Below are 44,016 nucleotides of genomic sequence, written 5' to 3'. Positions count from 1 at the left end.
CCCCCCCCCCCCCCCCCCCCCCCCCCCCCCCCCCCCCCCCCCCCCCCCCCCCCCCCCCCCCCGCGCCCCCCCCCCCCCCCCCCCCCCCCCCCCCCCCCCGCCGCGTGATGCGTGCGCGCGTCAGGCGCCGAAGCGCACCTCGACGCGCTCGTTGGGCACGCAGTGCGTCATCCGGAGACCGGTGACGTCGCGCGGGCCGTTCTTGCCGAGGTTGGCCGCGCGCTGCAGCTCCGCCTCCGACAGCGTCTGGGTCTGCAGCGGCTCGAGCCCGCGGACGTCGTCCGCGGAGATGCCGAGCCCCTCTCCGACGCGCTGGCCGAGCTCGTCGTCGCACATGAAGAAGTGCCAGACCATCCGCTCCTGGACGGGGCGGACCGCCTCGGAGATGTTGTCGACCAGGTTCTTGACCAGGTCGTCCTTCTCCCACTGGTCCATGAGCTGGTAGCGCTGCCCGGCCTGCGTGTAGTCGTCGGTCCGGGGGATGCGCTTGCGGGTGAGCCGGCCGGTGATCTCCGGGCCCTGCTCGTCGTGCGTCGGGTACTGGGCCTCCCGCAGGCCGCCGGTGATCGACGGCTCGTAGTTCACGTGCGGGTTCTGCCCCGGGCCCAGGTCCACGCCGAAGGACATCTGGCCGCCGCGCTGGTTGGTGTGGACCGTCGCGCCCTTGGCCGAGTTCACCGGCAGCTGCAGGTAGTTCGGGCCCACCCGGTAGCGTTGGGTGTCGGAGTAGGAGAACGTCCGGCCGACCAGCATCTTGTCGTCGGAGAAGTCGAGGCCGTCGACGAGGACGCCGGTGCCGAAGGCGCTCTGCTCGTTCTCGTTGTGGTGGTCGCTGACGTTCCGGTTGAGCGTCATCGTCCCGACGAGCTTGGGCTCGAAGTCGTTCTCCGGCCACACCTTGGTGTCGTCGAGCGGGTCGAAGTCCAGCTCGGGGTGGTCGTCGTCGCTCATCAGCTGGACGTAGAGGTCCCACTGCGGGTAGTCGCCGTTCTCGATGGCCTCGTAGAGGTCCTTCGTGGCGTGCCCGAGGTCGTTCGCCTGGACGGCCGCGGCGTCGGCGGCGGTGAGGCTCTTGACGCCCTGCTTCGGGATCCAGTGGTACTTCACCAGGTGGGTCCCGCCCTCGGCGTCGACCCACTTGTAGGTGTTCACGCCGAAGCCCTGCATGTGCCGGTAGTCCGACGGGATGCCGCGCGGCGAGAACAGGTTGACCAGCATGTGCATGGCCTCGGGGGTCTGCGACATGAAGTCGAAGATCCGGGCCGGCTCCTGCCGGAAGGTGATCGGGTCCGGCTTCAGGGAGTGGATGACGTCGGGGAACTTGATGGCGTCGCGGATGAAGAAGACCGCGAGGTTGTTGCCGACGAGGTCCCAGTTGCCGTCCTCGGTGTAGAGCTTGACGGCGAACCCGCGCGGGTCGCGGGCGGCCTCGGAGGAGTCGCGGCCGCCGATGACGGTGGAGAAGCGGATCGCCAGCTCGGTCTTCTTGCCGGGGGCGTTCAGGAACTTGGCGCGGGTGTAGCGCTCGATGGGCTCGTCGCCCCACGTCCCCGTGGCCTCGAACTCGCCGTAGGCGACGAAGCCGCGCGCGTGGACGACGCGCTCGGGGATCCGCTCGCGGTCGAAGTGGCTGATCTTCTCGAGGAACTGGTAGTTCTCCAGGGTCGCCGGGCCGCGCGCGCCCACCGTCCGCTGGTTCTGGTTGTCGTAGACCGGGTGGCCCTGACGGTTCGTCAGGACGGGGCGGTCGGCCTCGCTCGGGGCCGCGCCCTGCGATGCGACGTCGGTCATGCTCCTGTTCCTCCTCGGTTGTGGTGCTGTGCGACCGGGACGGCGGCCGCGGGGCGGCCGGCGTCCCGGCAGTCGGGGCAGAGCCCCCAGAACACGACCTCGGCCTCGTCGACGACGAAGCCGGACGCGTCCGACGGGGAGAGGCACGGGGCCGCGCCGACCGGACAGTCGACGTCGGTCACCGCGCCGCACGAACGGCAGACCAGGTGGTGGTGGTTGTCCCCCACGCGGACCTCGTAGAGCGCCGGGGCGCCGGCGGGCTCGACCCTGCGGGCCAGGCCGACGGCGACCAGCGCCCTGAGCACCCCGTACACCGCCTGCGGCGAGAGCGGAGGGTGTGCCGCGCGGGCCACCGTGACCAGCGTGTCCGCGTCGGCGTGGGGATGGCCGGCCAGGGCGTCGAGGACCGCGAGCCGGGGCCGCGTCACCCGCAGCCCCGCGTCGCGCAGCCGGTGCGCCCAGATCGTCTCCATCGGCTCCCACCCAACCCCCGTTTCTTGATCGAGTCAAATCAAGGGCGGGGGAACGGGGGACGTCGTGCAGGGGTGCGGTACCCGCGGCCGGGTCCCGGACACACGCCGGGCCCCTCCTCCACGACGCGGGAGGAGGGGCCCGGGAACGGGACGGGGGGGTCAGGCGAAGACGATGGTGCGGTCGCCCTCGACGACCACGCGGTCCTCGACGTGCCAGGTGACTGCCTGGGCCAGCACCTGCCGCTCGACGTAGCGGCCCACCCGGCGCATGTCCTCCACGGTGGCGCGGTGGTCGACCCGGGCCACCTCCTGCTCGATGATCGGGCCGGCGTCGAGGTCGGGGGTCACGTAGTGCGCCGTCGCCCCGATGAGCTTCACGCCGCGGTCGTGCGCCGCGCGGTAGGGGTTCGCGCCGACGAAGGCCGGCAGGAAGCTGTGGTGGATGTTGATCAGCCGCTCGGGGAACCGGCTGCAGAAGTCGGCCGAGACGATCTGCATGTAGCGGGCGAGCACCACGAGGTCGACGTCGCCGACCAGCTCCAGGGCCCGCGCCTCGGCCTGCTCCTTCCCGTCCGGCGGGACCGGCACGTGGTGGAACGGCACGCCCGCCGCGGCGGCGACCGGCTCGAGGTCGGGGTGGTTGGAGACGACGGCGACGATGTCGGCGCGCAGGTCACCGGCGCTGACCCGGTAGAGCAGCTCCTGCAGCACGTGGTCGGTCTTCGACACGAACACCGCCACCCGCGGGCGGCGCGCGGCCTCCGAGAGCCGCCAGGTCAGCTGCCACTGCGCGGCGAGCAGGTCGAGCGCGCCCTCGAGCTGGCCGCGCCGCTGCGCCAGCCCGGGCAGCACGAACTCCAGCCGCAGCGTGAACGTGCCGCCGGTCGGGTCCGAGGAGTGCTGCTGCGACTCGATGATGTTGGCGCCGACGTCGGCCAGCAGGCGGGACAGCACCGCCACGATGCCCGGGCGGTCGGGGCAGCGGACGACCAGCCGCCCGACGTCGGTGGTGGCGGGGTCGTGCGCGAGCGGGGCGGCGGACACGGGACGACATGCTCGCAGAGCCGGCCGCCGCGGCTGCACCGTGGCCGGTCTGCACAGTGGCCGGTCCCCGGCTACACCGCGGGCAGCCGGGAGCGCGTGCGGTCCGCCACGTCGAACAGGTCGCCGTACTCCTCCACCCGGGCGAGCACCTCCTCGGTGCGGAACCGCAGCTCGCCGGGGTCGGCACCGCCGCGGACGGCGTCCACCTCGTCCCAGCCGATCGGCGTCGACACCGGGGCGTCGGGCCGGGCCCGCAGCGAGTAGGGCGCCACCGTCGTCTTGGCCGGGTTGTTCTGGCTCCAGTCGACGAGCACCTTGCCCGGCCGTAGCGCCTTCTCCATCCGCCAGACCACGCGGTCGGGCGTCTCGGCGGTGAGCTCCTGCGCCAGCGCCTTGGCGTAGCGGGAGGGGTGCTCGCGGTCGGTGACCCGGATCGGCGCGTAGACCTGCATGCCCTTGGAGCCCGACGTCTTGACCACCGGGTCGAGGCCGTCGGCCACGAGCTTGACGCGCAGCCGCTCGGCGAGGTCGCAGCACTCGGCGATGCCGGCCTGCGGGCCGGGGTCGAGGTCCAGCACGAGCAGGTCGGGCAGCGCCGGCTGGAGCTTGCTGCCGACCTGCCACTGCGGGACGTGCAGTTCCAGCGCCGCCAGGTTGGCCGCCCAGGCGAGGTCGGCGACCGTCTCGAGGACGACCATCTCCAGCACCTCGCGGTCCCGCGAGCTCCCGGGGCTGGGCACGGTCACCCTGCGCACCCAGTCCGGCGCGTGGCGCGCGGTGTTCTTCTCGAAGAACGCCTGCCCCTCGACGCCGTCGGGCCAGCGGGTGAAGGTCACCGGCCGCCCGGACAGGTGAGGCAGCAGCACCGGGGCGATCCGCACGTAGTAGTCGATCACCGCGGCCTTGGTGAACGAGACCTCGGGGAAGAGCACCTTGTCGAGGTTGGAGACCGACAGCTGCCGGCCCTCGACCCGCACCCGCTGCTTCACCGTGCCCACCTCACGCCGTCCCCCTCACGGGGACCACTCCACGACGACGTCCTCGACGTCGAGGTCGTCGCGCAGCCCCCGCCACGCAGGGTGGCGCATCCGGCCGTCGGCGGTCCACGCCGCGAAGGCCACCTCGCCGACCAGGTCCGGCTCGGCCCACTGCGCGTCGCGGGCGACGTCGCGGGGCAGGGCGTCGGCGAACGGCGAGGTGCGGCGCGGGGCGAGCGCGGCGCCGAGGTCGCGCAGCATCGCGTCGGTGAAGCCGGTGCCGACGTGGCCGGCGTAGACCAGGCGTCCGTCGTCGTCGTGGACGCCGACCAGCAGCGAGCCCACTCCCCCGGCCCGCCGGCCCTTGCCCGGCCGCCACCCGCCGACGACGACGCTCTGCATGCGGACGTGCTTGACCTTGCGCCACTCCGGCGCGCGCACGCCGGGGCGGTAGGCGGAGTCCAGCCGCTTGGCCACCACGCCCTCGAGGCCGTTGTCCCGGCTGGCGGCGTGCACCCCGGCGCCGCCACCGGTGAACCACGGGGTGGTCACCCAGCGGTGCCCCTGGGCGCCGAGGTCGTCGAGGCGCTCGCGGCGCTCGGTCCACGGCAGGTGCAGCAGGCTGCGCCCGCCCACGGCGAGGACGTCGAAGACGAGGTAGGTGACCGGCGCGGCGGCGGCCAGGCGGGCCACCTCGGCGCCGCCGGTGCGGTGCATCCGCCCCTGCAGCAGCCCGAAGTCGGGCCGGCCGAGCCGGTCGAGGGCCACCACCTCGCCGTCGACGACGACGTCGGCCTCGGCCAGCGCGTCCGGCACGCGGCCGAGTTCGGGATAACGGACGGTGATCGGGGTGCCGCTGCGCGCCCACAGCTCCGCCCGGCCGCCGCGGACCGCGGTGACCGCGCGGACGCCGTCCCACTTGAACTCGTAGCCCCACTCCGCGTCCTGCGCGCGGGGCGGCAGCTCGCCGGCGACGGCGAGCATCGGCCCCGGCACGGGGGGCTCGGGGAGGGCGTGGCGCACCGTCAGGCGCTGCGCCGCGAGGTGCGCTTGGCCGGCTCCTTCTTGGCGGCGGTGACCTTGCGGGCGCGGGTCGTGCGGGCCGGCGGCTCCTCGGCGGCGGCCTTCTTCGCCGGCGTCTTCTTCGCGGCGGCCTTCTTCGCGGGCGCGCGCCTGGCCGGCGCGGGCTCGTCGTCGGCGGCCGCGGCGCGGGCGCGGCGGCGGGGCGCCGGCGCGGGCTCGTCAGCAGCGTCGTCGTCAGCAGCGTCGTCGTCGGCCGCTCCCCCGCGGGCCCGCTCGACGCTGCGCCGCAGCGCGCTCATGAGGTCGACCACGGCCGCGCCGGGGTCGGCGGTCTCGGGGACCGGCTGGACCTCGCCGCCGCTGGCCTTGGCCTCCAGCAGCGCGGTCATGGCCTCGCGGTAGTCGTCGCTGAACTCGGTCGGGTCGAACTCGCCGGTCATGGAGCCGATGAGCGCCTCGGCCATCTGCAGCTCCTGCGGGCGCACCGACACGTCCTCGTCGAGGAAGCCGAAGTCGGGACGGCGGATCTCGTCGGGCCAGCGCATCGTGTGCAGGACCAGCACGCCGTCCTTGACCCGCAGCGCGGCCAGCGACTCCCGCTGCCGCAGCGCGATCTTGGTGATGGCGACGCGGCCGGTGTTCTCCAGCGCGTCGCGCAGCAGCACGTAGGGGCGCGTGGCCGGGCCGTCGGGCTCCAGGTAGTAGGTCTTCTCGTACTGCACCGGGTCGATGTCGCCCTGGTCGACGAACTGCAGGACCTCGATCTCGCGGCGGGTGGCCAGCGGCATCTCGGCGAGGTCGTCGTCGGTGAGGATCACCAGCTGCCCGTCGGGCAGCTCGTAGCCCTTGGCGATGTCCCCGTACTCGATCTCCTCGCCGTCGATCGAGCAGACCCGCTTGTACTTCACCCGCCCACCGTCGGCGGCGTGCACCTGGTGGAAGCGGACGTCCTTGTCCTCGGTGGCGGTGTACAGCTTCACCCCGATGCTGACCAGGCCGAACGAGACCGCGCCGCGCCAGATCGAGCGCATCTCCACTCCCCTTCCCCGGGCCGGACCGGGCACACCGGCCGGAGGGCGGCCGGCCCGCAGGATAGGTGCGGACCGGGCCGCTCAGCAGCACGGATGCCGTCGATCTCCTCCGCCCGGGGGAAGCGGGCGTCCTCCGTTCTCAGACCTGCTCGGCGTGCCGGCCGGCCGTGTCGTCGTCCTGCGGATCGTCCTGCGCGTCGTCCTGCTGGTCGTCCCCGCCGCCGGTGACGCTGCTCTGCAGCGCGTCGTAGGCGAACTGCAGGACATCGGAGCCGGCCACCATCGTCATCGTCAGCGCCGCCAGCCGGGTCGCTCGCGGCGCGGCCACGTAGCTGAAGACGAACGCGGTGCCCACCCACTGCGCCAGGCAGAACGGGCAGGTGACCAGCTCACCGACGGCGTGCTTCCAGCCGTGCTCCACGCGCAGGTCCTCGGCGAGCTCCGCCTCGCCCGACGCGCCCTGGAAGCGGGCGAACGGGGCGCGCAGCGGGCTGGTGACCGGGTCCTTGGCGATGCGGCGGGCCAGCCGGAAGGTGCCGACGGTGAGCAGCAGCGCGTCGCCGAGGGGGATGCGGGAGGGCAGCTCGCGGCCGGAGGCGCGGACGACGGCGGCGCCCGCGGCGACGGCGGCGCTGTAGACGCCCATCGCGCCGAGGAAGCCGCCGAGCGGGCGGTCCTCGTCGCCGTTGTAGCCGCGCTCCTGGTCCTGCGCCCAGCGGCGGACCGGCTCGATGGTCCGCTGCACCTCGTCGGGGATCGCCATGGCCGCCCGCTACCCGGTCGTGCACCGCCTCATGCCGTGACGGGAGGAACGCGCCTGCCCGCATGGCCCGCCGGGCGGCGGGTAGGCGGAGGGCAGCCCGCCGCCGGGACCGGTGTCCCGGCGGCCCGAGAGGAAGGGACCCCGTGACCGAGAACAGCGGTGCGCTGCACTCCGCCCAGAACGACGCCGACTTCCCCGACGACGAGCGCGGCCTGACCGGCACCCACGACGACGCCGGCGCCCCGCGCACCGAGGGCCAGACCGCCCGGGACGTGTTCCCCGAGGACGAGGGGATCCCGGAGGTCGCCCAGGACGACTCGCCCACGATGCAGTCCGCGGAGGACCCGGAGTTCGCGCCGATGCCCGGCGAGGACCCCGGCGCCGTCCTCGACACCGGCACCACCGCCTACGAGCAGTCCGCCGGCGAGCCGCTGAGCGGCCGGCTCGACCGCGAGGTGCCCGACGTGCAGCCCGGCGTCCGCCCCGCCGAGGACCCGCAGGCCGCCGCGATGCAGCTGGAGCAGGACACCTCGACGACCTTCGACAGCGACTCCGGCACGAACAAGACCGCCGACGACGTCGAGGCGACCGCCGACGTCCGGGCCGGCGGCGAGGGCCCGGAGGAGTCCGCGGTCCACGTCATCGACTCCTGATCGACTCCTGATCGGCTCCTGATCGGCTCCTGATCGGCTCCTGATCGGCTCCTGGGGCCCGTCCGAGGAGGCCCCCGGGACGGGCCGCCCCGGTCACCTGGCCGGACGCATCTCCTCACCCGATCCGCCGACCGGCCCGGGCACCCGCCCGGGCTGGTTGGCGGTCTGCCATCCGGTTGTCTACGTTTGGGCGTGCGGTTGAGCAGTCAGCCGTACGCGCCGCCCGGCCGACCGCCGGCGGTGCTCCCAGGACCGCGCGACAGCTCGGGGGCGACGACACCCCCGGCCCGCGCGGCGGTAGATTGACCGGTGGCCGCCCCGATCGGCGTGGCCACTGAGAGGAGCTGTGTCCGTGACCGCATCCGACCTGCCCGCCGGGGGGCAGCACGACGTGTCGAACGAGGGCACGGAGGCACCCTTCGACGACGTGATCACGCTCTCGACCTCCACCGGTGAGGACGGCGCGGTCACGGTGACGGTCGTCGGCGAGGTCGACACCTTCACCGCCCCGGTGCTGCGCTCCTCGCTGGACACCCAGCTCGAGCAGCAGCCCCGCGAGCTGGTCATCGACCTGTCCGGCGTCCAGTTCCTCGGCTCCGCCGGGCTGGCCGTCCTCGTCGAGACGCAGAAGTCGGCGCGCGCCCGCGAGGTCGAGCTGCGCCTGGTCGCCACCACCCGGGCGGTCACCCGCCCGCTGGAGGTCACCGGCCTGATCGACCTGTTCACGATCGTGGACAGCAGCGCCCGCTGACCTGCGCCCGCACGACCCCGTACCACCCTGCGAGGCCCCGCTCCGGCGGGGCCTCGCGTCGTTCCGGACCCGGTCGGCCGGGTCAGGCGGACAGGAGACGCCGGAAGGACCCCCTGCCCCCCACCGCTCGCACGCTCGCGGCGGGCCCCTGCAGGGGGCCGACTAAGCGGACAGGAGGCGACACACCGCCTGCTCGAGCACCTTCTGGGTGTCGCGGGTGCCCTCGGAGTCGGCCAGCTCGGCCAGCGCCGCGGCCACCGTCTCGCCGTGCTCGTACCGGTCGACCACCCGCGGGTCCACGTAGCTGGCCTTGCAGACCGCGGGCGTGTTGCCGAGGTGCTCGGACACCCGCACGTAGGCCTCGCGGATCGTCTTGTTGCGCACCGTCTTGTTCTTCGGCGCCGGCTGCTCGGCGAGCGCGGCGGCCATCATCACCGTGGCGTTCCACGTCCGGAAGTCCTTGGCGGTGATCTCCGCTCCGCTGACCTCCTTGAGGTAGGCGTTGATCTCGTCGCTGGTGACGTCGCGCCAGGTGCCGTCCTCGAGCTGGTAGGCCAGCAGCTCGTCGCCGGTGTCGTCGGGCCGCTCGAGCAGCTGCCGGACGACGGTCGCCGTCGGGCGGTCGGTGATCTCGACCTCCCGCTCGATGCTGCCCTTGGCGGTGTAGCGGAAGTAGGTGCGCTCGCCGCGCACCGTGACGTGCTCCCGGCGCAGCGTGGCCAGCCCGTAGGTGCCGTTCTCCTCGGCGTACTCCTCGCTGCCGATGCGGAAGGTGCCGAGGTCGAGCAGCCGCAGCGCGCAGGCGAGGACGCGCTCGCGGTTGGGACCGCGGGTGCGCAGCGCGGCGGCCACCCGCTCGCGGACGTCGGGCAGCTCGGAGGCGATGGCCAGCACCCGCTCGTGCTTCTCGGCGTCGCGGCGGGCCCGCCAGGCGTCGTGGTAGCGGTACTGCCGCCGCCCGGCGGCGTCGAGGCCGGTGGCCTGGATGTGCCCGTTGGGCCACGGGCAGATCCAGACGTCCTGCCAGGCGGGCGGGATGGCGATGCCCTTGATCCGCTCGAGCCGGTCGGCGTCGCGGATCAGCGCGCCGGTCTGGTCGCGGTAGGAGAAGCCGCGGCCGGCACGCCGCCGGGTCCAGCCGGGGCCGTGCACGTCGCTGCGCCGGAGTCTCACCCTGCGTGGATGGGCACCGGGGCGGCCCCGTAAACGGGCGCCACCCGTCAGCGCAGCTCGACCAGCCGCTCCAGTCCGCTGACCTCGAGGATGTGCCGGGTCACGCCGCCGGCGGGGGCGTGCACGACCAGCCGCCAGCCCTCGGCCTCCGCGATGGCGGCCACGGCGAGCACCACCCGCACCGCGGCGCTGCTGAAGAGGGTGACCTCGCCGAGGTCGAGCTCGACCCGGACGGTGCCGCCGTGGCTGGCCTCGAGCAGGCGGATGCGCAGCTGCTCGGCGCTGACCATGTCGACGTCGCCGGCCGCCCGCACCACCGGGCCCTCGCCCTCCCGGTCGACGACGATGCTCGCGTCGGTGCCGCCCGCCGGGTGCTCGGGCTCCTCGTCGGGCGTCTGCCGCAGCCGGGTGCGCAGCGTGACGGTGGTGCCGTGCTCGCCGCGCACGACCATGCCGTCGACGAGCTGGCGCATGATCAGCAGCCCGCGGCCGCGATCGCCGGGGTCGCGGTCCGGCGGGCGCCAGGTGCCCTCGTCGTGGACGGTGACGGTGAGGACGCCGTCGACGTCGACCGCCGCCGTCACCCGCATCGGCCCGGGCTCCGTGCCGCGGTAGGCGTGCTCGGCGGCGTTGGCGCAGGCCTCCCCCACGGCCACCATCACCCCGACCCGGTCCTGCTCGCCCATGCCGAGGGTGGTGAGCCAGGCCGACAGCCGGCGGCGGACGGCCGGCAGCGCCGCGGGGACGGCGGTGAGGTCCAGGCGCAGCGGCTCCACCGACCGCGCCCGGCGGTGGGCCACCAGGACGGCGACGTCGTCGGGGCGGCCGTCGCCGGTGAGCAGCCCGCCGGCGATGCGCGCGGCGAGCCCCGCCACCGCCTCGGCGTCGAGCGCGTCGGGGTCGGCGAGCGCGGCGCGGGCCACCTCGGTGAGCCGGCCGAGCCCCTCCGAGGGCGGCGGGCCGGGCGCGGCGACGGCGCCGTCGGAGTAGAGGACGAGGGTGGCGCCGGGCTCGAGCTCCGCGCGGGCGACCGGGGTGGCGGCGCCCGGCAGGGTGCCCAGCGGCGGGCGGGCGGTGACCGGCAGGTAGCCCGTGCTGCCGTCGGCGTGCACCAGCAGCGGCGCGGGGTGCCCGGCGGCGGCGAACGACAGCCCGCCGGTCGCGACGTCCAGGACGGCGTAGAAGACCGAGGCGCCCTGGACGTCGTCCATCTGGGCGGCGAAGTCGTCGAGGGCCGCGAGCACCGCGGCCGGGGCGGGGTCGCGCAGCGCGCTGGAGCGCATGGCCCCGCGCAGCCGGCTCATCGCCGCGGCCGCCGGGACCCCGGAGCCGACGGCGTCGCCGATGACCAGGGCGAGCCGGCCGTGGCCGAGGGGGACGACGTCGTACCAGTCGCCGCCGGCGGCCCGCTCGGAGGTGGCGGGATGGTAGCTGCCGGACAGCCGGACGTCGGGCAGCAGCGGCAGCGACGGCGGCAGCAGCGAGTGCTGGGCCTCCGCGACCACGTCGGGCGGGGTCTCGCCGTCGCCGGGCAGCGGCGCGGCGCCGTCCCCGCCCTCGACGACGAGCACCGCGCCGGCGTCGCCACCGGCCGCCAGCGGGCGCACCGACACCGTCACCGGCGGGCCGCCGTGCACGAGGGAGCCGCTGAGCGTCTCCGGCCGGCCGGTGCGCAGGACGCTGGCCACGATCTCGGCGACGGGGCGGCCGCCCACCACGGGCAGGTCGTCGGGGGCGGGGCCGAGCTCGCGGGCGCGGGCGTTGGCCCACACGGTGTGCTGCTCCGGTCCGGTCACGAACCACAGCGCCGACGGCGCGTCCTCCAGCGCCGCGACCAATGCCGCCGGGCCCTCGTCCACGACGGGACGGGGCCCCGGCGGCGCGCTCCCCTGGCTGGCGTTCATCCGGGACAAGTCGACAACAGGAGCGGGGGCCCGGCAACCGCGCGCACCCCCGCCCCGGGCGGCGTTTGCCGGGGCGCAACCCGGGGTAGCCCACCCTGCTGGCGGCAGAGCCGGGCCCGCGCCCGCGCCCCGCCCGGCGCCGGGGGCACCCCGGCGGGCAGACTGGAGCCGGTCGCCGTCGTCCCGCCTCCGGCGGGCGGGCGGCCGAGGCGGACGATGAGGAGCAGACGACGGATGGCGGACTCGAGGAGTGCCCTCGCCCAGGACGGGCGGCGCGCCGAACGACTGGAACTGCGCGTGCCGAGCACGCCGACCCAGCTCCCCGCGGTGCGGGCGATGGCCGGTGACCTGGCCATCCGCATGGACTACGACCTCGACTCGGTCGAGGACCTGCGCCTGGCCGTCGACGAGGCCTGCGCGACCCTCGCCTCGATCGCCCTCGGCGACGCGCCCCTGACCGTGGTCTTCGAGACCACCCGCAGCGGCCTGCACATCGACGCGTGGGTGCCCACCGCCGACGGCACCGACGTGCCCCGCGACGGCTTCGGCTGGACGGTGCTGCAGACCCTCGCCGACAACGTCGAGGGCCGCCCCGCCACCCAGGCGACCGTCCCGGCCGGCGACGGCAGCGACGCCGCCGTCGCCGTCATCTCCATGGACAAGTACCTGCCCGGGCAGCGACCGGGCGACCCCGTCGGCCGGCTCGACCGTGACCTGAGCAGCGACGTCACGGTCGCTCCGTGACGTCGGCGGCCGCCAGCAGCCGGGCCGTCGAGGAGGACCCACTGCACGACGACGCGACCCCCGCCGAGGACGCGACCTCACCCGAGGACGCGTCCTCCTCCGGGGACACGACCGACAGCGGGGAGGCGGTCAGCGCCACCCCGGCCACCGACCGGCTGACCGCGGAGTCCGACAGCCCCCCGGTGTCGGACAACCGCCGCCGGGCCGAGCGCACCGCCCCGCTGTTCGCCGAGCTGGCGACGCTGGAGAAGGACGACCCACGGCGGGAGCGGCTGCGCGAGATCCTGGTCGAGGAGCACCTGCCCCTCGTGCGGCACTTCGCCCGCCGGTTCAGCAACCGCGGCGAGCCCTTCGACGACCTGCTGCAGGTGGGCACGCTGGGCCTCATCGCCGCGATCGACCGGTTCGACCCGAACCGCGGCGTGGAGTTCCTCTCCTTCGCGGTGCCCACGATCACCGGTGAGATCAAGCGGCACTTCCGCGACCAGGGCTGGTCGGTGCGGGTGCCGCGCCGGCTGCAGGAGCTGCACCTGTCGCTGAACTCCGCCGTCGGCGAGCTCGCGCAGAAGAACGGCCGCGCGCCCACGCCGTCGGAGCTGGCCGAGCACCTGGGCATCCCGCGCGAGGAGGTCCTCGAGGGGCTGGCGGTGGCCAACGCCTACCGCAGCAGCTCGCTGGACGAGCGGCTCTCCGGCGAGGACGACTCCCCCACGCTGGCGGCCACCCTCGGCGAGGAGGACGCGGCGCTCGAGGGCGTCGAGTACCGCGAGTCGCTGCAGCCCCTGCTGGCCACCATCCCGGCCCGCGAGCGGCGCATCCTCATCCTGCGGTTCTTCGGCAACATGACCCAGTCGCAGATCGCCGCCGACATCGGCATCTCGCAGATGCACGTCTCCCGGCTGCTCAGCCAGACCCTGGCCAAGCTGCGCGAGGGGCTGCTCAAGGACTGAGGTGGGGGGGGCCCCCGGGGGCGCCCCCCCCCTCAGGCCGGCGGCTGACCGGCCCCGGCCCCCACCCCCCACACGGCCGCGCGGGCGAGGTCGGACGTCGGCGGCCGCTGCGGGGAGGGCACCGCCGGCCCCGCGTCGGCGATGCTGCTCATCTCGATGCGCGCCTCGGGCTGCTCGGCGGCCGGGGGCAGGCTCGACTCGAACCAGCCGCTGGTGTCCATCGGCGCGGCCGGCGTCCCGTCCCCCGACGGCGGGACGTCGAGGAACGAGCGGCTCTCGCCGTCGCCGCCGCCGAGGCGGGACAGGCCCTCGAGCGCCTTGGTGAACTCGCTCGGGACGATCCACATCTTGTTCGCGTCGCCCTGCGCGATCCGCGGCAGCGTCTGCAGGTACTGGTAGGCCAGCAGTCCCTGGTCGGGCTTGCCGTCGTGGATCGCCTGGAACACCGTCTCGATCGACTTGGCCTGCCCCTGCGCCTGCAGGTACAGCGCGGCGCGGTCGCCCTCGGCCCGCAGGATGCGGCTCTGCCGCTCGGCCTCCGCCTCGAGGATCGCCGCCTGCTTGCGGCCCTCGGCCGACAGGATCGCCGAGGCCTTCTGCCCCTCCGCCGTCGTGATCGCCGACTGCCGGGCGCCCTCGGCCTGCAGGATGATCGCCCGCTTGTCGCGGTCGGCGCGCATCTGCTTCTCCATGGAGTCCTGGATCGACGGCGGCGGGTCGATGGCCTTGATCTCCACCCGCGCCACCCGCAGCCCCCACGGGCCGGTGGTGCCGTCGAGGACCTCGCGCAGCTGGCTGTTGATGCCGTCGCGGCCGGTGAGCGCGCCCTCGAGGTTGAGCCCGCCGACGACGTTGCGCAGCGTCGTCGTGGTCAGCTGCTCCATGCCGGTGATGTAGTTCGCGATGCCGTACACGGCCAGCCGCGGGTCGGTGACCTGGAAGTAGACGACGGTGTCGATGCCGACCTGCAGGTTGTCGGCGGTGATCACCGGCTGCGGCGGGAAGGACACCACCTGCTCGCGCAGGTCGATGGTGGCCCGTACCCGGTCGACGAAGGGCACGAGCAGCGACAGGCCCGGGGAGAGCGTGCGGCTGTAACGACCGAGGCGCTCCACCACCTTGGCCTGGGCCTGCGGCACGATCGTCACGCTCTTGGCGGCGACGAGCACGAACAGCACGACGGCGACGACCAGCACGATCAGCGCGGCACTCACGGGCGTCCTCCCGGGTCGGTGGTCCCTACGGCGATCCTGCTGGTCAGCGGCGCGGCGGCGCCACCCGGTCCGGCCGCTACCCGATCTCCTCGCCGACGATCGCGGTGGCGCCCTCGACCTGCAGGATCCGCACCGTCGTGCCGACGGGGTAGGTGTCGTCGAACTCGCTGCGGGCGGTCCACTCGTCGGCGCCCACCTGGATGCGGCCACTGGAGCGACCGACCACCCGGGTGACGACGGCGGTGCGGCCCACCAGGGCCTGGACGCCGTCGCGGTGGGCCGGCGCCCGCTCCAGGTGCGCCCGCGCCACCGGCCGGACGCTGGCCAGCAGGAACGCCGACAGCCCCAGGAACGCCACCAGCTGGAACGGCACGGACGCGCCGGCCAGCGCGGCGACGGCACCGCCCAGCGCACCGCCGGCGAGCATCAGCAGGACCAGCGCACCACCGGCGATCTCACCGGCGGCCAGCAGGCCCGCCGCGACCAGCCAGAGCACCCAGGCAGCCATGCCCCCAGTCTCCCAGACGACGGGGACGCCGTCGGCGGCCCGCACGCGGGAGCCGCGCCACCCGGCCGCGCTCCCCGGCCGCGCCACGGGTCCCCGCCACGTAGCCTCGCGGCGTGCACGAGCTCCTCGCGGGCCGGTTCGCGGTCTGGGCGACCGCGTGGCTGACCGGCCGCACCTCCACCGACGAAGCGCTGGACGCGCTGGCCGACGACCGCGCCCACCAGGTCACCGGGATGCCGGGGTCACCGGGCACGGTGCCGCTCGGCTGGGCGCTCACCGCCCTGCGCGGCCTCGGCGAGCGGCGCGTCCGGCTGGTGCTGCCGGTGCCCGGCGACGTCCGCGGGCTGCCGCCGGCGCCCGGCCTGGCGCCGCTCGCGCTCGAGGCCCGGCAGGCGGCGGTGGGCGACCGGGTGGCACTGGTGCCCGAGGCGGCCGGCCCGGAGGTGGTGTCCTGGACGGCGGTCGACCTGGCCGGCGTCGCGCCGGCGCCCCCGCCGGTGGAGGGCTCGCTGCGCGCGGTTTCCGGGGCGCTGGACCTCGCCGTCGGCGACGCCGCCCGCACCCTCGCCCGGCTCGACCTCGCCCGCTGGCACCCCGAGGTGCCGGCGCTGCTGAGCGGCCTGGCCGGCGCGCGGGCGCCGGGCCTGCCGCCGGACACCGACCCGCTCGCGCTGTCGGTGCTGGCCCGCGCGCAGCGGCTGTCGCGGGTGCTGGACCTCGCGATGGCCGACACCCCGGGCGGCGCGGTCACCTCCGGCCAGGCCGCCGCCCGCGACGACGCGCTGCGCCCGCTGGCCGACGCCGTCCGCGAGGCCACCGTCGCCGCGTACAACGCCGTCCCGCGCTCCTGAGCGCCCGCCGGCGGCCGTCCCGGCGCTACGGTGCGCGGGCATGACGGCGCCGACGATGAACGGCCTGATCCACAACGCGGTCCGCCGCGACCTCGACCGGCTGACCGCCGCGCTGGAGGTCTGGTCCGACGGCGACCGGGACCGCGCGGCCCGGCTCGGGCGGGCCTTCGCCAACCTGCGCCGCGAGCTCACCCACCACCACGAGGGCGAGGACGCCCACGTCTGGCCCTTCCTCGCCGGCACCGGCGTGGCCCCCGACCTGCTCGCCGAGATGGAGGACGAGCACGCCGCGATGTCGGCCGCCCTGGCGCAGACCGGCGACGCGCTGGCCGCGCTCGCCCGCACCGGGTCGGCGGCCGACGCCGCCGCGGCCCGGGCGAGCGTCGGGCGCACCCGCGAGGTGGTCGGCGCCCACCTCGACCACGAGGAGCAGGAGCTCGAGCCGCTGCTGCACGGGCACGAGGGGACGGCCGAGTGGCGGGCGGTCACCGGGCGGCTGCGGCACCGCTCCCCCGCCGACGCGGGCTCGTTCTTCGCCTGGCTGACCGACGGGATCAGCGACGGCGACCGGGCGGCGCTGCGGGCCACCGTGCCGGCGCCGGTGACCGGCGTGCTGTCGCGCGTGTTCGGCCGCCGCTACACCCGCACGGTGGCGCCGGTGTGGCGGGAGGCGGTCACGCCCGGCGCGCGGTGACCAGCCAGGCGGCCGAGCCGAGCTCCACGCCGTCCGGTCCCGCGTGCGCCGCCATACGGCGGCGCAGGTCGGCGACCGCCCCCTCGCGCGCGGCGTCGTCGAGGCCGTCGAGCATCCAGCCGGCCAGGCCGAGGACGAAGGTGACCGCGTCGTCGGCGTCGGCGCCGAACCACTCCGGCTCGGCCAGACCCTCGACCTCCACCTGAGCGTGACCCGCGTCGGCCAGCACCCGCCGGACGCGGGCGGGGTCGGCGAGGGAGAACGGCCCCGGCGCACCGGGTGGCGGCGCGGGCAGCGGGCGCCCCGCGGCGAGCGCGCCGAGGATCTCGGTCATCCACTCGTTGGCCTCCAGCGCCTGCCACACCAGCAGGACCAGCCGGCCGCCGGGCACCAGCGCGCGGCCGACGTTGGCCAGCGCGGCCACCGGGTCGGCGAAGAACATCGCGCCGGTGCGGCTGACTGCCACGTCGAAGGACGCCGGCGGGAAGGCCGCCACCTGGGCGTCGGCCTGCTCGAACCGGGCGCCGTCGAGGCCCTCCTCGGCCGCCCGCCGCCGGGCCACCTCGAGCATCGCCGCGGACAGGTCCACACCGAGCGCGGAGCCGGTGACGCGCGCGGCCGCCCGGGTGGTGGCGCCGGTGCCGCAGCCGACGTCGAGCACCCGGTCGCCCGGGCGGAGCTCCGCCGCGGCGAGGAAGGCGGCGTCGTAGCGGGCCACCGCCCGGTCGAAGCGGTCGGCCTGCGCGGCCCAGAACGCGCCCTGGGCGCCGTCCCAGGCGCCCAGCTGCGCGGCGTTGGCGGGCGCGACGTCGACCGTCCGCCCGCCGACCGGGTCAGGGGTCATGGCCCACCGTCCTCGTCCGGCCCCCGGTGGACCGACGGTCCTCCCGGGGGCCGGGCCCCGTCAACGGGTCAGGCGGGGCGGGCCGCCGGGCGCTGGACGAAGCAGCAGGAGGCCGGGCAGTCGGTGCCCAGCCGCGGCTCGCCGCCGGCGCGCCGCTCCTGCAGCAGCTCGCGGACCATCGCCACGAACGCCGGGTGGGTGCCGGCCGTGCCGGCCCGGACGAACACCAGCCCGAGCTCCTCGGCGGTCTCCTTCGCCTCGTTGTCGAGGTCCCAGATCACCTCGAGGTGGTCGCTGACGAAGCCGACGGGGAACAGCACGACCGCCGTCTCGCCGTTCTCGTGCAGCGCGCGCAGGTGGTCGTTGACGTCGGGCTCCAGCCACGGCACCGACGGCGGGCCGCTGCGCGACTGCCAGACGAGGTCGAAGGCCCGCCCCGGCTCGACGGCGTCGACGACGGCGCGCGCGGCGGCCGTGAGCTCGTGCTCGTAGGCGTGCCCGTCGGGGCCGGCGACGGCGGCCATCGCGTCGGGGATGGAGTGCGCGGTGGCCACGAGCCGCGCGGTGGCGCGGTGCTCCTCGGGCAGCTCCGCGAGCGCGGCGGCCAGCGCGTCGGCGTTGGCGCGCACGAACCCGGCGCCGTCGAAGTAGTGCGGCAGCTTCTCCGCCGTCGGGCCCCCGCCGGTGGCGATCCGGGCCCGGGCGACGTCCTCGTGGTACTGCCGGCAGCCGGAGTACGAGGCGTAGGCCGACGTGGCCAGCACGTACACGTGCTCGATGCCGTCGTCGGTCATCTGCTGCCAGACGTCCTCGACGTAGGGGTCCCAGTTGCGGTTGCCCCAGTAGACGGGCAGGTCGACGCCGTTCGCGGCGAGGTCGGCCTCGACGGCGGCGACCAGCGCCTGGTTCTGCTCGTTGATCGGGCTGACGCCGCCGAAGTGGTGGTAGTGCTCGGCGACGTCGAGCAGCCGCTCGCGCGGGACGCCGCGGCCGCGGGTGACGTTCTCCAGGAACGGCATGACGTCGTCGTGGCCGCGGGGGCCGCCGAAGGACAGGACCAGCAGCGCCTCGCGGCGGCCGGGCGGTGCGGGGGTGACGGAGGGCTGGGCGCCCCCGTTGTTGCGGACGGCGAGCGAGGGGTCCTCGTCGGGTCGCTGGCCGGGGTGCAGGTCGACGGTCGCGCGGGGCACGTGCTCTCTTCCTGTGCGCCGGGAGGCGCGGATGCGGGACGGACGGTGGGACCCGTCACACGCCCACGGCGTGGAAGCCGCCGTCGACGTGCACGATCTCGCCGGTGGTGGCGGGGAACCAGTCCGAGAGCAGCGCGACGACGGCCTTGCCGGCGGGCTCGGTGTCGGTGACCGACCAGCCCAGCGGCGCGCGGCCCTCCCACGCCTCCTCGAACTGGGCGCTGCCCGGGATGGACTTCATGGCCATGCTGCGCAGCGGGCCCGCGGCGACGATGTTCGAGCGCACGCCGTCGGGGCCGAGCTCGCGGGCCACGTAGCGGCTGACCGACTCCAGCGCCGCCTTGGCCGCGCCCATCCAGCCGTAGACCGGCCACGCCACCGAGGCGTCGAAGGTGAGCCCGACGACCGAGGACGGGTCGGCCAGCAGCGGCCGGCAGGCCTGGGTGAGCGAGGCGTAGGACCACGACGACACCTGGAACGCGGTCGCCGCGTGCTCCCAGGCGACCTCGGGGAAGCCCTCCCCCATCGCCTCCTGCGGCGCGAAGCCGATGGAGTGCACGACGCCGTCGAGGCGGTCGAGGCCGGCCTCGCGCAGCCGGCCGGCCAGGGACGCCAGGTGCTCGGGATCCGTCACGTCGAGCTCGACGACGGCCGCCTCCTGGGGCAGCCGCTTGGCGATCCGCTGGCACAGCGACAGCGCGCGGCCGAAGTTCGACAGCACGACGGTGGCGCCCTGCTCCTGGGCGATCCGCGCGGTGGCGAAGGCGATCGACGCCTCGGTCAGCACGCCGGTGACGAGGACCTGCTTGCCCTCGAGGATCCCGCTCATCAGTGCCCCATCCCCAGTCCGCCGTCGACCGGGACGACCGCCCCGGTGACGTATCCGGCCGCGTCGCTCGCGAGGAAGCGGACGACGGCGGCGATCTCGTCGGCCTCGGCGTACCGGCCCAGCGGCACCTGCCCGAGGATCTCCTGCTGCCGCTTCTCGGGCAGCTCCGCGGTCATGTCGGTGCGCACGAAGCCGGGCGCGACGACGTTCGCGGTGACGTTGCGGCTGCCGAGCTCGCGGGCGATCGAGCGGGCGAGGCCCACGAGGCCGGCCTTGCTCGCCGCGTAGTTCGTCTGGCCGGCCGAGCCGAGCAGCCCGACCACCGAGCTGATGAAGACGATCCGCCCCGACCGGGCGCGCACCATCTTCGGCACCGCGCGCTTCGTGACGCGGTAGGCGGCGGTCAGGTTGGCGTCGAGGACGTCGGCGAAGTCGTCCTCCTTCATGCGCATGAGCAGGCCGTCGCGGGTGATCCCGGCGTTGCTCACGAGCACCTCGACGGGGCCCTGGTGCTCCTCGACCTCGGTGAAGGCCCGGTCGACGGCCTCGGTGTCGGTGACGTCGCACTGCACGCCGAACAGCCCGTCGGGGGCGCCGCTGCCGCGGTGGGTGACCGCCACGGAGTCGCCCTGCTCGGCGAAGGAGCGGGCGATGGCCAGCCCGATCCCCCGGTTGCCGCCGGTCACCAGCACCGACCTGCCCACGTGCACCCCCTGCGCCGACGTCCTGTCCAGGGGACGAACCTAGTCGCTGGACGCCGGTCACACCCGGCCGGACGGGGAGCGCCGGTCAGTCCCGGCCGGCCGCCCGCCGCAGCAGCCCCGCCACCTCCGGGGAGGCGGCGTGCTCCCCGGCCCGCAGGAACGACTGCTGCAGCACCTCGTCGAGGCGCTCGCGCGCCATCATGTCCGCGCCCATGACCTCCTGCTCGGCCGCGCCGGGGGTGAACACGACCGTGCGGATCCCGGCGGCCTCCAGCGCCCGCACCTCCCGCACGAGCTGCCGCTGGGCGTAGCGGCGCATGGCGGCGGCGAGGTCCTGCCGCCACCCGGGCGAGCCGCTCATGGGCGCGACGACCACGACGACGTCGACGCCGGTGCCGCGCAGCACCGCCGCGTTGGTGGCCGAGTGCACGCCGCCGTCGACGTAGGCGTGCCGGCCGATCTGCACCGGGGCGAAGTAGCCGGGCACCGCGCAGGAGGCGGCGACGGCGAGGTGCACCGGCGCGGGCGGCGACCCGGGCCGGCCGAAGACGACGCGGCGGCCGTCGCGGCGGCGCACCGCGGTGATCCACAGGGACTCGGGCCAGTCCGGGCCCTCGACCTCGCGGAGCGCGCCGAGCTGGGCCACGACGTCGTGCCGGCCGGGCGCGAGCAGGGTCATGCCGGCGGCCAGCGGGCGGAAGCGCCACGGGCGGGCCAGCGCGCGGGCGACCAGCGGCGGCCCGGGCAGCCGCATCGGCCGGCGCAGCACGTCGAGCGGGCGGAACGGCGCGAGCTCGGGGACCTCGGCGCTGGCGATGGTGCGCAGCACGCCGTCCTCGCCGGACAGCGGCGCCTTCACCGTCCAGGCCGCGAGGTCCTCCGGGGAGACCCCGGCGCGCAGCAGGGTGCCGGTGATCGAGCCGGCGGAGGTGCCCACGACGACGTCGGCGGTGCGGGCGTCCCACCCCGCGTCGTGCTGCAGCACCGCCAGCACCCCCGCGTGGTACGCCTGCCCGACCACGCCGCCCCCGCCCAGCACCAGCCCCACCCGCGCCACGGGAGCAGGGTCGCACGCACGGCCGGCCCGCCGTCCCGTCCCTACGCTGGCGGGATGTTCCTCCTCTTCGGGTTCGGCACCAAGCAGAAGGTCCTCGGGCCGGGCGAGGTCCGCACCTGCCCGCGCTGCGGCAACACGACGCAGTGGACGCGCATCCGGCAGTTCCGCCAGTTCTCGCTGTTCTTCGTGCCGGTCGCGCGGTGGCGGCGGGAGACGCTGGAGGTCTGCGGGGTCTGCGGCACCGCCGTGCAGGTCTGAGCCGCCGGACCGGGCTCAGCCGAGCAGCGCCAGCGTCTCCGCGACCGGCCCGGCGGTGAGCAGACCGCTCCCGGCGGCGAGCTCGCCCGCGGCCGGCCGCAGCGCCGCCACCGCCCGCGCGGCCAGGTCCCGGTCGCCGGTCGCGACGGCGGCCCGCCCGGCGAGCACCCACAGCGCCTCGAGCAGCAGCCCGGGCGGCGGGCCGGGCAGCCCGCGCAGCACCGCGACCGCCTCGGCGGCCTCGGCGTCGCGGCCCTCCGCGAGCAGCACGTGCGGCCGCACCCAGGGCGCGTACGGGCCGGCGTCGCCCTCCTCGCGCGCTAGCTCGCCGCGGGCGACCCGCAGGCAGGTCAGCGCCAGCGGCACCAGGCCGGCGGCCACCCCGGGCATCCCGGAGCCGGCCACCCGCTCCAGGGCGGCGCGCAGCGCGTCCTCCGGGCCGCCGCCGGCCACGTCCCGCAGCGCCCGCCACGCGCCGGTGAACACCGCGGCCAGCGGCCGCTCCCCGGCGACGGCGAGAGCGTCGAGGACCGCGGCGTGCCCGGCGGCGCCGTCGAGGTCGCCGAGCGCGGTGCGGGCCTGCAGCCGCACGAGGTGGCCGAGGACGAGGGCGTCGTCGAGGCCCGCCCGCTCCGCGAGCGCCACCACCTCCGCGCCGGTCGCGTCGCGGACGGCGGCGAGCCCCGCGCGGTCGCAGGTGTGCAGGTAGACCGCCCCGAGCGCGGAGGCGAGCAGCGCGGGGTCGCCGGTCGCGCGGGCGATCTGCTCGGCGGCGCGGGCGGCGGCCGGCCCGCGGTCGCCGGGCAGCCCGCGGGACTCCACCGCGACCGTGGTGAGCAGCCGGGCGCGCAGCGGGGCGGGGGCGTCCTCCGGCAGCCGGCGCAGCGCCCGCTCCGCCGCGGCGACGAGCCGGTCCGAGCCCTCCGGGTCGTCGGAGCGCGGCCACACCGAGGGGACGTCGAAGCTCCCGACGACGCGGGCGACCAGCAGCGGGTCGCCGGTCTCCTCGGCCGCGGCGACCGTGGCCAGGCGCTGCTCGCGGGCGGCGGTGAGCCCGGCCGCGCCGCTGACGGCGAGCGCGCGCAGCAGCGTCACCGACGTCTCCAGCCGCGCCCGGGAGCCCGGCGCGACGGCGCCCTCCCAGCTGCGGGCGGCCCGCGCCCACACGGTGTCCTCGGCCCGCCGGTCCAGCGCCGGGTCGCGCCGCAGCACCCGGGCCTCCAGGTCGGCGAGCCGGCGCCCCGGGTCGAGGCCGAGCTCGCCGGCCAGTCGGGCGCGGGCGCGGCGCAGCACGGCGAGGGCGTCGGGCGCCCGGCCGGCGCGGTAGAGGGCCAGCGCGAGCAGCCGCCAGCCCTCCTCCCGCCACGGCGAGCCGGTGACGTGCGCGTCCAGCCGCGCGACGGCGTCGGCCGGGCGGTCGAGGTCGAGCAGGGCGGCGGCCGACCGCTCGACGGCGGTGGCGTGCAGCTCGGCCCACCGGGCGCGGTCGGGCGCCGCCCACGGCCGGTCGCCGACGTCGGCGAGCGCCGGGCCGCGCCAGGCGGCCAGCACCGCCTCCAGCGCGGGCAGGTCCGCGGGGCCCGCGAGCGTGCGCTCGACGTCCTCGGCGTCCACGGCGACGCCGCGCAGCGCGTAGCCGGGGCCCTCGGTGACCAGGATCCGGGCCGGCGTGCGCGGGGGGCGGTCGGGCTCCAGGGCGCGGCGCAGCGCCGCGACGAAGGTGCGCACGGCGGCGACCGCGCCGTCGGGCGGGACGTCCCACAGGTCGTCGACGAGCACCGGCACCGGGACGACGCGGCCGCGGGCGACCACGAGGCGGGCCAGCAGCTCGCGGTGCCGCGGCCCGCCCAGGGGCAGCGGCCGGCCGTCGGCGTCCCGGGCCTCGACGGGCCCGAGCACGCCGATCCTCGTCGCGCTCATCGATGTCGCGCTCATCGATCGCTCATCGGCCGCGCCGAGGGTGGCCGCCATGACCCCCATGACCCCCGACATCCCCGGCTGCACCCGCACCCGCGTCCCCGGCACCGACGGCGTCGAGCTGTCGGTCGCCGTGCTCGGCAGCGGCCCCGCGCTGGTGCTGCTGCACGGCTTCCCGCAGACCTCGCTCATGTGGCGGCTCGTGGCCCCCGCGCTGGCCGCCGACCACACCGTCCTCTGCCCCGACCTGCGCGGCTACGGCGCCAGCGACGCCCCCGGGGTCACCGGCCCGGACACCTACAGCGCGCGCACGATGGCCGCCGACGTCGTGGCCGCCGCCCGCGCGCTGGGCCACGAGCGGTTCGCCCTGGCCGGCCACGACCGCGGCGCGCTGGTGGCGGTGCGCGCGGGCCTGGACTCCCCCGACGCCGTGACCCACCTGTGCTCCCTCGACGTGCTGCCGACCCTCGACTCCTGGGACATCCTCTCCGGCGTGCGGGCGTCGGTGGCCTGGCACCTCTACCTGATGGCCCAGCCCCCCGGCCTGCCCGAGGCGATGATCACCGCCACCGCCGACGCGTTCTTCGGCTCGTTCCTCGACGGCTGGGGCCGGGAGGATCTGTTCCCCGCCGACGTGCGCGCCGAGTACCTGCGCGCCTCGCGGGAGCGGGTGCCCTCGATCGTGGCCGACTACCGGGCCAGCGCCGGCGTCGACCTCGAGCACGACGCCGCCGACCGCGCGGCCGGCCGCCGGCTGACCATGCCGGTGACCGTGCTGCAGCAGGACTGGGGCGCCGCGCTCGGCTTCGACGCGGCGGCGCTGTGGCGGGCGTGGGCGCCCGACCTCGACCACCGCACCGTCGCGGCCGGCCACTTCATGGCCGAGGAGGCGCCGGACGTCGTCGTCGGGGCGCTGCGCGACCTGCTCGCGCGCTGACCCGGCTCAGCCGGCCGTCGCGGCCCGCCGGGCGCGGGCGGCGGCGGCCAGCTCGTCGAGCAGCGCCTCGGTGGTGGGCAGGTCGACGCAGGAGTCGGTGACGCTCACGCCGTACTCGAGCCGCTCGGGGTGGGCCTGGTCGAGGTCCTGGCGGCCCTCGGCCAGGAAGCTCTCGATCATCACGCCGCGGATCGCCCGCTCCCCGCCGGCGACCTGGCCGGCGAGGTCGGTGACGACGGCGGGCTGGCGGCGGTGGTCCTTGCGGCTGTTGCCGTGCGAGGCGTCGACGACGAGCACCTCGGGCAGCCCGCGCGCGGCCAGGCGGCGCCGGGTGTCGGCGACGTGCTCGGCGGAGTGGTTGGGGCCGTCGGCGGTGCCGCGCAGGATGACGTGGCCGGTGTCGTTGCCCGTCGTCGACAGCTGCGCGGACACCCCGTGGGAGTCGACGCCGAGGAACTCGTGCGGGGCGCGGGCGGTGAGCACCGCGGAGATGGCCGAGTCGACGCTGCCCTCCGGCGAGTTCTTGAACCCGACGACGGAGGAGAACCCCGACACCCGCTCGCGCGCGGTCTGGTCGGTGACGTTGCGCGCCCCGACGCCGTTGTAGGTGACCAGGCCGTTGACGTACTGCGGGGTGAGCGCGTTGAGCGGCTCGGCGGCCACCGGGACGCCGAGGCCGGTGATCGCGCCCATGAGCATGCGGGTGGCGACCAGGCCGACGCTGATCCGGCTCGACCCGTCGAGGAACGGGTCGTAGGCAAAGCCCTTCCAGTCGACCTCGGTGCGCGGCTTCTCGGTGTAGGTGCGCATGACGATCTCGAGGTCGGCGCCGTGCCGCTCGCGCATGCGGGCGAGGAAGCCGGCGTACTCCAGCGCGGCGGCGGGGTCGTGGATCGAGCACGGGCCGGCGATGACGGCGAGCCGGTCGTCGGCGCCGGTGACGACGTCGGTCATCGCCCGCCGGCCGGCCGCCGTCGTCGCCGCGGACGCCGCGGTCAGCGGCACGACGGCGGCCACCGCGGCCGGGGTGACGACGACGCTCAGGCCGGTGATCCGCGCGTTGACCAGGCCGGTGACGTCGGCGGCGTCCTCCGGCCCGACGCCGACCTGGCGCTGCACGCCGGGCAACAGCTCGGCGAGCGTGGCGTCGATCTGGGCGTTCACGCGGGTCTGGACGTCGAGCAGCAGGTCGGCGACCCGCGTCGCCTCGGCCAGGATCTGGTCAGCGGGGATCGGGGGGCTCCTCGGGCGGTGCGGCTGCGCCGCGCGGGGAGCGCGGCCGGGTCGGTCGGTGCAGCCGTCGAGCCAACCACATGCGCGGCGCGTCCCGGCCGGGCTCCCGGGCGGAGCGGGCCCGCCGCCCTACCGTCCGCGGTCGCGATGGTCACGACGTCCCTGGTCGAGCACGCGGCGCTGGTGCCGGTGGCGCTGCTCCTGGTGCTCGCCGGCTGCACCGGCACCGGGTGGCTGCTGCTGCGCCGCCGGCCGCACGACCGCCGCACGCCGGGGGCGCTGGCGCTGCTGGGCCTGCTCCCGGTGGTCGCGCTGACGCTGACGCCCACCCCGCGGCGCGCGTTCGAGACGTGCGCGGTGCAGCTCTCCCTGCCGTCCCCGGGCAGCGTCGAGCTCCTCGCCAACGTCGCGCTGTTCGTCCCGGCGGTCTTCTTCGCCGCGCTGGCCACCCGGCGTCCGGTGGCGGTGCTGCTCGCCGCGGTGGGGGCGTCGGCCGCCGTCGAGGCGGTGCAGGCCGCGCTCCCGGCGCTCGGCCGTTCGTGCGACACGAACGACCTCGCGATGAACGCCGCCGGGGCGGCGCTGGCCGCCGCCCTGGCCGCGGGCACGACCGCGCTGGCCGCCCGGCGGTCCCGTGGGCGTTCTTGACTCGTTCAAGGAAAGCCGTGAGGATGGCGCCGTGCCGGACGCCGCGGAGCTCGAACGCGTGCTGCGCTCGGCGGGCCTGCGGGTCACCCGCCCCCGCCTGGCCGTGCTCGACGCCGTGCACGCGCACCCGCACGTCGACACCGAGACGCTGATCGCCGCCGCCCGCGCCCGGCTCGGCGCGGTGTCGCACCAGGCGGTCTACGACGTCCTCGCCGTCCTCACCGAGCGCGGCCTCGTGCGGCGCATCCAGCCGCAGGGCTCGCTCGCGCGCTACGAGGCGCGGGTGGGCGACGACCACCACCACCTGGTCTGCCGGTCCTGCGGCGCCATCACCGACGTGGACGGCGCCACCGGCGACGTCCTCTGCCTCACTCCCCCGGTCGGCGGGGGCTTCCTCGTCGACTCCGCCGAGGTCTTCTACTGGGGCCGCTGCCGGTCCTGCGCGACGACCCCGGCCGACCTGCCCGATCCCCGAGCACAGAGAGGTACGCCGTGAGCACCAGTCCCGAGGACACCGCGGGCGTCAACGAGCCCAAGCCGTACGACACCACGACCAGCCCGGTCGGCACGTACGAGACCGAGAGCCCGGCCAGCGAGAGCCAGAACCCGGTCATCCCCTCGCCGGTCAACGAGACCGGCCACCGCCCGCGCAGCAACCGCGACTGGTGGCCCAACCAGGTCGACCTCACGGTGCTGACCAAGACCTCGCCGGACTCCGACCCGCTCGCCGGCCTGGACTACAAGGCCGAGTTCGCGAAGCTCGACGTCGAGGCGGTCAAGCGCGACCTCGTCGAGGTCATGCGCACCTCGCAGGACTGGTGGCCGGCCGACTGGGGCCACTACGGCCCGCTGTTCATCCGCATGTCGTGGCACGCCGCCGGCACGTACCGCATGGCCGACGGCCGCGGTGGCGGCGGCGAGGGCGGGCAGCGCTTCGCCCCGCTCAACAGCTGGCCGGACAACGCCAACCTCGACAAGGCCCGCCGCCTGCTGCTGCCGGTCAAGCAGAAGTACGGGCGCCGCCTGTCCTGGGCCGACCTGCTGGTGCTCGCCGGCAACGTGGCCCACGACGACATGGGCCTGCCCACCTTCGGCTTCGCCTTCGGCCGCGAGGACAAGTGGCAGCCCGACGAGGTCTTCTGGGGCCCGGAGGACACCTGGCTCGGCGACGAGCGCTACGCCGGCGACGACCCGCTCGACCTCGAGGCGGGCAACCTCGCCGCCGTCACCATGGGCCTGATCTACGTCAACCCCGAGGGTCCGAAGGGCAGCGCGGACCCGGTCGCCTCGGCGCACGACATCCGCGTCACCTTCAGCCGGATGGGCATGAACAGCGAGGAGACCGTCGCGCTCATCGCCGGCGGCCACACCTTCGGCAAGACGCACGGCGGCGGTGACCCCTCGCTGGTCGGCCCGGAGCCCGAGGGCTGCCCGGTGCACGGCAACGGCCTGGGCTGGATCAACCAGAACGGCACCGGCAAGGGCGCCGACACGATCACCAGCGGTCTCGAGGGCGCCTGGACCCCCAACCCCACCCAGTGGGACAACGGCTACTTCGACATGCTGTTCGGCTACGACTGGGAGCTGACCCGCAGCCCGGCCGGCGCCAAGCAGTGGCAGCCGAGCAACCCCGAGGCGCAGGAGCTCGTGCCCGACGCGCACATCGCGGGCAAGAAGAACCCGCCGATGATGACGACGGCCGACATGGCGCTGATCAAGGACCCGGAGTTCCGCGCGATCTCCGAGCGCTTCCACGCCGACCCGGAGTACTTCGCCGACCAGTACGCGCGGGCCTGGTTCAAGCTGCTGCACCGCGACATGGGCCCCAAGAGCCGCTACCTCGGCCCGGACGTGCCGGCCGAGGACCTGCTCTGGCAGGACCCGGTGCCCGCCGTCGACCACGAGCTGGTCGGCGAGGCGGAGATCGCCGACCTCAAGGCCCGCCTGCTGGCCTCGGGCCTGACGGTCCCGCAGCTCGTGCACACCGCGTGGGCGGCGGCGTCGTCGTACCGCAAGACCGACAAGCGCGGCGGCGCCAACGGCGGCCGGCTGCGGCTGGAGCCGCAGGTCGGCTGGGCCGTGAACGACGGCGTCGCCGACGTCATCCCGGTGATCGAGCGGGTCAAGGAGGAGTTCGAGCGCGAGACCGGCAAGCGGGTCTCCTTCGCCGACCTCGTCGTCCTCGGCGGGTCCGCGGCCGTGGAGAAGGCCGCGGCGGACGCCGGCGTGCCGGTGACCGTGCCGTTCTCGCCGGGCCGCACCGACGCGACCCAGGAGACCACCGACACCGACGGCATGAAGTGGCTCGAGCCGCGCGCCGACGGGTTCCGCAACTGGGTCAAGCCGGGCAGCAAGCTGGCCCCGGAGACGATGCTCGTCGACAAGGCCTTCATGCTCGACCTGTCGGCCAAGGAGATGACGACGCTGGTCGGCGGCCTGCGCGTGCTCGGCGCGAACAGCGGCGGCACGCGGCACGGCGTGTTCACCGAGCGGGTCGGCGTCCTGTCGCAGGACTTCTTCCGCACCCTGCTCGACCTGGGCGTGCAGTGGCGGACGTCGGCCGACTCCGAGGACGTCTACGAGGCGCTCGACGCCGAGGGCGCCGTCGTGCGCACCGCCACCGCGGCCGACCTCGTGTTCGGCTCGAACTCGATCCTGCGCGGCATCGTCGAGGTCTACTCCTCCGACGACGCGGCGGAGCTGTTCGTGCGCGACTTCGTCGCCGCGTGGACGAAGGTCATGGAGCTCGACCGCTTCGACCTGCGGTAGTCGCTCCTCCCCCTCCGGGTGCCCCGGTCCGCGTGCGCGCGGGCCGGGGCACCCGTGCGTCCGGGGCCGTCCAGGGGCCGGCTCAGAGCCGCAGCGCGGTGCGCACCAGGTCGGCGACGGCCCGCGACCGGCTGTGCGGCGGCCAGGCGACGAGCGTGGTGACCTCCTCGGCGTCCACGACCGGCACGGCGACGACGTCGTCGTGCAGCTGGGCGCGGACCGAGTCGGGCAGCACGACGTGCGTGCGGCCGAGCGAGACCAGCTGCAGGAGCTGGGTGTGGCTGTGCACCTCCGGACCGGGACCGGGTGCGTAGCCGCCGTCGGGGCCGGGCCAGCGCGGCGCCGGCAGGCCGGGGACGTCGGCGAGGTCGGCGAGCCGGAGCTCGCGCCGGGTGGAGAGGGGATGGCCGGCGGGCAGGAGCGCGACCTGTCCCTCGGTGGCCAGCTCCTCGACGTCGAGGCCGGTGGTGTCGTCGAAGGGGCGGTGCAGCAGGGCGACGTCGGCGCGCCCGGTGCGCAGCAGCCGCCCCTGCTCGCCGGGGCCGCACAGCACGACGTCGACCGGCACGGACCCGGGCTCCGCGGCGTAGGCCGACAGCAGCTTGGCCAGCAGCTCGGCGGAGGCGGCGGCCTTGGTGGCGAGCACGACCTGCGGCCGGCCGGCGTCCGCGACGGCGCGGCGGGTGCGGTGCTCGGCGGCCTCCACCGCGTCCAGGGCGGCGCGGGCCTCGCGCAGGAGCACGACGCCCGCGTCGGTCAGGGCCACCGAGCGGCTGGTGCGGTGCAGGAGGGTCGCGCCCAGGCGCCGCTCGAGCGCGCCGATCGCCCGGGACAGGGGCGGCTGGGCGATGCCCAGCCGCTGCGCCGCCCGGCCGAAGTGCAGTTCCTCGGCGACGGCGACGAAGTAGCGCAGCTCCCGCGTCTCCACGACCGGGCCCAACGCCGGGAGCCCGCCGATCCATACCGCCGCGGTATCGGCCGGCACCGAGACGGTGTTGGACGGCCGCGCCGCCCGCGCCGAGGCTCGACGGCATGGCAGAGACGAGGACCGCGCTGGTCACGGGCGCGAACAAGGGCATCGGGTACGAGATCGCGGCGGGGCTCGGGGCCCTCGGCCACCGCGTGGGGGTGGGGGCGCGCGACGACGCCCGCCGGGAGGAGGCGGTGGCCCGGCTGCGGGCGGCCGGCGTCGACGCGGTCGGCGTGCCGCTGGACGTCACCGACGACGCGAGCGTCGCCGCCGCGGCCGAGCTGCTCGCCGACCGCTTCGGCCGGCTGGACGCGCTGGTGAACAACGCCGGCATCACCGGGGGCATGGACCAGAGGCCGACCACCGTCGACCTCGACGTCGTCCGGACCGTCGTGGAGACCAACGTGCTCGGGGTGATCCGGGTGACCAACGCGATGCTGCCGCTGCTGCGCCGCTCGCCGTCGCCGCGGATCGTCAACGTGTCCAGCGGCGTGGGGTCGCTGACCCGCCAGTCCGGGCCCGACGGCGAGCTCACCACCGGGCCGGTCGCGGTGGCCTACTCGCCGTCGAAGACGTTCCTCAACGCGGTGACGGTGCAGTACGTCCGCGAGCTGGCCGGTACGGGGATCCTGGTCAACCTCGCGTGCCCCGGCTACGTCGCCACCGACCTCAACGGCTTCCGCGGCGTGCGCACCCCCCAGCAGGGCGCGGCGACGCCGATCCGGCTCGCCACGCTGCCCGACGGCGGGCCGACGGGCGGGTTCTTCGAGGACGCCGGCACGGTTCCCTGGTGACCGTGGGGCGCCCGTGACGGGTGGGGCGTGGCGCCGTCACGGGAGGCGGTGGCGTGCGCACCATGGGCGCGTGCCCGCCCGACCGGACGCCGTCGCGGCCCTGCCGGCCGCCCCGGGCGTCTACCGCTTCCGCGACGGCGGCGGGCGCGTGCTCTACGTCGGCCGGGCCACCCACCTGCGCTCGCGCGTCGGCTCCTACTGGGGCGACCTGCGCGACCGGCGGCACCTGCGGCGGATGGTCGGGCGGGTGACCCGGATCGAGGCGCTGGAGTGCGACTCGGTGCACGAGGCCGCGTGGGCCGAGCGCAACCTGCTGGAGCGCTCGCTGCCGCCGTGGAACCGCATCGCCGGCGGCCTGGAGGTGCCCGTCCGCATCCGGCTGGACGCCTCGCCGGACGCGCCGCGCCTCGACGTCGTCTCCGACCCCCGGCCGGGACCGGACGTGCGCCTGTTCGGCCCCTACCTCGGCGCCCGGCGGGTGCGCGCGGCCGTCTCGGGGCTCGGCCGCGTGTATCCGCTGACCCACGCGGGCACGGCGGGCAGCGCCGCCGCGCGCGAGCTGGCGCGGGCCCGGGGCGGGCGGGACACCCCGGTGCCCGAGCTCGCCGCCGCGCTGACCGCGGTGCTCGACCGGGAGCCGGCCGCGGTCGCCGCCGCCGTGGCGGCGCTGTCCGCCCGGCGCGACACCGCGGCGCAGGCGCAGGCCTACGAGGCGGCCGCCCGCCTGCAGGAGGAGATCGAGGCGCTGCGGTGGGTGGTGGCGCCGCAGCGGGTCACCGCGGCGGAGGGCCGGGCCGACGGTGACGTCACCGGCTGGACCGGCGAGGTGCTCGTCCGGCTGCGCATCCGGGGCGGCCGGGTACGCGACTGGGACCAGGAGCCCTGCACGCGCGCGTCGCCGGGGACGCGCGCGCCCGCGGGCTGGGGGCCGTTCCTCCGCCGCAACGCGGAGCTGGCCGCCCGGCTCGTCGCGCTGCCCGTGACCTGAGCGGCGCGCCCGGTCAGGCGGGGCGCGTCCCGACGAGCGAGGCGAACGCGATGACGTTGTCCTCGTAGCTGCCGACGCCGCTGTCGAAGGCCCCGCCGCAGGTGATCAGCCGCAGCTCGGGGCCGTCGGTGTTGCCGTAGACCTCGATGGTGGGGAACTCGTCCTTCGGGTGCCGCTCGACCCGGTCGACGGCGAACACGGCGACGGTCCCGTCCTCCCGGGTGACCTCCACCTCGTCGCCCGGCTCGAGCGCGCCGAGGTCGTAGAAGACCCCCGGCCCGTACTCCGCGGAGTCGACGTGGCCCAGCAGGACGGCCGGGCCGACGGCGCCGGGGGCCGGGCCGGGGCTGTACCAGCCGGCCCGGTCGTCCCGCTCGAGCGGCGGCACCTCGACGGTGCCGTCGTCGTTCAGCCCGAGGTCCATGAGCTCGCTGGTGACGCCGATCGCCGCGACCGACACCGACACCGGCGCCGCGACCGGGGCGGCCCCGGCGGTCCCGCCGGCCCCGGCGGCCGGTGCGGACGACTCGGCGGGTGCGGGAGGGGCGGGCTGCGCCGTCCCGGAGGACGGTGACGACGTCGCGCCGTCGTCACCGGCGCCGGCGGCGGGCTGCGGTGGGGACTGCTGCCCGGTCGTCGCGACCACGAGGGCGACGACGCCCACGACCGCCAGGGCGAGGGCGGCGAGGAGCCAGGTGCGGGGGGAGCGGCGGGACGTCACGGGGTCCTCCGGGTCTCGGGGCGCCGGGCGGGGCCGTGCCGCGCGGGGGTCCTCCCCCGCGCGGCACGGCGGGCCGTCAGGCCTGGTCGGCGGCCTGGCGACGGCGGGCGGCGACGGTGCCGGCCGCGGCCGCGCCGACGAGGGCGACGGCACCCACCGCGAGCGCGGCGTGCTGCTCGGTGCCGGCCGTGGCGCCGCCACCGGTCTCGGCGCCACCGCTCGGCGCGGCGCCCATCTGCGACGCGGCGAGCGGGCCGCAGGCGGCCGGGGCGGTGGCCTCCATCGGCAGCGACGGGTCGAGGTCGCTCATGACCGTGCCGTCGTAGGTGCCGCTGCCGTCCTTGTCGACGCCGTGCAGCACGAGCACGGCGGTCCCGGCCTCGAACGACGCGGCGACGTCGGGGGTGACCTCGAGCGTGCGCTCGTAGGAGAGCTCGCCGTCGGTCGGGAAGCGGTCGATGGCCAGCCCGCTGTCGGGGCTCGTGTCACCGGTGGTGGTCAGCGAGGTCCCGATGGCGCCGTAGTCCTCGGTCGCCTCGGTGACGCTGACCCAGCCGTCGCCGTTCTCGTCGTCGTCCGGCGTCGGGCAGGCGCCGGCCGCGCCGAAGTGGAAGTGCTGGGCGTGCGGGGCGCCCTGGAGCAGGCCGGAGGCCTCGATCATCACCGTGGCGGTGGTGCCGTCCAGGGTGACCATCGCGGTCCCGGTGGCCCCGGAGTCGTTGAGGGAGCCGAGGTCGGCCTGGTAGCTGTGGCTGCCCTCGTGGGCGGAGGCGCCGGTCGCGGTGAGCAGCGGGAAGGCCGCGGCCGCGAGGGCGACGGTGGGGAGTGCGAGTGCCTTGCGCATGGGTTCTCTCCTCGGTCGGGGTGCACCGCCGCCCGGCGGGCGAGGGCTGTCCGGGGCTGGTCGTTGCGCTCCCGGACGGGGCGACTCCCGCGGTGCGCGGGGCCGTGGGACGAGCCCGGGGAAGGGCTCCGCAGGGACGGGTCCACCGCGCTCGCCTCGGAGCCGGTCACCGTCCGCAGGTGGTGTTCGCAGGCCGGCCCGGATCCGGTTCACCCCGGTCTCCGGCAAGCCGGATCGGGGTCGCGGTGCGAACACCGGGCATGGACAGCGACGAGCGCACCGGGCCGGCTCGTCGGGTGCTCGCGGGAGTGGCCGCGGTGCTCGTCGGGACGGCGGCCCTGCTCGGCATCGGCATGCCGGCCGCCTCCGCACACGACGCGCTGGTCTCGGCGACACCGGCCGACGGGGCGTCGCTGGGCGCCGCGCCCGCCGCCGTGGAGCTGCGGTTCAGCGGCGACGTGCAGGAGCTCGGCGCCGAGCTCGTGGTCACCGGACCCGACGGCGCCCGGGTCGGCGACGGCGTCCCCTCGGTCTCCGGCCCGACGGTGAGCCTGCCCCTCCCGGGCGACCTGCCCGCCGGCACCTACGCGGCGACCTGGCGGATCGCCTCCGCCGACGGGCACCCGGTCAGCGGCACCACCACCTTCACCGTGACGGGAGGCGCCGCGCCGGGCGGCACCACGGGGGACGGCGCCACGGCGGACGGCGCCACGGGGCACGGCGCCACGCCGATCCAGGGAGCGGCCGCCGCCCGGCCGGTCGGGTCCGGCTCCTCGACGCCGTGGCTGGCCGGGGGCGCGGCCGCCGTCCTCGTCGTCGCGGCCGCGCTGGCCGCCGTGCAGCTGCGCCGCCGCCGGTGACCGCGCTCCTCCCCCGCCCGGCCGCAGCCCCGGCCGAGCGGACGCGGCGGCCGGTCGCGGGCCTCACCGCGACCGCGGTCCTCGGGCTGGGCGCCGTCCTGGTCCTCGCCCTCGTCGTGGGCGGGGCGGCCACGACGGGGTCCGGGTCCGGTGCGGTCGTGGAGTGGGGGCTGCCGGTCGCGACGCTCGCCGTCCGGGTCGCCGCGCTCGGGACCGTCGGCGCGCTGCTGTTCGCCGCCGTGCTGGTCCCCGGGCGGGTGCTGCCGCGGGCCTCGCGGCGCGCCGTCCGCGCGGCGTCGTGGTGGGCCGCGGCGTGGACCGTCGCGGTCGTCGTCGAGGCCGCGCTCACGCTCGCCCGGCTGGTGGGCGTGCCGCCGTGGGCGCTCGGCGCGGAGTCGGTGCGCGCCTTCCTGACCCAGGTGCCGGCCGGCGACGCCGCGCTGGGCGCCGCGGCCGCCGCCCTGGTGGTCGCGGTGGGCGCCCGCCGGTGCGCGGGGTCCCCGGCCGCGCGCGTGCTGCTCGCGGTCGCGGGCGTCGGCGTCGTCGTGCCGGCCGTGCTCACCGGTCACTCCGCCGCGGCCGGGGACCACCTGGCGTCGACGGCGGTCCTGACCGTGCACGTGGTGGCGGCCGCCGTGTGGGTGGGCGGCCTGCTCGCCGTCCTGCTGCACGGCCGGGACCCGGCGGTCCTGACCCGCGCCGCTCCCCGCTTCAGCGCGCTGGCCCTGGGCTGCGCCGCCGTCGTCGGGACCACCGGGCTGCTCGCGGGCTGGTCGGCGCTGGACCGCGGGACCGGCCTGCTCGCCGGCCTGGGGTCGGGCTACGGGCTGCTCCTGGCCGGCAAGGCCGGGGCGCTGGCCGTCCTGGTCGCCCTCGGCCGGCACCACCGCCGCCGCACGCTGCCCCGGCTGGCCGAGGGCCGGCCCGGCGCGTTCCGCCGGTTCGCCGCGGCGGAGGTCGCCGGGATGCTCGCGACCGTCGCGCTGGCCGTGGCGCTGGCGGCCTCGCCGCCGCCGGCCGCGGCCGACGGACCCGCCCCGGCGCCGGCCGCCGCGGGAGCCGGGGCCGCCGCGCCGGGCGGTCCGGCTCCGTCGTCCGTCCACGACCACGGGGACCTCTCGGTGCCCGTCCTCGTCGACCCGACGGGCTTCACCGTCACCGGTCCCGTGCGGGCGGGCTCCGTGGTGACCGTGCACAACCCGACGGGCGCCGCGGTCACGGTCACCGCCGACGACGGGTCCTTCGACGCCGAGATCCCGGCCGGGAGCCTGACGTCCTTCCCCGCGCCGGAGCGGCCGGGCACCTATCCGTTCACCAGCAGGTCCGACCCCTCCTTCACCGGCGTGCTCGTCGTCGGGTGACGCGCCGCCGGCCTCCCGTGCCCGCCGGGTGCCGGAGGCGCTCCTGCGGCAGGCTGGCCCGGTGGGCGAGGCGGAGCTGCGGGGCCTGGTGCGGTGGCGGGTCGAGGACGTCCCGCCGGAGAGCCGCGCCGGGCGGGTGCTCGGCGGCCTGCTGCACGCCGTCTCCGCCGTGGTGACGCTGGGCGCCGACGCCGCCGGGGGCGCGCGCCGCCCGGACTGGAGCGTGCCCGCGGACCCCGCCGCGTACCTCGGCCTCGGCGCCGTCCGGCTGCGGTGGCCGGCCTCCGCCCGGGCCGAGCCGGTGGCGGCCTCGCGGGAGGGCGTGTGGGCGGTGCCGCCGGGCCGGCCGCCGCGGGAGCTGCCCGTCCGGTCCTGGCGGGTGGTCGGCGCGGTGCCGGCCACCGGGTCGCGCCGGCCTCGCCACGCCGACGCCCCGTGGCGGCTCGAGGTCGCCGACGGGACGGCGACCGGCACGCTCGACGGCGCCTGGCTCGCGCTCGCCTGGATCGGCACCCTGGCCGGCTGGCCCGAGCCGCCGGCCGGCGACGGGAGCTAGACGGACGGGTCGCTCTCCGGCACGTCGGTGGGGACCACCTCGGCCACCTCCGCGTCCTCGCCGGACAGTCCCCTCGCCCGCTCGTGCTCGTCGTGGAAGGCCAGCCAGCGCATCCCGAGGGCCTCGCGCTGCCCGTCGTCGACGGCCTCCCGGAACGGCGGGAAGAAGTCCGTCTCCTCCTCGGCCATGTGGTCGGCGTTGACCTGGCGGGCCGCGTGCACCGCCTCCCACCACGGCTCGCTGCCGACCTCGTGCTCCCCGACGGCGGCCGCGGCGTGGCGGATCTCGTTGTGGTCGTGCACCCCCTCCGCCGTCTCCTCCTCACCGTCGGCCTCCTGGGCGAGCAGCGGGTAGAACAGCTGCTCCTCGGCGACGGCGTGCACCTCCAACCGGGCGTGCAGCGCCTCCCACGCGGCGGCGAGCTCGGGGCCGGACAGGTCGTCGAGGGCGGCGAACTCGCGGCGGAAGACCTCGTGCTCGGCGAGGACGAGGGCGGTGATCTCGAAGTCGGACACCCGGACCGGCTACCCGGTCCGGACGCGTCCCAGCCGCGGGCCCGGACGACATCGACCCGGACGGCATCGACCCGGACGGCCGTCTCGGCCACGATGACCGGCGCCGTCCCTCTCCTCCCCTGGAGCGCACCGTGCGAGAGCTCAGCGCCGCCACGACCGTCGCCGCGCCGCCCGCCGTCGTCTGGCGGGTCCTGACCGACACGTCCGCGTACGGCGCCTGGAACCCGTTCGTCCCCGAGCTGACCGGGCAACTGCGGGTGGGGCAGCGGCTGCGGGTGCGCATCGTCCCGCCCGGCGGCCGCGGGATGACGTTCCGCCCCACCGTCACCGCCGTCGAGGAGGAGCGGGAGCTGGCGTGGCTCGGCCGGCTGGGCGTGCCCGGCCTGTTCGACGGCACCCACTCCTTCACGCTGACGCCGCGGGCGGACGGCGGCACGGACCTGCTGCAGCGGGAGGTGTTCCGCGGTGTCCTGGTGCCGCTGGTCGCGGGCACGCTGCGGCAGACCGAGGCCGGCTTCCGGGCGATGAACGAGGCGCTCCGGAGCCGCGCGGAGGACCTGGCCGGACGGGCGGACGCCACCGGGTGACACGGCGCCAGGACACGCCGGAGTTCACCGGGACGACCCGCGCCGGACTCCCGCGGAACACCCGGCGCCACTGGGATGGGGCGCGCTCCGGACCGCGTCCGGCAGCGCTCCCCCTTCCCGAGACCGACGGAGGCGCCCCGTGCCCACCATCACCACCGACGACGGCACCGAGATCTTCTACAAGGACTGGGGCACCGGTCAGCCGATCGTCTTCAGCCACGGCTGGCCGCTGTCGGCCGACGACTGGGACGCGCAGCTGATGTTCTTCCTGGCGCAGGGCTACCGGGTCATCGCCCACGACCGCCGGGGGCACGGCCGCTCGACCCAGACGAGCGACGGGCACGACATGGACCACTACGCCGACGACCTGGCCGCACTCACGGCCCACCTCGACCTGCGCGAGGCCGTGCACGTGGGCCACTCGACCGGCGGCGGCGAGGTCGCCCACTACCTCGCACGGCACGGGGAGGACCGCGTCGCGAAGGCCGCGCTCATCAGCGCCGTCCCACCGATCATGGTGCAGACCGACGCCAACCCCGGCGGGCTGCCCAAGAGCGTCTTCGACGACATCCAGACCCAGGTGGCCACGAACCGCTCCGCGTTCTACCGCGACCTGCCGTCAGGGCCGTTCTACGGCTTCAACCGGGACGGCGTCGAGCCGGTCGAGGCGATCATCGCCAACTGGTGGCGGCAGGGGATGATGGGCGGCGCCAAGGCCCACTACGACGGCGTCGTCGCCTTCTCCCAGACGGACTTCACCGACGACCTGAAGAAGATCACCGTCCCCGTGCTGGTGATGCACGGCGACGACGACCAGGTCGTGCCGTACGAGGACTCCGCGCCGCTGTCGGCGGAGCTGCTGCAGAACGGGACGCTCAAGACCTACGCCGGCTTCCCGCACGGCATGCCGACCACGCAGGCCGAGACCATCAACGCCGACCTGCTCGAGTTCATCCGCTCCTGACGCCCGCCGCCCGCCCGGCTCCCGGCCGACGGGAGCCGGGCGGAACACGGGCCCCGTCCGGGGAGTTGCGCGGGATGCAGGACCAGACAGGGAGGCAACACGTGACCACCGAGACCGCGATCCTCGCCGGCGGCTGCTTCTGGGGCGCGCAGGAGCTGCTCCGCAAGCGCCCCGGGGTGCTCTCCAGCCGCGTCGGGTACTCCGGCGGCGACACCCCCAACGCCACGTACCGCAACCACGGCGACCACGCCGAGGCGGTCGAGATCGTCTTCGACCCGGCGGTGATCTCCTACCGCGAGCTGCTGGAGTTCTTCTTCCAGATCCACGACCCGTCGACGAGGAACCGGCAGGGCAACGACGTGGGCCGCAGCTACCGCTCGGCGATCTACTACACCAGCGAGGAGCAGCGCCAGGTCGCGCTCGACACCATCGCCGACGTCGACGCCTCGGGCCTGTGGCCCGGGAAGGTCGTCACCGAGGTGGAGCCGGCCGGCGCGTTCTGGGAGGCCGAGGAGGAGCACCAGGACTACCTGCAGAAGATCCCCTACGGCTACACCTGCCACTGGGTGCGGCCCGACTGGGTGCTCCCGCGCCGCGAGGCGCAGACCGCCTGACGCGAGGGGACGGCCGGCCCGCCGAGCGCGGGCCGGCCGTCCTGCGTCCGGGCCCCGGCGTCAGTCGCGCGGCACGGCCCCCAGGAGCAGGGTCCGGATTGCCCGCTGCAGCGACTCCTGCGGGTCCGCGTGCAGGACGGCGAGCTCCGGCTCGGCCTCGTAGGCGGCCCGCACGCCGGGCGGCGGCGAGCTGTAGGGGGCCAGAGGGCACCGGCCAGGACCAGCGCGTGGAAGCAGAACACCTCCGCGGCCTCGCCGAGCTCCGGCACGTACCGGCGCAGGAGGTCGGCGCCGGCGGCGAGCCGGCGCAGAGCCGTGCGCTTGTTCGGCACCAACCACCTCGGGCACTTCGCGCTCACGGCGCTCTTCCTCGACCGGCTGCTGCCCGTGCCCGGTTCCCGCGTGGTCACGGTCAGCAGCGTCGGCCACCGCATCCGCGCCGCGATCCACCTCGACGACCTCCAGTGGGAGCGCTCTTACTCGCGGGTCGGCGCGTACGGGCAGTCGAAGCTCGCCAACCTGATGTTCACCTACGAGCTGCAGCGCCGGCTCGCGGCCCGCGGCCCGCGGCGACCGTCGCGGTGGCCGCCCACCGGGGGTGGCGGACACCGAGCTGGTGCGCAACTCCCCCACCGCGCTCCGGGCGCCGGTGGAGCTGCTGGCCCCGCTCCTCACCCAGCCGCCGGCCATGGGCGCGCTGCCGACGCTGCGGGCCGCGACCGACCCGGCCGTGCTCGGCGGGCAGTACTACGGCCCGGGCGGTCGCGGCGAGGTCCGCGGACACCCGCGCCTGGTCACCTCGAGCCCGCAGTCCTACGACCTCGCCGTGCAGCGCCGGCTGTGGGCCGTCTCCGAGGACCTGACGGGCGTGACCTCCCCGGTCTGACCCGCACCCACCGGGGCCGGGACGGCGGAACTATGGCCTCCCTGCGTGCGAGCCGTGCAGATCACGGTGTCCGGTGGCCCCGAGGTCCTGGACGTCGTCGACCTCCCCGAGCCCGTCCCCGGCGACGGCGCGCAGCTCTGGGGGGCTCCCCGTCGGCGCGCAGCACGCCCCCGTGTGCACGTCCGCGCCGTGCTTGGATGCCCGCACCGTCTCCCGGGGCCGTCGGAGTTCTCCACCACGTGGACCGCCCCGGCCTGTCGCAGAGGGAGCCATGCCGTGCACCCCGCCCGCCCGACGACCGCGACGCCCTGATGGACCTCGACGACCTGCACGGCTTGCCCCTCTTCTCGGGGACCGACGACGACCAGCTGCGCACGCTGCTGGCCGTCGGATCGGAGGTCCGGTTCGAGGACGGGGACGTGCTCTTCCAGGAGAACCACCCGGCCGAGCACTGGTGGGTCCTCCTGGAGGGCAGGGTCGAGCTGGTACGTCACCTCGGCACCGACGAGACGCGGCTGGGCGCCATGGACGTCCCGGGGCGCTGGGCAGGCGGGTTCCGCGCATGGGACGAGCACGGCGCCTACCTCGCCACCGGCCGGGCCGCGACCGGCGGCCGCGTCCTCCGGGTACCGGCGGAGGACCTGCGCACCCTCTGGAGCGCCCACTTCCCGCTCGGGCTGTCCCTCGCGGAGGGCGTGTCCCGGTCCGCCAGGAACTACGAGACGATGGCTCGGCAGAGAGAGGCCCTGGCGGCCCTGGGCACGCTGGCCGCCGGCCTCGCGCACGAGCTGAACAACCCGGCTGCTGCCGCGGTCCGTGCGGTCGACGCGCTCGGTGAGGCGCACGTCAGGATGTCCTCCGCCCTGCGCGGGCTGGCCGCGGTCACGGTCACGGCGGACGGGTTCGCCCGGTTGGACGCACTCCGCGAGGAGCTCGGGAACGGACCGCCCGTCGATCCCGTGACGCTCGCGGATCGTGAGGACGAGCTCGCGGACTGGTTGTCCCGGCGCGGCGTGGCCGACGCGTGGCAGTCGGCGCCGGCGCTCGCCGAAGCCGGTGCCGACACCGAGTGGTGCGAGCGCCTCACCGAGGCGCTCGGGCCCACGGGGCTCGGACCTGGGTTGGAGTGGGTCGCGAGCACGTTGTCCGCAACCACCTTGCTGGGCGAGGTCGACGAGGCCACGCGGCGCATCTCCGACCTCGTCTCCGCGGTCAGGTCCTACGCCCAGCTCGATCGCGCCGCGGTGCAGCAGACCGACGTCGCGGAGGGGTTGGAGAGCACCCTGGCCACGCTCGCCCACCGCATCCCCCCGGAGGTGTCGGTCGTGCGCGAGTACGGCACACCGGTCCCCCGCATCACGGCGCTACCCGCCGAGCTCAACCAGCTCTGGACGCATCTCATCGACAACGCACTGGACGCCATGCACGGTCGCGGGACCCTCCGGGTCGCCACGCGGGCCGACCGGGCCGAGGTGGTCGTGGAGATCACCGACACCGGCACGGGCATGTCCCCCGAGATCCGGCAGCGCGCCTTCGAGCCGTTCTTCACCACCAAGGGCGTGGGCGAGGGAACGGGCTTGGGGCTGGACTTCTCCCGTCGCATCGTCGAGCGGCACCGCGGCGAGATCAGCATCCGGAGCCGGCCGGGCGAGACGGTGCTGTGCGTCCGCCTTCCCGTCACGGGCGCCGGGAGTCCCGGGGAACCTCCGACCCGCTAGCCGTACCGCGGTCTCGGCCGGACAGGTCCCGGCCCGGGGTCCCGCCGGGCCACCCGCTCGGCCAGCGCCCGGCAGACACGTCCCGTCGATGTCCTCGCGTTCGTCCACCATGGGGAACAGCCGGTCGGTGGAACGGCGCCCATCCGAGCGACCTCGGGCAGGGGCACCCGTACACGCCTGGTCGGATCTCACGGGACGAGCCTCGACGAGCTGCGGGGCAGGGCAAGCTGAGCCCGTGCGGCACATCGGGATCGACCTCGCCTGGGGGCTCAGGCAACCCACCGGCCTCGCCGTGCTGGACGACGCCGGCCGACTGGTGCACGTCAGCGCGGTGCGCACCGACGAGGAGATCGAGACCGCGCTGGCCCCGTTCACCGCCGGTCCGTGCATCGTGGCGATCGACGCCCCGCTGGTGGTCACCAACGCCACCGGGAACCGGGCCGCCGAGCGGGCGCTCAACGCCGACTTCGCGAGGTTCGAGGCCGGGGCGCACCCGACGAACACCGGCAGAGCCGAGTTCACCGATGGTGACACCCGCGGCGGGCGGATCGGCCGGCGCTTGAAGTTGGACCTGGACCCCCGCTCGCGCCGCGACCGCCGGGCGATCGAGGTCTACCCGCACGCTGCGACGGTGGCGCTGTTCCGGCTGGGCCGCACGCTGAAGTACAAGGAGAAGCCGGGCCGGGTGCTCGAACAGATGCGCGCGGAGCTGCTGCTGCTCATCGATCTGCTGAGCGCGGTGGCCGAGCTCGACCTCGGGGAACCGTTCGCCGCGCTGCGCCGGCATGTGCAGGCCGCCACCCGCAAGAGCGAGCTGCGGGTGGCGGAGGACCAGGTCGACGCCGTGGTGTGCGCCTACGTGGGATGGATCGCCGTCCGACGCCCGGACGAGGTGACCACCTACGGCGACGCCGCCGGCGGCGCGATCGTGACCCCGAGCCTGCCGCCGGACCTGCAGCCCGGCCCCCGGGATGCCGCGCCACCGCCCGACCCCGTGCAGCAGGCCATCCAGGCGTACGCCGACGGCCGGCCCGAGACCCTGGTCGCCGGGGAGCAGGCACTGGCGCTCGTCACCGGGGTGCTCGACGAGGCCGGGATCAACTACCTGTCGGTGACCGGGCGGACCAAGACAATCGCCTCGTTCGCGGAGAAGGCGGCCCGCACGGTCGACGGCGTGCCTGCGTACCCGGACCCGATGCGGGAGATCACCGACCAGATCGGCGTGCGGGTGATCACCTACGTGCAGAGCGACGTGGAGGCGGTCGCTGAGCTGCTGGCCGCGCAGGTGCGGGTGATCGACGACCTCGACATGGGGCGGCGGACCGCGCAGCAGGGCCGGTTCGGTTACTCCAGCCGGCACCTGCTGATCAGCGTGGACCGTGGCCGGGCGGCCGAGCTGCCGGAGCTGGTCGGGCGCGTGGTGCAGGTGCAGGTGCGCACGGTGCTGCAGCACGCGTGGGCCGAGTTCGAGCACGACATCCGCTACAAGGGGACGGTGCCGGACGAGCACGCCTCCGAGTTCGACCGCCGCTTCACCCTGGCCGCCGGGTTGCTGGAGCTGGCCGACCAGCAGTTCACCGCGATCCGCGAGCGCCTCCGGGCACCGGTTCCCGCCGACGAGGCCGACGACATCGACCCCGACGACCCTCGGATCGCGCCTCGGGAACTGGCTGCGTTCTTGGCGGGGCAGTACGCCGACGCCGGCTGGTCGCGCCCGGACCACTACACCTGGATCTCCGGCCTCCTGCTCGAACTCGGCGTGACCAGCCTGGTGGAGCTGGGTGAAGTGCTGCGCGGCGTCGACGACAGCGGCATCACCGCCCGGATGGACTACCGCTACCCCCCGGGTGCCGTGCGCCGGCTGGACGACACGCTGCTGGCCGGCTTCGGGCAGCGGTACGTGGACCTGCACGGCAACGCCGACCGCCGCACCGCGCTGACCACCCGGCTGCAGCGGCTCACCAGCAGCTGACCACCGCGCCGCGGCCGAGTACCCGACACCCGACGAGACTGCCCGGAACGACGACCGGGGGTGAGCAGTCATAGCCTCACCCGCATGCGCGCAGTCCAGATCACCGAGTTCGGTGGCCCCGAGGTCCTGAACGTCGTCGACCTCCCCGACCCCGTCCCCGGCGACGGCCAGCAGCTCTACGAGGTGAGCGCGGCCGGCGTGAACTACGCCGACACCCACCAGACCGAGGACAGCTACCTCGCGCCGCAGACCCTCCCGCTCGTGCCGGGCGCGGAGTTCGTCGGCCGCCCCGCCGGCGGCGGCGAGCGCGTGGTCGGGCTGGTCGAGGGCGGCGGGTACGCCGAGAAGGTCGTCGGCAGCCCGCGGCTGACGTGGCCGGTGCCCGACGCCGTCACCGACGAGCAGGCCCTCGCCCTGGTGCTGCAGGGCACCACCGCCTGGCACCTGCTCAGGACCAGCGCGCACCTGGCCGCGGGCGAGTCGGTCGTCGTCATCGCCGGCGCCGGCGGCGTCGGGTCGCTGGCCGTGCAGCTGGCCAAGCGGTGGGGCGCCGGGCGGGTCATCGCCACCGCGTCCAGCCCGGAGAAGCGGGCACTGGCCGAGGAGCTCGGCGCCGACGCCACCGTCGACCCCGCGCTCGCCGACGACGACCCGAAGACCTTCACCGCCGCGCTGCGCGAGGCCAACGGCGGGAAGCGCGTCGACGTCGTCCTCGAGATGACCGGCGGCAACGTCT

At 76.1% G+C, this 44,016-nt stretch carries 45 protein-coding genes (1 of these 45 cut by a window edge); 23 read left to right on the top strand and 22 right to left on the bottom strand.

All coding sequences use genetic code 11. The features are described from left to right. Positions 1–120: 120 nt before the first annotated feature. The 7 genes from ACI78R_RS13845 to ACI78R_RS13815 all read right to left on the bottom strand — a co-directional run bounded on the left by ACI78R_RS13845 (position 121) and on the right by ACI78R_RS13815 (position 7,102). The gene (locus tag ACI78R_RS13845; RefSeq protein ID WP_457041135.1) at positions 121–1,791 is read right to left on the bottom strand and encodes a catalase; all 1,671 of its coding nucleotides are present in this window, start codon (positions 1,789–1,791) and stop codon (positions 121–123) included. Then, positions 1,788–2,264: a Fur family transcriptional regulator gene (locus tag ACI78R_RS13840; RefSeq protein WP_457041134.1), complete on the bottom strand. Its 477-nt coding sequence runs from the start codon at positions 2,262–2,264 to the stop codon at positions 1,788–1,790. The genes ACI78R_RS13845 and ACI78R_RS13840 overlap by 4 nt, the downstream gene beginning before the upstream one ends. Positions 2,265–2,423: 159 nt before the next feature. Further along, the gene (gene purU, locus ACI78R_RS13835) at positions 2,424–3,308 is read right to left on the bottom strand and encodes a formyltetrahydrofolate deformylase (RefSeq protein ID WP_073420215.1); all 885 of its coding nucleotides are present in this window, start codon (positions 3,306–3,308) and stop codon (positions 2,424–2,426) included. A 71-nt stretch (positions 3,309–3,379) separates the two neighbouring features. After that, entirely contained in the window at positions 3,380–4,297 is a 918-nt protein-coding gene (gene ligD / locus ACI78R_RS13830) for a non-homologous end-joining DNA ligase (protein WP_457041133.1), read from the bottom strand. A 24-nt stretch (positions 4,298–4,321) separates the two neighbouring features. Continuing rightward, a complete protein-coding gene (ligD, locus tag ACI78R_RS13825) occupies positions 4,322–5,281 on the bottom strand; it encodes a non-homologous end-joining DNA ligase (protein WP_457041132.1) in 960 nt (319 codons plus the stop codon). A gap of 29 nt (positions 5,282–5,310) precedes the next feature. Beyond that, positions 5,311–6,339, bottom strand: a complete 1,029-nt coding sequence (gene ku, locus ACI78R_RS13820; protein WP_073420754.1) for a non-homologous end joining protein Ku — start codon at positions 6,337–6,339, stop codon at positions 5,311–5,313. Between the two features lie 139 nt (positions 6,340–6,478). After that, positions 6,479–7,102 (bottom strand): DUF1360 domain-containing protein, encoded by a 624-nt coding sequence (locus ACI78R_RS13815; RefSeq protein ID WP_083628560.1) that lies wholly within the window; start codon positions 7,100–7,102, stop codon positions 6,479–6,481. Between the two features lie 143 nt (positions 7,103–7,245). Between ACI78R_RS13815 and ACI78R_RS13810 the strand changes: the two genes are divergently transcribed. After that, on the top strand, positions 7,246–7,755 hold the full coding sequence (locus ACI78R_RS13810) for a hypothetical protein (protein ID WP_073420216.1): 510 nt from the start codon (positions 7,246–7,248) through the stop codon (positions 7,753–7,755). Between the two features lie 352 nt (positions 7,756–8,107). Continuing rightward, the gene (locus ACI78R_RS13805) at positions 8,108–8,506 is read left to right on the top strand and encodes an STAS domain-containing protein (protein ID WP_073420756.1); all 399 of its coding nucleotides are present in this window, start codon (positions 8,108–8,110) and stop codon (positions 8,504–8,506) included. Between the two features lie 162 nt (positions 8,507–8,668). On the opposite strand, the gene ACI78R_RS13800 is transcribed toward ACI78R_RS13805, so the two are convergent. Further along, positions 8,669–9,679: a DNA topoisomerase IB gene (locus ACI78R_RS13800; protein ID WP_457041131.1), complete on the bottom strand. Its 1,011-nt coding sequence runs from the start codon at positions 9,677–9,679 to the stop codon at positions 8,669–8,671. Positions 9,680–9,726: 47 nt separating this feature from the next. Continuing rightward, positions 9,727–11,538: a SpoIIE family protein phosphatase gene (locus ACI78R_RS13795; protein WP_457041130.1), complete on the bottom strand. Its 1,812-nt coding sequence runs from the start codon at positions 11,536–11,538 to the stop codon at positions 9,727–9,729. A gap of 342 nt (positions 11,539–11,880) precedes the next feature. Here ACI78R_RS13795 and ACI78R_RS13790 point away from each other — a divergent pair, with 342 nt between their 5' ends. Both ACI78R_RS13790 and ACI78R_RS13785 read left to right on the top strand, forming a co-directional pair. Next, positions 11,881–12,327 (top strand): ATP-binding protein, encoded by a 447-nt coding sequence (locus ACI78R_RS13790; protein WP_457041129.1) that lies wholly within the window; start codon positions 11,881–11,883, stop codon positions 12,325–12,327. Further along, positions 12,324–13,277 (top strand): RNA polymerase sigma factor SigF, encoded by a 954-nt coding sequence (locus tag ACI78R_RS13785; protein WP_457041128.1) that lies wholly within the window; start codon positions 12,324–12,326, stop codon positions 13,275–13,277. Before ACI78R_RS13790 ends, ACI78R_RS13785 begins: the two co-directional genes overlap by 4 nt. 32 nt (positions 13,278–13,309) lie before the next feature. Here the strand turns inward: ACI78R_RS13785 and ACI78R_RS13780 are convergent, their stop codons facing one another. Beyond that, positions 13,310–14,491, bottom strand: coding sequence for an SPFH domain-containing protein (locus tag ACI78R_RS13780; RefSeq protein WP_457041127.1), 1,182 nt, complete (start codon positions 14,489–14,491; stop codon positions 13,310–13,312). Positions 14,492–14,567: 76 nt separating this feature from the next. Continuing rightward, complete coding sequence (locus ACI78R_RS13775; protein ID WP_073420758.1) at positions 14,568–14,999, bottom strand: NfeD family protein; 432 nt, start codon at positions 14,997–14,999, stop codon at positions 14,568–14,570. Between the two features lie 113 nt (positions 15,000–15,112). Between ACI78R_RS13775 and ACI78R_RS13770 the strand changes: the two genes are divergently transcribed. Both ACI78R_RS13770 and ACI78R_RS13765 read left to right on the top strand, forming a co-directional pair. Continuing rightward, positions 15,113–15,850, top strand: a complete 738-nt coding sequence (locus ACI78R_RS13770) for a hypothetical protein (RefSeq protein ID WP_457041126.1) — start codon at positions 15,113–15,115, stop codon at positions 15,848–15,850. Between the two features lie 40 nt (positions 15,851–15,890). Then, positions 15,891–16,544 carry a hemerythrin domain-containing protein gene (locus ACI78R_RS13765; RefSeq protein WP_457041125.1) on the top strand — a complete coding sequence of 218 codons (654 nt, stop codon included), beginning with the start codon at positions 15,891–15,893 and terminating at the stop codon, positions 16,542–16,544. Here ACI78R_RS13765 and ACI78R_RS13760 read toward each other — a convergent pair. From ACI78R_RS13760 to ACI78R_RS13740, 5 genes are all read right to left on the bottom strand, one after another. Continuing rightward, a complete protein-coding gene (locus ACI78R_RS13760) occupies positions 16,525–17,388 on the bottom strand; it encodes a class I SAM-dependent methyltransferase (protein ID WP_073420223.1) in 864 nt (287 codons plus the stop codon). The genes ACI78R_RS13765 and ACI78R_RS13760 overlap by 20 nt on opposite strands. Before the next feature lie 68 nt (positions 17,389–17,456). Beyond that, positions 17,457–18,578 carry a ferrochelatase gene (locus tag ACI78R_RS13755; protein ID WP_457041124.1) on the bottom strand — a complete coding sequence of 374 codons (1,122 nt, stop codon included), beginning with the start codon at positions 18,576–18,578 and terminating at the stop codon, positions 17,457–17,459. Positions 18,579–18,633: 55 nt separating this feature from the next. Beyond that, positions 18,634–19,407, bottom strand: a complete 774-nt coding sequence (gene fabI / locus ACI78R_RS13750) for an enoyl-ACP reductase FabI (RefSeq protein ID WP_457041123.1) — start codon at positions 19,405–19,407, stop codon at positions 18,634–18,636. After that, on the bottom strand, positions 19,407–20,111 hold the full coding sequence (fabG, locus tag ACI78R_RS13745) for a 3-oxoacyl-[acyl-carrier-protein] reductase (protein ID WP_073420760.1): 705 nt from the start codon (positions 20,109–20,111) through the stop codon (positions 19,407–19,409). The genes fabI and fabG overlap by 1 nt, the downstream gene beginning before the upstream one ends. Before the next feature lie 85 nt (positions 20,112–20,196). Beyond that, positions 20,197–21,168 (bottom strand): patatin-like phospholipase family protein, encoded by a 972-nt coding sequence (locus ACI78R_RS13740; protein ID WP_073420225.1) that lies wholly within the window; start codon positions 21,166–21,168, stop codon positions 20,197–20,199. 54 nt (positions 21,169–21,222) lie between these two features. On the opposite strand from ACI78R_RS13740, the gene ACI78R_RS13735 reads away from it, so the two are divergent. Next, entirely contained in the window at positions 21,223–21,426 is a 204-nt protein-coding gene (locus ACI78R_RS13735) for a zinc-ribbon domain-containing protein (protein ID WP_073420226.1), read from the top strand. A 15-nt stretch (positions 21,427–21,441) separates the two neighbouring features. Here ACI78R_RS13735 and ACI78R_RS13730 read toward each other — a convergent pair whose 3' ends face one another. Further along, complete coding sequence (locus ACI78R_RS13730) at positions 21,442–23,361, bottom strand: BTAD domain-containing putative transcriptional regulator (RefSeq protein WP_457041122.1); 1,920 nt, start codon at positions 23,359–23,361, stop codon at positions 21,442–21,444. 34 nt (positions 23,362–23,395) lie between these two features. On the opposite strand from ACI78R_RS13730, the gene ACI78R_RS13725 reads away from it, so the two are divergent. After that, entirely contained in the window at positions 23,396–24,280 is an 885-nt protein-coding gene (locus tag ACI78R_RS13725) for an alpha/beta fold hydrolase (protein WP_457041121.1), read from the top strand. 6 nt (positions 24,281–24,286) lie between these two features. On the opposite strand, the gene ACI78R_RS13720 is transcribed toward ACI78R_RS13725, so the two are convergent. Further along, complete coding sequence (locus ACI78R_RS13720; protein ID WP_457041120.1) at positions 24,287–25,444, bottom strand: 3-deoxy-7-phosphoheptulonate synthase; 1,158 nt, start codon at positions 25,442–25,444, stop codon at positions 24,287–24,289. A gap of 216 nt (positions 25,445–25,660) precedes the next feature. Between ACI78R_RS13720 and ACI78R_RS13715 the strand changes: the two genes are divergently transcribed. Genes ACI78R_RS13715 through katG form a run of 3 tightly spaced genes read left to right on the top strand, consistent with a single transcriptional unit; the run spans position 25,661 to position 28,930 of the window. Next, on the top strand, positions 25,661–26,161 hold the full coding sequence (locus tag ACI78R_RS13715; RefSeq protein WP_457041119.1) for a VanZ family protein: 501 nt from the start codon (positions 25,661–25,663) through the stop codon (positions 26,159–26,161). Between the two features lie 31 nt (positions 26,162–26,192). Then, entirely contained in the window at positions 26,193–26,657 is a 465-nt protein-coding gene (locus tag ACI78R_RS13710) for a Fur family transcriptional regulator (protein ID WP_457041118.1), read from the top strand. Then, a complete protein-coding gene (gene katG, locus ACI78R_RS13705; protein WP_083628565.1) occupies positions 26,654–28,930 on the top strand; it encodes a catalase/peroxidase HPI in 2,277 nt (758 codons plus the stop codon). The genes ACI78R_RS13710 and katG overlap by 4 nt, the downstream gene beginning before the upstream one ends. Positions 28,931–29,012: 82 nt before the next feature. On the opposite strand, the gene ACI78R_RS13700 is transcribed toward katG, so the two are convergent. Continuing rightward, a complete protein-coding gene (locus ACI78R_RS13700) occupies positions 29,013–29,858 on the bottom strand; it encodes a LysR family transcriptional regulator (protein WP_457041117.1) in 846 nt (281 codons plus the stop codon). Positions 29,859–29,962: 104 nt separating this feature from the next. On the opposite strand from ACI78R_RS13700, the gene ACI78R_RS13695 reads away from it, so the two are divergent. Beyond that, positions 29,963–30,694, top strand: coding sequence for an SDR family oxidoreductase (locus ACI78R_RS13695; RefSeq protein ID WP_073420230.1), 732 nt, complete (start codon positions 29,963–29,965; stop codon positions 30,692–30,694). Positions 30,695–30,764: 70 nt separating this feature from the next. Then, positions 30,765–31,682, top strand: a complete 918-nt coding sequence (locus tag ACI78R_RS13690; protein ID WP_457041116.1) for a hypothetical protein — start codon at positions 30,765–30,767, stop codon at positions 31,680–31,682. Positions 31,683–31,695: 13 nt separating this feature from the next. Here the strand turns inward: ACI78R_RS13690 and ACI78R_RS13685 are convergent, their stop codons facing one another. Both ACI78R_RS13685 and ACI78R_RS13680 read right to left on the bottom strand, forming a co-directional pair. Beyond that, positions 31,696–32,403, bottom strand: coding sequence for a class F sortase (locus ACI78R_RS13685; RefSeq protein WP_457041115.1), 708 nt, complete (start codon positions 32,401–32,403; stop codon positions 31,696–31,698). Positions 32,404–32,479: 76 nt separating this feature from the next. After that, positions 32,480–33,247, bottom strand: coding sequence for a hypothetical protein (locus ACI78R_RS13680; protein ID WP_457041114.1), 768 nt, complete (start codon positions 33,245–33,247; stop codon positions 32,480–32,482). Between the two features lie 260 nt (positions 33,248–33,507). On the opposite strand from ACI78R_RS13680, the gene ACI78R_RS13675 reads away from it, so the two are divergent. The 3 genes from ACI78R_RS13675 (at position 33,508) to ACI78R_RS13665 (ending at position 36,024) form a co-directional block, all read left to right on the top strand. Beyond that, positions 33,508–34,107, top strand: coding sequence for a copper resistance CopC family protein (locus tag ACI78R_RS13675; protein WP_457041113.1), 600 nt, complete (start codon positions 33,508–33,510; stop codon positions 34,105–34,107). After that, complete coding sequence (locus tag ACI78R_RS13670; RefSeq protein ID WP_457041112.1) at positions 34,104–35,468, top strand: CopD family protein; 1,365 nt, start codon at positions 34,104–34,106, stop codon at positions 35,466–35,468. The genes ACI78R_RS13675 and ACI78R_RS13670 overlap by 4 nt, the downstream gene beginning before the upstream one ends. Before the next feature lie 61 nt (positions 35,469–35,529). Next, a complete protein-coding gene (locus ACI78R_RS13665; RefSeq protein WP_457041111.1) occupies positions 35,530–36,024 on the top strand; it encodes a hypothetical protein in 495 nt (164 codons plus the stop codon). Here ACI78R_RS13665 and ACI78R_RS13660 read toward each other — a convergent pair. Then, a complete protein-coding gene (locus ACI78R_RS13660; RefSeq protein WP_457041110.1) occupies positions 36,021–36,539 on the bottom strand; it encodes a hemerythrin domain-containing protein in 519 nt (172 codons plus the stop codon). The genes ACI78R_RS13665 and ACI78R_RS13660 overlap by 4 nt on opposite strands. A 131-nt stretch (positions 36,540–36,670) precedes the next feature. On the opposite strand from ACI78R_RS13660, the gene ACI78R_RS13655 reads away from it, so the two are divergent. From ACI78R_RS13655 to ACI78R_RS13625, 7 genes are all read left to right on the top strand, one after another. Continuing rightward, positions 36,671–37,126 carry an SRPBCC family protein gene (locus tag ACI78R_RS13655; RefSeq protein WP_457041109.1) on the top strand — a complete coding sequence of 152 codons (456 nt, stop codon included), beginning with the start codon at positions 36,671–36,673 and terminating at the stop codon, positions 37,124–37,126. A 139-nt stretch (positions 37,127–37,265) separates the two neighbouring features. Then, positions 37,266–38,090: an alpha/beta fold hydrolase gene (locus ACI78R_RS13650; RefSeq protein ID WP_457041108.1), complete on the top strand. Its 825-nt coding sequence runs from the start codon at positions 37,266–37,268 to the stop codon at positions 38,088–38,090. Positions 38,091–38,191: 101 nt separating this feature from the next. After that, on the top strand, positions 38,192–38,704 hold the full coding sequence (gene msrA / locus ACI78R_RS13645; RefSeq protein ID WP_245794523.1) for a peptide-methionine (S)-S-oxide reductase MsrA: 513 nt from the start codon (positions 38,192–38,194) through the stop codon (positions 38,702–38,704). Positions 38,705–39,302: 598 nt separating this feature from the next. Beyond that, the gene (locus ACI78R_RS13640) at positions 39,303–39,590 is read left to right on the top strand and encodes a hypothetical protein (protein ID WP_457041107.1); all 288 of its coding nucleotides are present in this window, start codon (positions 39,303–39,305) and stop codon (positions 39,588–39,590) included. Between the two features lie 311 nt (positions 39,591–39,901). Further along, on the top strand, positions 39,902–41,308 hold the full coding sequence (locus tag ACI78R_RS13635) for an ATP-binding protein (RefSeq protein ID WP_457041106.1): 1,407 nt from the start codon (positions 39,902–39,904) through the stop codon (positions 41,306–41,308). Positions 41,309–41,543: 235 nt separating this feature from the next. After that, positions 41,544–43,280: a DUF429 domain-containing protein gene (locus ACI78R_RS13630; protein WP_457041105.1), complete on the top strand. Its 1,737-nt coding sequence runs from the start codon at positions 41,544–41,546 to the stop codon at positions 43,278–43,280. Between the two features lie 84 nt (positions 43,281–43,364). Further along, on the top strand, positions 43,365–44,016 hold the 5' portion of the coding sequence (locus tag ACI78R_RS13625) for a quinone oxidoreductase family protein (protein ID WP_457041104.1). It continues 320 nt past the right edge of the window; 652 of the gene's 972 nt are visible here — the first part of the coding sequence; it begins with the start codon at positions 43,365–43,367; its stop codon lies beyond the right edge, outside the window.

It is taken from the genome of Geodermatophilus sp. SYSU D01106, from assembly GCF_054049995.1.
Note: the sequence above shows the minus strand (reverse complement) of the source record. Positions and strands in the feature narration are given on the sequence as shown.

Bases quoted from the DNA above. Each gene is read 5' to 3' on its own strand.
- ACI78R_RS13845 (WP_457041135.1), bottom strand. From the start codon at position 1,791: ATGACCGACGTCGCATCGCAGGGCGCGGCCCCGAGCGAGGCCGACCGC.
- ACI78R_RS13840 (WP_457041134.1), bottom strand. From the start codon at position 2,264: ATGGAGACGATCTGGGCGCACCGGCTGCGCGACGCGGGGCTGCGGGTG.
- ku (WP_073420754.1), bottom strand. From the start codon at position 6,339: ATGCGCTCGATCTGGCGCGGCGCGGTCTCGTTCGGCCTGGTCAGCATC.
- ACI78R_RS13815 (WP_083628560.1), bottom strand. From the start codon at position 7,102: ATGGCGATCCCCGACGAGGTGCAGCGGACCATCGAGCCGGTCCGCCGC.
- ACI78R_RS13775 (WP_073420758.1), bottom strand. From the start codon at position 14,999: ATGGCTGCCTGGGTGCTCTGGCTGGTCGCGGCGGGCCTGCTGGCCGCC.
- ACI78R_RS13765 (WP_457041125.1), top strand. From the start codon at position 15,891: ATGACGGCGCCGACGATGAACGGCCTGATCCACAACGCGGTCCGCCGC.
- ACI78R_RS13760 (WP_073420223.1), bottom strand. From the start codon at position 17,388: ATGACCCCTGACCCGGTCGGCGGGCGGACGGTCGACGTCGCGCCCGCC.
- fabI (WP_457041123.1), bottom strand. From the start codon at position 19,407: ATGAGCGGGATCCTCGAGGGCAAGCAGGTCCTCGTCACCGGCGTGCTG.
- ACI78R_RS13735 (WP_073420226.1), top strand. From the start codon at position 21,223: ATGTTCCTCCTCTTCGGGTTCGGCACCAAGCAGAAGGTCCTCGGGCCG.
- ACI78R_RS13730 (WP_457041122.1), bottom strand. From the start codon at position 23,361: ATGAGCGCGACATCGATGAGCGCGACGAGGATCGGCGTGCTCGGGCCC.
- ACI78R_RS13725 (WP_457041121.1), top strand. From the start codon at position 23,396: ATGACCCCCATGACCCCCGACATCCCCGGCTGCACCCGCACCCGCGTC.
- ACI78R_RS13715 (WP_457041119.1), top strand. From the start codon at position 25,661: ATGGTCACGACGTCCCTGGTCGAGCACGCGGCGCTGGTGCCGGTGGCG.
- ACI78R_RS13695 (WP_073420230.1), top strand. From the start codon at position 29,963: ATGGCAGAGACGAGGACCGCGCTGGTCACGGGCGCGAACAAGGGCATC.
- ACI78R_RS13680 (WP_457041114.1), bottom strand. From the start codon at position 33,247: ATGCGCAAGGCACTCGCACTCCCCACCGTCGCCCTCGCGGCCGCGGCC.
- ACI78R_RS13675 (WP_457041113.1), top strand. From the start codon at position 33,508: ATGGACAGCGACGAGCGCACCGGGCCGGCTCGTCGGGTGCTCGCGGGA.
- ACI78R_RS13635 (WP_457041106.1), top strand. From the start codon at position 39,902: ATGGACCTCGACGACCTGCACGGCTTGCCCCTCTTCTCGGGGACCGAC.